56 protein-coding genes, 1 tRNA gene, 1 other RNA gene and 1 pseudogene (1 of these 59 cut by a window edge) are annotated in these 55,030 nt (G+C 60.6%); 26 read left to right on the forward strand and 33 right to left on the reverse strand.

The features are described 5' to 3' along the window. Positions 1-213: 213 nt before the first annotated feature. The 19 genes from CXK96_RS11255 to CXK96_RS11345 all read right to left on the reverse strand — a co-directional run bounded on the left by CXK96_RS11255 (position 214) and on the right by CXK96_RS11345 (position 18,639). Complete coding sequence (locus CXK96_RS11255) at positions 214-1,170, reverse strand: DMT family transporter (RefSeq protein WP_102836547.1); 957 nt, start codon at positions 1,168-1,170, stop codon at positions 214-216. Further along, the gene (locus tag CXK96_RS11260) at positions 1,167-1,898 is read right to left on the reverse strand and encodes a TetR/AcrR family transcriptional regulator (protein ID WP_256061604.1); all 732 of its coding nucleotides are present in this window, start codon (positions 1,896-1,898) and stop codon (positions 1,167-1,169) included. Before CXK96_RS11260 ends, CXK96_RS11255 begins: the two co-directional genes overlap by 4 nt. Before the next feature lie 128 nt (positions 1,899-2,026). Further along, entirely contained in the window at positions 2,027-2,362 is a 336-nt protein-coding gene (locus CXK96_RS11265) for a DUF3325 family protein (RefSeq protein WP_102836549.1), read from the reverse strand. After that, positions 2,355-3,932, reverse strand: a complete 1,578-nt coding sequence (locus CXK96_RS11270; protein WP_102836550.1) for a PepSY-associated TM helix domain-containing protein — start codon at positions 3,930-3,932, stop codon at positions 2,355-2,357. The genes CXK96_RS11265 and CXK96_RS11270 overlap by 8 nt, the downstream gene beginning before the upstream one ends. After that, complete coding sequence (locus tag CXK96_RS11275) at positions 3,933-4,274, reverse strand: hypothetical protein (protein ID WP_102836551.1); 342 nt, start codon at positions 4,272-4,274, stop codon at positions 3,933-3,935. It abuts the gene before it with no gap. Between the two features lie 4 nt (positions 4,275-4,278). Beyond that, positions 4,279-6,408, reverse strand: a complete 2,130-nt coding sequence (locus CXK96_RS11280) for a TonB-dependent receptor (RefSeq protein ID WP_102836552.1) — start codon at positions 6,406-6,408, stop codon at positions 4,279-4,281. 1,550 nt (positions 6,409-7,958) lie between these two features. Further along, positions 7,959-8,294: a hypothetical protein gene (locus CXK96_RS11285; RefSeq protein ID WP_102836553.1), complete on the reverse strand. Its 336-nt coding sequence runs from the start codon at positions 8,292-8,294 to the stop codon at positions 7,959-7,961. Continuing rightward, positions 8,294-9,814 carry a DUF3631 domain-containing protein gene (locus CXK96_RS11290; RefSeq protein WP_102836554.1) on the reverse strand — a complete coding sequence of 507 codons (1,521 nt, stop codon included), beginning with the start codon at positions 9,812-9,814 and terminating at the stop codon, positions 8,294-8,296. The genes CXK96_RS11285 and CXK96_RS11290 overlap by 1 nt, the downstream gene beginning before the upstream one ends. Beyond that, positions 9,811-10,731 (reverse strand): toprim domain-containing protein, encoded by a 921-nt coding sequence (locus tag CXK96_RS11295; protein WP_102836555.1) that lies wholly within the window; start codon positions 10,729-10,731, stop codon positions 9,811-9,813. Before CXK96_RS11295 ends, CXK96_RS11290 begins: the two co-directional genes overlap by 4 nt. Positions 10,732-10,734: 3 nt before the next feature. Then, a complete protein-coding gene (locus CXK96_RS11300; RefSeq protein WP_102836556.1) occupies positions 10,735-11,067 on the reverse strand; it encodes a hypothetical protein in 333 nt (110 codons plus the stop codon). Next, complete coding sequence (locus CXK96_RS11305; RefSeq protein ID WP_102836557.1) at positions 11,064-11,363, reverse strand: helix-turn-helix domain-containing protein; 300 nt, start codon at positions 11,361-11,363, stop codon at positions 11,064-11,066. Before CXK96_RS11305 ends, CXK96_RS11300 begins: the two co-directional genes overlap by 4 nt. Continuing rightward, entirely contained in the window at positions 11,364-11,585 is a 222-nt protein-coding gene (locus CXK96_RS11310) for a helix-turn-helix transcriptional regulator (RefSeq protein WP_102836558.1), read from the reverse strand. Positions 11,586-11,698: 113 nt separating this feature from the next. Next, positions 11,699-12,748, reverse strand: a complete 1,050-nt coding sequence (locus CXK96_RS11315; protein ID WP_102836559.1) for a hypothetical protein — start codon at positions 12,746-12,748, stop codon at positions 11,699-11,701. Positions 12,749-12,847: 99 nt separating this feature from the next. After that, positions 12,848-14,056: a tyrosine-type recombinase/integrase gene (locus tag CXK96_RS11320; RefSeq protein WP_102836560.1), complete on the reverse strand. Its 1,209-nt coding sequence runs from the start codon at positions 14,054-14,056 to the stop codon at positions 12,848-12,850. Positions 14,057-14,265: 209 nt separating this feature from the next. Continuing rightward, positions 14,266-14,341 (reverse strand) — tRNA-Phe (locus CXK96_RS11325). Between the two features lie 160 nt (positions 14,342-14,501). Next, entirely contained in the window at positions 14,502-14,774 is a 273-nt protein-coding gene (locus tag CXK96_RS11330) for an oxidative damage protection protein (protein ID WP_102836561.1), read from the reverse strand. Beyond that, positions 14,771-15,838, reverse strand: a complete 1,068-nt coding sequence (gene mutY, locus CXK96_RS11335; RefSeq protein WP_102836779.1) for an A/G-specific adenine glycosylase — start codon at positions 15,836-15,838, stop codon at positions 14,771-14,773. Before mutY ends, CXK96_RS11330 begins: the two co-directional genes overlap by 4 nt. 11 nt (positions 15,839-15,849) lie before the next feature. Continuing rightward, on the reverse strand, positions 15,850-18,075 hold the full coding sequence (locus tag CXK96_RS11340; protein ID WP_102836562.1) for an AsmA family protein: 2,226 nt from the start codon (positions 18,073-18,075) through the stop codon (positions 15,850-15,852). A 165-nt stretch (positions 18,076-18,240) separates the two neighbouring features. Next, a complete protein-coding gene (locus tag CXK96_RS11345) occupies positions 18,241-18,639 on the reverse strand; it encodes an acetyl-CoA sensor PanZ family protein (RefSeq protein ID WP_102836563.1) in 399 nt (132 codons plus the stop codon). 231 nt (positions 18,640-18,870) lie between these two features. On the opposite strand from CXK96_RS11345, the gene hisB reads away from it, so the two are divergent. From hisB to CXK96_RS11380, 7 genes and pseudogenes are all read left to right on the forward strand, one after another. Continuing rightward, positions 18,871-19,464: an imidazoleglycerol-phosphate dehydratase HisB gene (hisB, locus tag CXK96_RS11350; protein ID WP_102836564.1), complete on the forward strand. Its 594-nt coding sequence runs from the start codon at positions 18,871-18,873 to the stop codon at positions 19,462-19,464. Further along, complete coding sequence (gene hisH, locus CXK96_RS11355) at positions 19,464-20,102, forward strand: imidazole glycerol phosphate synthase subunit HisH (RefSeq protein WP_102836565.1); 639 nt, start codon at positions 19,464-19,466, stop codon at positions 20,100-20,102. Before hisB ends, hisH begins: the two co-directional genes overlap by 1 nt. Continuing rightward, positions 20,102-20,362 carry a DUF2164 domain-containing protein gene (locus CXK96_RS11360; RefSeq protein ID WP_102836566.1) on the forward strand — a complete coding sequence of 87 codons (261 nt, stop codon included), beginning with the start codon at positions 20,102-20,104 and terminating at the stop codon, positions 20,360-20,362. Before hisH ends, CXK96_RS11360 begins: the two co-directional genes overlap by 1 nt. Positions 20,363-20,463: 101 nt before the next feature. Further along, the gene (gene hisA / locus CXK96_RS11365) at positions 20,464-21,207 is read left to right on the forward strand and encodes a 1-(5-phosphoribosyl)-5-[(5-phosphoribosylamino)methylideneamino]imidazole-4-carboxamide isomerase (RefSeq protein WP_102836567.1); all 744 of its coding nucleotides are present in this window, start codon (positions 20,464-20,466) and stop codon (positions 21,205-21,207) included. Positions 21,208-21,302: 95 nt separating this feature from the next. After that, positions 21,303-22,073, forward strand: a complete 771-nt coding sequence (gene hisF, locus CXK96_RS11370) for an imidazole glycerol phosphate synthase subunit HisF (RefSeq protein ID WP_046161518.1) — start codon at positions 21,303-21,305, stop codon at positions 22,071-22,073. A gap of 91 nt (positions 22,074-22,164) precedes the next feature. Beyond that, the gene (locus tag CXK96_RS11375; RefSeq protein ID WP_102836568.1) at positions 22,165-22,911 is read left to right on the forward strand and encodes a substrate-binding periplasmic protein; all 747 of its coding nucleotides are present in this window, start codon (positions 22,165-22,167) and stop codon (positions 22,909-22,911) included. Positions 22,912-23,213: 302 nt separating this feature from the next. Continuing rightward, positions 23,214-23,959: pseudogene (locus CXK96_RS11380) on the forward strand (substrate-binding periplasmic protein). A gap of 7 nt (positions 23,960-23,966) precedes the next feature. On the opposite strand, the gene CXK96_RS11385 reads toward CXK96_RS11380, so the two are convergent. The 4 genes from CXK96_RS11385 to gpmI all read right to left on the reverse strand — a co-directional run bounded on the left by CXK96_RS11385 (position 23,967) and on the right by gpmI (position 29,123). Further along, positions 23,967-24,779 (reverse strand): divergent polysaccharide deacetylase family protein, encoded by an 813-nt coding sequence (locus CXK96_RS11385; RefSeq protein WP_180981517.1) that lies wholly within the window; start codon positions 24,777-24,779, stop codon positions 23,967-23,969. 3 nt (positions 24,780-24,782) lie between these two features. Continuing rightward, entirely contained in the window at positions 24,783-26,120 is a 1,338-nt protein-coding gene (locus tag CXK96_RS11390) for a S41 family peptidase (RefSeq protein WP_102836569.1), read from the reverse strand. A gap of 42 nt (positions 26,121-26,162) precedes the next feature. Continuing rightward, the gene (locus CXK96_RS11395; RefSeq protein WP_102836570.1) at positions 26,163-27,431 is read right to left on the reverse strand and encodes a murein hydrolase activator EnvC family protein; all 1,269 of its coding nucleotides are present in this window, start codon (positions 27,429-27,431) and stop codon (positions 26,163-26,165) included. A gap of 156 nt (positions 27,432-27,587) precedes the next feature. Beyond that, complete coding sequence (gene gpmI / locus CXK96_RS11400; protein WP_102836571.1) at positions 27,588-29,123, reverse strand: 2,3-bisphosphoglycerate-independent phosphoglycerate mutase; 1,536 nt, start codon at positions 29,121-29,123, stop codon at positions 27,588-27,590. A 140-nt stretch (positions 29,124-29,263) separates the two neighbouring features. On the opposite strand from gpmI, the gene CXK96_RS11405 reads away from it, so the two are divergent. From CXK96_RS11405 to secB, 3 genes are all read left to right on the forward strand, one after another. Further along, entirely contained in the window at positions 29,264-29,677 is a 414-nt protein-coding gene (locus CXK96_RS11405; RefSeq protein ID WP_102836572.1) for a rhodanese-like domain-containing protein, read from the forward strand. A 2-nt stretch (positions 29,678-29,679) separates the two neighbouring features. After that, entirely contained in the window at positions 29,680-29,934 is a 255-nt protein-coding gene (gene grxC / locus CXK96_RS11410) for a glutaredoxin 3 (RefSeq protein ID WP_045423478.1), read from the forward strand. Positions 29,935-30,023: 89 nt separating this feature from the next. After that, positions 30,024-30,518, forward strand: coding sequence for a protein-export chaperone SecB (gene secB / locus CXK96_RS11415; protein ID WP_102836573.1), 495 nt, complete (start codon positions 30,024-30,026; stop codon positions 30,516-30,518). 52 nt (positions 30,519-30,570) lie between these two features. Here the strand turns inward: secB and CXK96_RS11420 are convergent, their stop codons facing one another. After that, positions 30,571-31,548 carry an NADPH:quinone oxidoreductase family protein gene (locus CXK96_RS11420; RefSeq protein WP_045423482.1) on the reverse strand — a complete coding sequence of 326 codons (978 nt, stop codon included), beginning with the start codon at positions 31,546-31,548 and terminating at the stop codon, positions 30,571-30,573. Between the two features lie 186 nt (positions 31,549-31,734). Between CXK96_RS11420 and CXK96_RS11425 the strand changes: the two genes are divergently transcribed. Continuing rightward, a complete protein-coding gene (locus CXK96_RS11425) occupies positions 31,735-32,142 on the forward strand; it encodes a flagellar basal body-associated protein FliL (RefSeq protein ID WP_102836574.1) in 408 nt (135 codons plus the stop codon). Between the two features lie 27 nt (positions 32,143-32,169). Here the strand turns inward: CXK96_RS11425 and CXK96_RS11430 are convergent, their stop codons facing one another. After that, positions 32,170-32,619, reverse strand: a complete 450-nt coding sequence (locus CXK96_RS11430; protein WP_102836575.1) for an EVE domain-containing protein — start codon at positions 32,617-32,619, stop codon at positions 32,170-32,172. Positions 32,620-32,776: 157 nt separating this feature from the next. On the opposite strand from CXK96_RS11430, the gene CXK96_RS11435 reads away from it, so the two are divergent. Further along, complete coding sequence (locus tag CXK96_RS11435; RefSeq protein ID WP_045423487.1) at positions 32,777-32,962, forward strand: hypothetical protein; 186 nt, start codon at positions 32,777-32,779, stop codon at positions 32,960-32,962. A 50-nt stretch (positions 32,963-33,012) separates the two neighbouring features. Here the strand turns inward: CXK96_RS11435 and CXK96_RS11440 are convergent, their stop codons facing one another. The 4 genes from CXK96_RS11440 to CXK96_RS11455 form a co-directional block, all read right to left on the reverse strand. Then, entirely contained in the window at positions 33,013-33,615 is a 603-nt protein-coding gene (locus CXK96_RS11440) for a 5-formyltetrahydrofolate cyclo-ligase (RefSeq protein ID WP_102836576.1), read from the reverse strand. A 6-nt stretch (positions 33,616-33,621) separates the two neighbouring features. Continuing rightward, positions 33,622-33,800, reverse strand: a non-coding RNA gene (gene ssrS / locus CXK96_RS11445) — 6S RNA. A 33-nt stretch (positions 33,801-33,833) separates the two neighbouring features. Beyond that, positions 33,834-34,148: a cell division protein ZapA gene (locus tag CXK96_RS11450; RefSeq protein ID WP_046161525.1), complete on the reverse strand. Its 315-nt coding sequence runs from the start codon at positions 34,146-34,148 to the stop codon at positions 33,834-33,836. Further along, the gene (locus tag CXK96_RS11455) at positions 34,145-34,354 is read right to left on the reverse strand and encodes a TIGR02449 family protein (RefSeq protein WP_102836577.1); all 210 of its coding nucleotides are present in this window, start codon (positions 34,352-34,354) and stop codon (positions 34,145-34,147) included. The genes CXK96_RS11450 and CXK96_RS11455 overlap by 4 nt, the downstream gene beginning before the upstream one ends. A gap of 124 nt (positions 34,355-34,478) precedes the next feature. On the opposite strand from CXK96_RS11455, the gene CXK96_RS11460 reads away from it, so the two are divergent. From CXK96_RS11460 to gcvP, 9 genes are all read left to right on the forward strand, one after another. Continuing rightward, the gene (locus CXK96_RS11460) at positions 34,479-35,033 is read left to right on the forward strand and encodes a YecA family protein (protein ID WP_102836578.1); all 555 of its coding nucleotides are present in this window, start codon (positions 34,479-34,481) and stop codon (positions 35,031-35,033) included. A 13-nt stretch (positions 35,034-35,046) separates the two neighbouring features. Next, complete coding sequence (gene pepP / locus CXK96_RS11465) at positions 35,047-36,378, forward strand: Xaa-Pro aminopeptidase (RefSeq protein ID WP_102836579.1); 1,332 nt, start codon at positions 35,047-35,049, stop codon at positions 36,376-36,378. Continuing rightward, entirely contained in the window at positions 36,379-37,557 is a 1,179-nt protein-coding gene (ubiH, locus tag CXK96_RS11470; RefSeq protein ID WP_102836580.1) for a 2-octaprenyl-6-methoxyphenyl hydroxylase, read from the forward strand. 159 nt (positions 37,558-37,716) lie between these two features. After that, positions 37,717-38,937 carry a 2-octaprenyl-3-methyl-6-methoxy-1,4-benzoquinol hydroxylase gene (locus tag CXK96_RS11475; RefSeq protein WP_102836581.1) on the forward strand — a complete coding sequence of 407 codons (1,221 nt, stop codon included), beginning with the start codon at positions 37,717-37,719 and terminating at the stop codon, positions 38,935-38,937. Positions 38,938-39,044: 107 nt separating this feature from the next. Continuing rightward, positions 39,045-40,046 (forward strand): extracellular solute-binding protein, encoded by a 1,002-nt coding sequence (locus CXK96_RS11480; protein ID WP_102836582.1) that lies wholly within the window; start codon positions 39,045-39,047, stop codon positions 40,044-40,046. Positions 40,047-40,182: 136 nt separating this feature from the next. Beyond that, positions 40,183-41,799 carry an ABC transporter permease gene (locus CXK96_RS11485; RefSeq protein ID WP_102836583.1) on the forward strand — a complete coding sequence of 539 codons (1,617 nt, stop codon included), beginning with the start codon at positions 40,183-40,185 and terminating at the stop codon, positions 41,797-41,799. 137 nt (positions 41,800-41,936) lie between these two features. Beyond that, positions 41,937-43,019, forward strand: a complete 1,083-nt coding sequence (gene gcvT, locus CXK96_RS11490; RefSeq protein ID WP_102836584.1) for a glycine cleavage system aminomethyltransferase GcvT — start codon at positions 41,937-41,939, stop codon at positions 43,017-43,019. An 80-nt stretch (positions 43,020-43,099) separates the two neighbouring features. Beyond that, complete coding sequence (gcvH, locus tag CXK96_RS11495) at positions 43,100-43,489, forward strand: glycine cleavage system protein GcvH (protein ID WP_102836585.1); 390 nt, start codon at positions 43,100-43,102, stop codon at positions 43,487-43,489. Positions 43,490-43,596: 107 nt separating this feature from the next. Further along, on the forward strand, positions 43,597-46,473 hold the full coding sequence (gcvP, locus tag CXK96_RS11500; protein ID WP_102836586.1) for an aminomethyl-transferring glycine dehydrogenase: 2,877 nt from the start codon (positions 43,597-43,599) through the stop codon (positions 46,471-46,473). Positions 46,474-46,529: 56 nt separating this feature from the next. On the opposite strand, the gene yihA is transcribed toward gcvP, so the two are convergent. Next, positions 46,530-47,192, reverse strand: a complete 663-nt coding sequence (yihA, locus tag CXK96_RS11505; RefSeq protein ID WP_102836587.1) for a ribosome biogenesis GTP-binding protein YihA/YsxC — start codon at positions 47,190-47,192, stop codon at positions 46,530-46,532. A 280-nt stretch (positions 47,193-47,472) separates the two neighbouring features. Between yihA and CXK96_RS11510 the strand changes: the two genes are divergently transcribed. From CXK96_RS11510 to CXK96_RS11530, 5 genes are all read left to right on the forward strand, one after another. Further along, positions 47,473-48,105 carry a c-type cytochrome gene (locus CXK96_RS11510; RefSeq protein ID WP_102836588.1) on the forward strand — a complete coding sequence of 211 codons (633 nt, stop codon included), beginning with the start codon at positions 47,473-47,475 and terminating at the stop codon, positions 48,103-48,105. A gap of 183 nt (positions 48,106-48,288) precedes the next feature. Then, positions 48,289-48,918, forward strand: a complete 630-nt coding sequence (locus CXK96_RS11515) for a thiol:disulfide interchange protein DsbA/DsbL (protein ID WP_102836589.1) — start codon at positions 48,289-48,291, stop codon at positions 48,916-48,918. Between the two features lie 6 nt (positions 48,919-48,924). Then, complete coding sequence (locus CXK96_RS11520) at positions 48,925-49,794, forward strand: endonuclease/exonuclease/phosphatase family protein (protein WP_102836590.1); 870 nt, start codon at positions 48,925-48,927, stop codon at positions 49,792-49,794. Next, positions 49,794-51,656, forward strand: a complete 1,863-nt coding sequence (locus tag CXK96_RS11525; RefSeq protein ID WP_102836591.1) for a GGDEF domain-containing protein — start codon at positions 49,794-49,796, stop codon at positions 51,654-51,656. The genes CXK96_RS11520 and CXK96_RS11525 overlap by 1 nt, the downstream gene beginning before the upstream one ends. 131 nt (positions 51,657-51,787) lie before the next feature. Next, on the forward strand, positions 51,788-52,564 hold the full coding sequence (locus tag CXK96_RS11530; RefSeq protein ID WP_102836592.1) for an N-acetylmuramoyl-L-alanine amidase: 777 nt from the start codon (positions 51,788-51,790) through the stop codon (positions 52,562-52,564). A 9-nt stretch (positions 52,565-52,573) separates the two neighbouring features. On the opposite strand, the gene CXK96_RS11535 is transcribed toward CXK96_RS11530, so the two are convergent. The 3 genes in view from CXK96_RS11535 to algB are tightly spaced (at most 24 nt apart) and all read right to left on the reverse strand, a layout consistent with a single transcriptional unit that may run on beyond the window. Next, positions 52,574-52,981, reverse strand: coding sequence for a DUF1330 domain-containing protein (locus CXK96_RS11535; protein ID WP_102836593.1), 408 nt, complete (start codon positions 52,979-52,981; stop codon positions 52,574-52,576). 24 nt (positions 52,982-53,005) lie between these two features. Continuing rightward, on the reverse strand, positions 53,006-54,793 hold the full coding sequence (locus CXK96_RS11540) for a KinB sensor domain-containing domain (protein ID WP_102836594.1): 1,788 nt from the start codon (positions 54,791-54,793) through the stop codon (positions 53,006-53,008). Further along, a protein-coding gene (gene algB / locus CXK96_RS11545; protein WP_102836595.1) for a sigma-54-dependent response regulator transcription factor AlgB crosses the window boundary here: on the reverse strand, positions 54,790-55,030 show its 3' end. The gene runs 1,106 nt beyond the window's last position; the window shows 241 of its 1,347 coding nt (coding positions 1,107-1,347); its start codon lies beyond the right edge, outside the window; the stop codon is at positions 54,790-54,792. Before algB ends, CXK96_RS11540 begins: the two co-directional genes overlap by 4 nt.

Below are 55,030 nucleotides of genomic sequence, written 5' to 3' on the forward strand. Positions count from 1 at the left end.
CCAGGGAATACTCACCAGAAATTGTTGTTGCGGAGCGTTTAAGGCTCAAGGAAGTCGCCAGCCCTCTGCCGGATGGACGAGCTTTCCCGAGCCCAGGTAGAGCTTTCGCCGCTGCACTGTCGTGTTGCGGTGCGCCAGGCCTGCTGGCGGGCGCGCAGGAGAGCGTCCACAGATCTGGTTCGCCTCGTTGGCCTCCAGCTCCCCCCGGCTGTGCTAGACGGCCATGCTCTTGATGCGCGATTGCCTGCTATAAAACGCCTGAATAGCCCACACAACGCCTATGAACAGCATCCCCGTGCCAAGCGCTTCGGCAGTAGACGGCCAGCGTTGCGAAATGAGCAGACCCAGTGCCGTCGCGTAAAGGGTTTCACTGGCGATCAACTGACCGCTGAGCGCGAGGGGTAGCCTGCGAGTTGCAACTGACCATGCCCACGCCGCAGCCAGTGTGGCGCCGAGGCCTTGCACCATTCCACTGATTATCAGCGCCTGAGTTCCGGCCACTTCGCCTGGCTGTATAGCGAAGTTGGACAGCTCCAAGTAGAGCCCAACCGGGATAAAGACCAGCATTTCAACGGCGCAACTGATAATCAGCATGGCCGACCACAGCATCGGTGACATCTTTGGGCGTTTGGCCAAAGCGCTTTCATTGAACAGGCCGAACCCCGTCCAAAAGGCAATAGCGACCAGTGATGCAAGCAGCCCAAACAGTATTGAGCCTGTTGGGCGGTCCACCATCGCCCCGCTTGCGTTGAACACGCTGTAGTTGACCACCCCTATCCCAAGGGCTGCCATCACCAGCGGGCCGGCAATTGCGCGCCAGGGGATGCTGGAGCTTCGCAAGTTAGCAGTGATGGCGAGCACTATCGGGACGGAGCCCATCATGACCGGAGGAATCACCGGACCTGCAGCCAATACCGCCGTGGTGATCAGAAAGAAGAAGCCGATATAGCCCAGGAACCCCAGCAGCGCGGCCCATGCCCAGTCGTTCAGCCGCAACTGTCGAACTTCACGACGGTAGATGAACAGCACTATCGCGCTGCCCACGCCGGCAAAGGCGTAGCTCACCACGGCCAGATCGAAAACGCTGTAATCGCCAACCAGTTGCGGAAAGATAAAGAGCAGTGACCAGGAAAAGGTCGCAGCTATTGCTGCCAGCAGGCCGAGTGTCATGCGCTCTTCTCCCGTGATTCCTGTTGCTGGATCCAGCTCTGAGCCATCCTTCGAGCTGTATCGAATACCGGCGTGTCCTGGCTCATCGAACCGCTGACAAAACTGCCCTCCAGCAAGATAAACAGGCCTTCAGCCGCTATATCAGGGTCCCGTACACCGGCGCTCGCGGCCAACGCCGAGAGATTCTCGCGAATCCCCTGTTTATGCCGACTGACTGCCAGGCGCACAGGATGGTCCGGCTGCGGGAACTCAGCCGCACTGTTGACAAACAAGCACCCGCGCCCGCTGTCTCGCAGAAGAAAGCGCTCATAGAGGTCGAAAAAAGCAAGCATGCTGCTGACCGGATCGGGCTGCTTCGCCAAGGTGCGCGCTACCTCTTCACGCCAGCGCCGGTCGCGCTCATCAAGACAGGCCACTATCAAGGAATCTTTGGATGGGAAGTGGCTGTAGAGCGTCATCTTGGTAACGCCGGCCAAAGAGGCAATGGCCGTTACCCCAGTGATATGCACACCGTGCGATAGGAACAGTCTCAGCGCCGAATCAATCAAGCGCGTTCTGGTTTTGTCCATGGTGCAGGTCTCAGCGTGGTGACAGCTGAAACTATACTGACCGGTAAGGTTGAGGTTTGCCCAAATACGACCTGGGTTCTGGCTGTTACGACAAGGACAAGAAGCGGTGACCAGGCGGCAGTGGAGAGCCTCACCCATCTGGGTCTGGTCATTGGCCATGAGACGGCGAGCAATACCGTGCTGGGCCGCTCACGCGGCGCGAAAGTCAGCCTTCTCTGTTGAGCGCTGCTGCGCCTTGGTGCGTGGGGGTGAGCCGGCGGTCAGGGGCTCGGTCCGGTCGGAGCGGTTTAGGGGGTATTTCTGGCCAAGGAAAAGCCCCTTAGCAACAGGCGCAGCCAGTCGGGCTTCCAGCTCAACGTCAATGACAGCGTGAAGGCGGAGGCGCTGAGCAGCAGCGCCCAGAGCACCGCTCCGAAACCGCTGCCCTGTATCTTCAGCAGAATCACCAGCGCAGCGGTAAGGCACGTTACCGCAACGAACAATCGAGCAAACTGACCCGCAGGCGAGGCTGCATGGGCCAGCGGATCGACAGCCTTGCGATGCGGCGCCTGGGAGAGTGCCAACAGGGCGAAGGCGAAATAGCACAGCGCGAATGCCAACATCGAGGCGAGCAGTTCAGGCATGAGGCGGCTCGATCCGTGAAGGGCGCGAGGCGGGTGGTGCGCTGATCTGGGCCCTTCGAATTCGTCGCGACGCCAGCAGGCAGAGCCCAGCGAGTACCAGCAGCATCATGTCCATGCCTGCAACGGCGGCAGATCCGGAAAACAGGCTGAGCGGCAGTAGAAAAGCGGTGGTGAGTGCATTAAGCGCCACCGCTGTAACAGCCAGTACGGCAGCACATTGCAATTGCTGGCGCCACGCCTGCGCCGGGTAACACGCAGCGTGGGCCAGTGCCAGAAGCCAGCTCAAACAGAACGCCCAAATCTCCAGCTCTGCGCGACTTTGGCCAAACCATTCACTGCCAGCGGGCAGCAGCCGGTTTGTGACGAAGAAGGTCAGCGTTGCGATCATCAGTCCTGGGCCGGCCGTCACGCTGACAGCGTCGACCACCCGAGTGCCGATGCGTCCCTGACGTTCATGCCTGGCGCGCCGCGAGCCGGACCAGAACAGCAGGCCGGTGCCGATCAGCACACAGCCACTCATGCCACCGATGAAATAGAGCCAGCGCAGCGTCCAATGCTCGAACTGGATGAAATGCAGGCCGGTCAGAAAGCGCTGCACGCCAGCAACGGGGGCCGCCGAGTGCTGGTGCAGCAGCTCACCCGTGGTGCCGTCAAACGTCAGCCGATCGACATTCATCGTCACCTCGTTGGCATGGGAGCGGCGAAACTCGACATAGGCGTTACGGTCGCCTGGATGCCAGACCCGCACGAAGTAAGCTTGGCCAGGCGTGCCGCTCCTTTCCCAAACTTCTTTTGCGCTCGTCAGCATTCTGTCCAGCGACGCGATCTCTGCGGTCAGTCCGGATGCCGGGCGTGAGTAATTACCCAGTGCCTCCAGCTGGAGCTGCGCCCGGCCTTGTGGATAGAGGGTCTGGGTGATTCCGGGGAAATAGATCGAATAGAAAATGATCAGCCCCGACAGGCTGATGCCGAAGTGAAACGGCAAGACCAGCACACCGGTCAGGTTGTGCAGATCTAGCAGTTTGCGCTGCAGTCGCTTGTGCGGTCGAAACGTGAAGAATTCGGCGATCAGCTTCCGATGCGCGACGATGCCGGACGTCAGTAGCACCAGCATGCCCATTCCGGCCGCGCCAACCAGCCAGTAGCCGATGCTGCGCCAGCCCAAGTGCAGGCTGAAGTGGAAGGGAAACAGGAACCGGGTGCCGGCCCAGCTGCCCTGGTCGGCCAACAGTTCACCGGTACGCGGATCGATATGACGGCGCACGGCATCTTGTTGTGGGCGCCGGTAGTCAAGCTGAAGCGTCGGCACGCGCGGTGTCGGCAGGCTGATGCTCCAGACAGGAGCGTCCTGCGCCAGTTGGCGCGCATGAGGGACGACGAGCTGGTCAAGCGAGAACTCCACGGGAGGCGGCGGAAGGCGCGTGTCGGGTTGCATCCAGCGGTCGATTTCCCGATCGAAGACTGAAAGCGAGCCGGTCCAGAAGATTGCCAGAAGCAAGCCGCCAAATAGCACGCCCGCCCAGGTGTGGAGCCATGACATCGACTGCCGAAAGCCGCTACCAGGCGCCATTCAGTCTGTCCCCAGCAGGGGAGCTAGCCATTGGCTTAGTGCCCCTCCGATCAGGATGCCTGTCAGCAGCAGCGCCCAGACCCGCCAGAGTCTGGGCTCGCTGAAACTCCAGATGAGCAACACGAGATAGAGAATAAAGCCCAGCATTGCAGCCAGGATTACCGCTTCGCTGCGCGCGATGCTGCCAAACAGGACCAGCAGTTGCGCGCTTGCCGAGGCTAGCGCGACCGTGCAGGCATAGCCGCCACCGATGGCCGCGACAACGCGCAGCGCCAGGCTGGCGCGGCGTGACCATCGATGGCTTGGAACTTGCCTGTCAGGCTTTGTCGCGGCTGCGGCCATGGCCTCAGAAACTGACCTGATAACCGAGGGTGAACGTGCGTCCGCGGCCGTTGAACACTCGCCCGTTGCGGGTCAGGTCCGAGCCGGTATTGGCCGCCTGCGAGTAGTAGGTCAGGTAGTCCTCGTTGAACAGGTTCTCGATCCCCAGGCGGGCTTCGCCGACCGGCAGGCGATAACCCAGCGTGGCATCGACCAGGGTGTATCCATCGAAATCCAGCCCAGGCTGATCGAAGCTTCTGCTGGCGTAGTGGTTGGCCTGCAACAGGCTGTGCAGCTTGTCGTTCCAGTTGGCCTGCCAGCCGATGCCATAGCGATCCGGCGAGATGTTCGCACCATTGAGGTCGGTATCGACCTTGCCGTCATCGTCAGTATCGGACTGGCCGTTGACCTGTGCATACATCAGCTTCAGGCGGTGCGCCTCGGTGATCTGCCAGCCACCGGTGAACTCGATGCCATCGATTTCGGTGCGCTCGCGGCGAACCTGATAGACCCCGCCCACGCTGTCCAGCCGCGATCCGAGTTCGGCATCCGACTCGTAGTAACTGATCTCCGCATCGAACGGGCCGTGGTTCAGGCGAAAGCCGATTTCACGGTTTTCGGTAACGACCGGTTGCAAGTCTAGGAAGTTGTCCACACTGGTTCCCGGAGTGCCGATGCCCCGCAGCACGCGACCGACATCCGGCATGCCGAAGCCTTCCGAGTAGTTGGCGAACAGTTGCGCCCAGTCATTCATTTGCCAGACCACACCGGCGTTGTAGAGCGTTTCCTCGAAGGTCGGGTTGCCACCTTCCACATCAACATTGCCTACCGGTTTGGTCGAAGCGATGGTGCGGAAGCCGTCGACGTCGAGGTCGGCGAATTCATGACGCACCCCCGCGTGGAAGGTCAGCTGGTCGAGGGCGCGGATCTCAGCCTGAAGGAAAGGGGCATAGTTACGGAATACCGTCTCAGGAACCCACTCCCGATCAGTGAGGATCAGCTGCTGGCTGGTAGTGTCCTGCAGCACATCAAGACCGCCGGTGAGCATCAGGCGATTGTCGAGCATGCCGTCGCGGCTGACGGTCAGCTTGCCGCCGATCTTGTCAGACTCGTTCTGCGACTGGTCGAACAGCGTTCCCGCTGGCGCGATGCTGGGGTCCTGGAAAGTGGCGTTCGTGCCGCCACCAAAACGTGCACGAAATCGCTGGGTATAAAGCTGCAGGCCCAGTTCGTTGCCATAGAAATCGGCATGCTTGTAGGACAGGCTGGTGGCCAGCGTTTCGTTCTGAGGAGCCTTGCCCTGCGGGTCGCCTTTGCGCGAAGTGGCGGGAATCTCAGCGTTGGCGTTACCCGGTACGTTGACGTACTCGTGTTCGCCTTCGACTTCGTAACGATTGATCATCAAGCCGATGTTCTGATTGTCATCCAGCCAGTAGCCGAGCTTGAGCAGCAGATCGGTGCCGGTCGAATCCATCACGTCGCCCTGGGTGTCGTCGACGCCGATCAGATCCCCATTGGCGTCGTAGAACATGCCCTGAGTCTGCCAGCTGGCGGCGGCAAGGTAGTCGAGATCGCCCTGGGTGCCTTCAACACGGTAGTCAAGTTTGTAGCCCAGTCCTTCGGACTCGTAGTCTCCGGGTGCGGTAAAGCTGACGCCCGCGTGCTGGCGCAGCGCACCGCTGGCCGGGCGGCGGGTGACATAGTTGATGATACCGCCCGTGGCACCCAGACCGTGCTCGGCACTGGCTCCGTGGATGACTTCGATGCGTTCGACCATCGACAGGTCGATGACGTAACCGTCGCGCTGGCTGTCACGCAGCGGTGTGGACTGTGGTACGCCGTCGATGAGAATCAGCGCCGAGCGGCCGCGGAAAGTCTCGCCTGCGCTGCTCATCTTCTGCCTGCTTGGCGAATAGGACGGGATCAGGTTGCTTAGCACAGCGCCATGATCCGAGGTAATCGCCAGTTGTTGTTCGATCTGCTCGCGGCTGATCACCGTAATTTTCTGTGGCGTCTTGCCGGCCTCGCTGCGGGCGCGTGTCGCGCTGATGGTTACCGCCTCAAGTTCAGCGGCCTTTTCGGCGAAGGCCGGGACCGACAAGAAGGAAATCGACGCGAGCGAAATGGACAGACACAGACAGGATTTGCGGAACACGAGAAGCTCCCGATATTGGTGTTGTTGGGAAATCGGGGCGGGAATGTAAACTAAATGAAAATAATTGGCATTAGCTTTGTCGTCATGCTGACGCCACTGGCCACCTCGCGGGTGTTATCGCCGGGAGCAAAGTGCTCTGCCTCGGGCATTCGACGGGGGAAGTCATCATTTAAGAGGCGTTGATACAAAATGTAAGCCGCACTTGGGCCGGATGCCACGCAGGTCGTCTGGACCTGAGGCGCGCCGGTTTGCGGCGGACATAGATGCCGCGCAGGGCAGGGCGATTGGCTTGATGCGCTCGGTGTTGCGGAGAGAGGCTGCTGGGCCGCAGACGAAGAGTTCGTAGCAGAAAATAAGCGGCAGAAAGCAAAAAGGCCCACCGCATGGGTGAGCCTTTTTGTTCGGATTAGTGGTGCCAGGGACGGAACCGAACCATGCGATGAAAGTGGCGCGATATAAGGCTTTCTCTAGTGTGCGGTAAATAATCTACGCACAAATCTACCCGCTTTTTCTTTTGCTGCCCCCTGTTTTGGAGTTTCGGGTCGCTGTTGTGCCTTGGTGTTTTCTTAGCGTGCTCCGGCTCGCTATCAGCGTCGAAATCTAAACCCATCTACTTTGGAAACCGTGCCGGGGCGCTTGATATCCGTTGATTGTTTTTTCAGCCTTACCCCTTGGGGCAACCTTGGGGTTCCTCCCCGTAATCGCCCCGTCACCCTTGCGCTAATCGTCCGGCTACGCGATCGGCTTACCGTGACCTTACCGTTTCGTCTTGCGGTGATCTTGGGGCTACCTCGCCCTAATCTCGCCCTCGTCTTACCGTTCCGACTGGTCACCGGGGCTGGTAACCCTTGCCCTAACCTTGCCGTCCGCCTCACCCTGATATCACCCTCTTGGACTCGCGCGCGTGCGCGTACTGGTCACTAAACCGGCTTTCATGGGGTTGATTCCCCGAAACGGGGTGCCGCGTGGAAAGTGCGCGTGAAAAATGCGTGCTTTCCGTGCGTACCAGCTTGCGCACCAGGACTGCGAACCAATAGCGCGAACATTGCGAACCGCTGTCGTGATCGGCTTATCGGGTCATGCGGGGAATGCGGATTTTGGGGAAACAAGAATGTAGCTCCCCCTATCGTTCGGGAAAGCGAAGCGATGAACTTTCAACCCACCCCCTCCCCACAAAGGGTCCTCCCGGCAGGGCGGCACGGGTGCGGGTGGTTCGTGCCGTGACCATTCGCTATATACGGCGCTGTCAGGTGGGTTGGTTGTTGTTTCGTTGTCTCGCTCCAGGCTTCGCCGGTCGGGCGCTGGTGCTGGGCAATAGGCCAACTGGTGCCGGTCGTTTCCGCATGGCTGGTAATCGTTGCGGGCTTGCTGGCGGGGCTTCCAGCGGAAAGCGGAACCGGAAGCGGTGGAAGCCCCAAAAAATCCGTATGAAGCGAAAGGGCGGGGCACGAATCACCCCCATAGGCCCACCCCGTCAGGAGGACCCAAGGCCACCCCTTAGACCACGCGCAGCACGGGTGGCAGCTTGAGCGTTCGAGCTTCGCTAGCTTTCATAGACTCGGCTCCTCTGGTGCGTCGTCTAGTTTCGCATCAGGCCAGCGCCAGCGAACGGCGGCTAAGGCTGCGGAATAGGTCATTGGCTGTCCCACCATGTAACCAATCGGCTGGCCTGCTCGGGTAATCCTCCAGGCGGCGCGCTTCGGCTCGATGGTGGATGTGTGTGTTGAGTCGTTGGCCGCGCTCAGCTCTGCCAGCAGTTCGGTCAGGTGCTCCCGTATGAACTGGCGCATGGGGTCGGTGATGCGCTCGACCGGCGAGACGCGCAGTCGGTCGGCCACGCACTCGACAGTCAGACCGGCCCGGCGCAGGTGGCCCAGGGCGGCCATTATCCGAAGTACTCCGCGTTGTCTTCGGTCTGTACCCTGTTTTTATCCGTAACATCGTCACAAGCCGCGCCATTGCTGTCTTTCAGCCTGTTTTTATCCGTAACGATTGGCGCTTGCGTTACGCCTTTAAAACCGCTGTAAGCCGCGTGGTTGCTGGCTTGTGACGGTGTTACGGCTGTTGCGGGGGTGTCGGAGGACAGATACCGTTTGAACGCTTCGGTGAACTGCTCCCGCTTGTAACCCTTGGCGACCTTGTAGCCGATGCGATGGGTGCTCGGCTTGATACCGAACTCAGAGAGCCGCTTGGAAAGCTGGTGCGGTGTCATGGGTTTGCCTCGGTTCCACGCGGCCCACGGCGCTTCCTCATCTTCGGCCAGTGCCTCCAATAGATCGGCGGTCGCCAGACGCTCGGCGCGGCGGGTGTCGAAAGCGTCGCGGATCGAAGCCAGCAACTCCGCGCCGATGCTGGGGGTGTCTTCCTCCAGGCCGTGAAGTGTCGCGGCAGCATTACGGGCTATGCGCGGCCAGTTGCCCCCGGCCACTTCCGCGACGGCTAGCAGCGGTTCCCAACAGTCGTTGGCGCGGTCATTCAGGCCGTCCACTTCGGCGGGTCTGGCTGTGCGGATGGCCTCTCGGTTGTCGATAGCGAAGCGTGCCAGCTTGCTTACCAGCTCGGCGAAGGCGGCGGGGTCGGCGTGACGAATCTTTACCGTACGCTCCCCCGGTAGCTTGCGGCGCAGGCGTAGCGGAATGCTCCGGTCGGACAGGGTGTCGGCAATCTTCCCGATACCGCATAGCGCCTTCGCGCCCCATACATTGAACCGGGTGGGCATGTGGTCATCGCCAACGCAGCGAATCACGAAAGCGGAGTCACGCGTAAACCCGGCATTGAGTATGCCCCGCGCTTCCTCGTGTTCGGCCAAGAAGGCGTCCACCTCGTCAATCAACAGGGTTGGCGTCCACAGCTCCAAGGCGCGGAACAACGCAGCCGGAGCGATGTTGGAGACGGCCAGCGAGCGGCAGGCTAGACGTGCCAGCACGCCAAGCATTACCGTTTTCCCGCAACGCTTCTCCGGAGCGGTGATGTTTGCAATCGGCGCGACGTTCACCACGTCCACAAACCATGTAAAGGCGGTCCACAGCGCAGCGGCGTGAACAGTTGCCGGGTCGGCTATCACATGGCGGCGAATGATCGCGGCCAAGGCTTCCAGCAGCTCGGCACCGTCCACCAGATCAGGCCATAGCGTGACCTCGGGGAACAGCTCATCGGTGCCCCCAGCAGCTTCGTTGGCTGGGCTGGTCAGCTTGTCCAGGTCGACCATGCTTGCTGTCTTGGCTTCCTTCACCGCGTGACGAATGCGCGCCCAGCGAGCAGGGTCGGTTCCTCTAACCTGGCGCAGCAGGGCCAGCACTTCGGGTTCGAAGATCGCTCCGGGATCTTGCTTGCTCCTGGCGAGTGCGTCCGCGATCGGGTCGGGTGCCGGTACGGGTTCGGGGATCAGTTCGGCAAGGTTGCTCATTGATTCGCCTCCCGCCATTGGCGCAGGTCGTTGAAGTCGGAAAGGCTCGGCGGCTCGGCTCCGCTCCAGGGCGGCAAGACCAGCCCACATTCCAGCGCGGCGGCGGCTTGGGTGGCTGCGGTGCGTCCGGGGTTGCCCTCGGTCTGGCGGTCATCGTCACCCGCGATAATCAAAGTGCTGTCCGGGTAGTGCCGCTGTAGGTGGCGCCCGACTTCCAGCAGATTGCCCGCATTCATTGCGCAGGCGACGGCGGCTCCTTTGGCTTCGTGAATAGTGGCGCCAGTTGCCCAACCTTCGCAGACGTACAGCGGCTGGCCTGGCTCCAATGTGCCGATGGGCGAATAGCAACCCTTCACCCGGCCACCAGACAGAAACCGCTTGTCGCCGTCCGCTGCGATGCGTTGCAGGTTGACCAGCACGCGCCATAGGTAGAGCGGAACCAACAGAACTTCGCCACGCTGGCGCAGCCCATGAGACTTGCAGCCCTTAGCGATCAGGTATGGGTGTCGCGGGTCAGCCGGGGCGCTGGTGTTCCATAGCCGTTGCGCCTCGATGGCTGCGGCTTGCTGGCGCTGGTGCTGCTCCGCTTCGCGCTGGTGGCGTGCCTTCTCGATGCGCTGGCGGATCAATTCGGTTTCCATCGGGTCGGCTGGTTTGCGGCTGCTCCAGATGCTTGAGCCTCCCGCCTTCCAGCTGCCGAACGCACCCGACGCGATGCCGTCCAGGTGCAAGACATACCAGCCGTTGAGCGTGCCGGGTTTGTCGTCTGGCACGCGGAAACGGTGAATGGTGCCGTCTGCTACAGGCAGCCAATCCAACGGGCCGAATGTGGCTTGCAGGGCGTCGCGGAAAGCCAGTTCGGCTTTCTCCAGGCAAGCCGATCCCCTCGACGCATGGGCGCCGTTTTGAATGGTCATGGTTTAGCCCTCTGCGGTGGGGTGTGGCGCGGCGGCCTTGCGGCGCTCTAGCTCGTACTCGGCGCCGTTGGCCACGTCAGTGAGCCGGCCCGATAGGTAGCCAAGTGATTGAAGCAACCAGCCAATATCGCGGGCGGTATGGTTGGTAAGTTCACCAGCGTCGGCGGTGTTGGCCAGCAGCTCGCCAATGGCGGCGATGCCGTGCCCGACCGTCATAGCCTCGCACTCGGCGGTGCGCTCGATTGCGTCCAGATCGTCGGCGGACAGTGTGTTAAGGCGCGAAGGGTCCGGCAGTAGATGGCCCCAGCACACGGCGATGGAGTGCGGCGCGCTCATTCTGTTGCCTCCGCGCTGGTGCTGCTCAGGTAGTAAAGGGCGACGCCGTTATGGGTAATGCCGTCCTCATCGGTCAACGTGACCCGTTCGGTGCGGATGGTGTGGCCAGCGGTGCGCAGCTCCTTTATGCGCCCTCCAGGGTGCATGACATGCAGCTCGCGGCGGGCGGTAAAAGTGTCCAATGCGCCCATCCGTAAACGTGCCAGCAGACGGGCGCGCTGTGCTTCGACGCTGGTACTATGGCGCTGCGTTTTCTTGGGGCTGGCCTGTTGGTCGGCCTTTTTTGTGTCGGTCATTTATGCAGCCTCCCCGCGTTGGGCGGCGAGCGAATCGCACCACTGCAAAATTTCTAATTCGACCCAGGCAACGGACTTAGGCCCAAGGGTGACTTGAGCTGGGAAGGTTCCGGCAGCAATGCGCCGGTAGATTTCGGATGTGGAAAGGCTGGTGTAGTCCTTCACCTTGGCCAGCTTGATAAAGCGGCATGGAAGTTGGGCGGGGTTCGTATGTGCGGCCATATCGTGTGCCTCTTGGGCTTTGTTGAACACGATTGGCATTGAATACAGCGAAGCGGCAGAAGTAACCGCAACTGCGGAGCGAGAAACCGCAATTGCGGTGCGGCTGCGGTGACTTATTCCGCGTCAGCCTTGGCTTTATTAGCTGCGGCGAAGATGGTTTGAAGGTTGCGGTCAGACAGGCCGCGCCAAGGAAACCGCTCCAAAATCGCTGCCTTGATGGCTTCCTGATTCATACCCTGCGGTCTCGGGCGCTCAACGGGCGCTTTCAGAAGCTCTAGAAGTGCGGCAATGGCCAGAAAGTAAGAGGGCTTTGTCTCGGCTCCGGCCTGCTCCGCGGGCTTTTCTGGCTGAGCGTCGTCAGCCAGCAGCTTTTCCTCAAGCTCCCGAAGCGATGAAGTCCGCACAATCAAAACGCTGCCATCTGGAAGCCCTCCAGCTGGGTAATACCGACTCTCCCCCTCCAAGAATTCCTTTCTATCTTCGTCGTGCTTCTGAAGCAGCTCTTTAGCCTCATCACGCTGCTTTTCGTCACCATGAAACAGCTGTGTTAACCATTTGAAGCTAGCGCGCGTGCCGGCCAAATAGGGGTTGTCTTCATAGCTATCTTGAAGCTGGTAGATGTACGTTTCATCGCGCACAAAAGCGCCATCAATGCCCTGAAGGGTTACGGCTGGTCCCTTGGTTTTCTGCTGGTAAGCATGTTCAACGTCTAGTCGCTCATTACCGATTAAGGGCAAATCCCAAACGTCGCCCCTTATGTGGAAAATGTCTTCCTCAAGGTTTATGTACTGGTCGTGGCCTGCCGCCAGGCTGGTCATAAGCGGGGTCAGCCCTAGGTCTGCGCTTTTCGGGTTCTCTTGCCAAAGCTTTTGCAATTGCCGAGGCGCCGTTATAGCAGGTGCCTCGGGTTCACTCTCTAGAAAAACCACGCCCGGCGTGTTGAATAGCTGGGGAATCAACGTCCAGTTAGTGTCTTCGAACGGAACAATCTCACCGCGTCGCGCGACGGCATGATTAACGAAATATACAGATAGCTTTAAATGGCCATCGAGCGCAAAACGCAAAACGTCAGCCTCGGTTACTTTTTCTCCGGCACTGATAGAAAGGCGCTTGGCGGCATCTTTGATTGTCAGCCATTTCTTTAGCTTCAAAAGCTTGCTCATTGCCACGCCCTCCCAGGCGCTCCCATCCTGAATAAATCGGCTAGCCAGGCGGGTGGGAAATCCGCTTTTCGCTCCGTCGAGCTAGGCCAGCCAAAACCGTTAAGCCTTGCGCTTGATGCTCACCACGTTGGCGCCACCACACTGCGCGTCTATCGAATCGGCCCAGGCTTGCATCATCTCTCGGCGCTGCTCCAGATAGGTGGCGTGGTTGTAGGTGTCGCGGATTTCGTCGTTGTCTCCGTGGGCTAGCTGGCGTTCGATCCAGTCCCGGTTATAGCCGCGCCCGTTCAGTTCGGTGCTCAGCAGATGGCGGAAGCCGTGGCCAGTCTGGCGCCCTTCGTAGCCCATCAGGCGCAGCGCCTTGTTAATCGTGTTTTCAGACATTGGCCGGTCGGGGTTCTGCTGCCCTGCAAACACTAGCGGGTAATCGCCGGTGATTTCCTTGAGCTGGCGCAGGATGGCAACGGCTTGGCGGGGCAGGGGCACCACATGCGGGCGGCGGGCTTTCATGCGCGCTTTCGGAATGGTCCAGGTGGCGCCGTCTAGATCGAACTCCGACCAAGGCGCCTGTCTCAGCTCACCAGGGCGAACGGCTGTCAGCACCAGCAAACGGATGGCGCAGCGGGTCAGGGTGTTGAGCGTGGTCGATTCGATCTTGCCCAGCAGCTCGGGCAATTCGGCAAAAGCAACGTGCGGATGGTGCCGGGTGGCTTTTGGCGGTGCGGCTACCACGTCCAGATCGGTGGCGGGGTTGGCTTCGACTACGCCACTGGCCAGACCGAAGCGGAATATCTGATGTAGCCATTGGCGAATTTTGCCAGCGGCATTCAGCGTGCCCCGCGCTTCGACCTTGCGCACCAGCTCGACCAGATCGGGGCGGGTGATGGCTTTGACCGGGCGGGCACCGATGCCGGGTATAAGGTCGTTTTCCAAATACAGCTTGGCTTTGTAGGCCGTACTTTCTGCCCAGCGCGGCGCGTTGTAGGCATACCACTCCCGCGCCAGCGTCTCGAATGTCACCCCATCGGCCCGCTGCGCTTGTCTGGCGGCTTTTCTCTGCTCGCCGGGGTCGGTGCCCTCGGTTAGCAGCTGGCGGGCCTCGTCGCGCTTCTGGCGGGCTTTCTGGAGCGTGACGGCAGGATAGGTGCCAAGCGCCAGCATCTTTGCTTTGCCGTCGAAGCGGTAGCGATAGCGCCACAGCTTCGAGCCGGTCGGCGCCACTTCCAGGCATAACCCGTTGGCGTCCGTGAGCCGGTATAGCTTTTCCTTCGGCTTGGCGGTGCGGATGGTGGTATCGGATAAGGCCATTGCAATTCCCTCGCAAGCCGCGCCATTCGGGCGCCCCATTGTGTCGCTGTGAGTAGATTTTTAGACCGAACCGGCTCTACTCACGAATCTACGCACAATTGTTTGGGCTTACAAGGGAAGGGTAGGGAAGTGCAGACAACAAAAAACCCGCACTAGGCGGGCTTCTTGTGGGCTTTCGGGTGGTTTTGACACCACCTGAAAACGAAAGGTGGTGCCCAGGGACGGAATCGAACCGCCGACACGGGGATTTTCAATCCCCTGCTCTACCGACTGAGCTACCTGGGCAACGGGGCGCTATTAGACGGATTTGCCGTTTGCCTGTCAAGCGTGGCTTTGAAAATATTTAGTTAGAACGGGCATTTAGCGATATATGCAGGCGCTTTGGTCTCTAGGCGCGACAGCAAACCTTGGCGCTGGCTCTTGCTGCGCCAAGGTTGCGAATACCTTATTCGCTCGGCGGCACGTAGCCTTCGGCCTGGGCGTATTCTTCGCCGGAGAGATATTTGTCCATCTCGGTCTGCAGGAATTTGCGGTCCTCGGCGTTCATCATGTTCAGCCTGCGCTCATTGATCAGCATGGTCTGGTGTTTCTGCCAATCGTCCCAGGCCTTCTTCGAGACGTTTTTGTAGATGTCTTCGCCCTTGGCGCCAGGATAAGGCGGGCGCTCCAGGCCGGGCAGTTCTTCTTTGTACTTGCGGCAATTCACGGTGCGGGTCATGACATCTCTCCTGCGTTCAATTCGGCGGCGGCGCGCTTGAGCAGCGTCTTTACCGGGGCGGCAAGCCCCAGTCGCGGCGGGGTGGCGAGGTTATACCAGAGCCAGTCCGGCTCGGCCACGGCGCCGACTTCTGACGTGACTCTGATCAGCCAGGGCTCGATGGCCAACTGGAAATGACTGAAGGTATGGGTCAGGGTGGGGAGCTCGCGGCGCTGCTGCAATTGCAAGGCGTGACGTGCAGCGAGCGGGTCGAGCGCAGCTAGATCATCCAGCTCCGGCAGGCTCCAGAGTCCGCCCCACAGTCCCGTAGGTGGGCGGCGATAGAGCAGTATGGCGCCCTCATGGTTGGCCAGCAGCGGCATCAGGGTGCGCTTGCGCGGTAATGTCTTGCGCGGCTTGGGCGTCGGAAACTCGGTTTCGCGGCCCAGCAGGTGGGCGCGGCAGCCAGTCTTCAGTGGGCAGAGCAGGCAGCTGGGTTTGCTGCGCGTGCAGAGTGTCGCACCCAGGTCCATCATTGCCTGGGTGTAATGGTTGACTCGTGTTTGTGGGGTCAGCCGCTCGGCCACGTCCCACAGCTGCCGGGCTACCTTTGGCTCGCCTGGATAGCCCTCCAGTGCGGCAAAGCGGGCCAGCACGCGCTTGACGTTGCCGTCCAGAATTGGTGCCCGCAGGCCCATGCTCAGGCTGGCAATGGCGCCGGCAGTGGACCGTCCAATGCCGGGCAGCTCGGCCAGCTGTCCCACGTCCTGCGGAAATTCACCGCCATGCTCGGCAACAACCAGTTTGGCGGTCTTGTGCAGGTTTCGTGCACGGCTGTAGTAACCCAGCCCGGTCCATAGATGCAGAACTTCGTCCTCTGGCGCGCTGGCCAGGGCTTCGACGGTGGGTAGCGCTGCCATGAAGCGGTCGAAGTAGCCGAGCACGGTGCTGACCTGCGTCTGCTGCAGCATGATCTCCGATACCCACACACGGTAGGGCGTGATGCCTTGCTGCCAGGGCAGATCCTTGCGCCCGTGGCGGTCGTACCAGTCGAGAACGGCGACGCTGAACTGCGCGTCGCTCAACGCTTGCTGGGTCATCGATTGAACAGGCCTTTCAGTGCGTCTTTCAATTCGGGACTGACCTTGTCGCCCAGCTTCTCTTCGATGGTCTCGTTGAGCTTGTCTCCGGCGAGCCGGGCGGCGATTTTGCCGAGGCGGTCGTTGTCGAAGCGACAGGCCTTGGCACCCAGTTCGAGCGGACCGCGGCAGCGCAACGGCCATTCGATACCGACATACCGTTCATTGACTGCACAGGCCGGGTCGGGCATGTCGCCCTTGTCACCCTCGATCACGAGGCCGATGCGGTAGTCCATGCCGAGCACGCGCAGGTCAACATCACCCTCGCCGTTCACCGTGAGGCCGGGAATGCTGACCTTCAGGTCGGGGTTGCTGGCGACGCCATTGCGCAGGGTGAGGCTGCCTTTCAGTTCGCGGAATGGCGTGTCCTTGCCGCGCGGCTCGCTGCTCAATGGCTTGCGGTTGAGGGTGGCAATGGCGCGACAAAGCTGCTGCTCGAGGTTGGCGTCGACAAGGATGCCGTTGTCGATGATGAAGCCGATCTTGCCGTTGAGGTTGTCGATCCAGGCTTGCTGGCTGTTGCCCTGGGTGCGGATGTCGCTGTCCAGGTTGAGCAGGCCTTTGATCACCACCTCTTCGCCCTGGCTTTGCAGCAGGCCTTCGATGGGGACGCGGGCCAGGCGGGTCTGGGCGGTAATCAGGGGCACCTGCGGTCGGACATCGAGACTGGCGGAAGCTTCAACTCGACCGTTGTAGAGGCCGCCACGCAACTGCTCCAGCGTCAGCAGTCCGCCCGCAGTGCGCGCTTTAACGGCAAAGTTGTCTACTGGCAGCTTCATTGCAGTGAGGTTGTCGATGCTCAGATTGATGCGCGTGTCCAGATTGCGCAGGGCGCTGACCGGCAGAGCAGTGGTGCTGCTCCATGCCTGCTGGGTTGGTTTGTCTGGCAGCGGCGTGGTGCCACTGCCGATAACTGCCGCTTGGGTAACTTTGACCTCGCTTTGACGCGCAGCACCGGCAGAGTCTTCCTTTGCTGGCGGCGGCAAATAGCGGTCGAGATTCAGCTGGTCCCCGCTCAGGTCGACTCGCAATGCTTGCTTGGCAAAATCACTGAGCGCGATTTGGCCGGTAAAGGTGCTGCCGTCCAGCTTCAGATTGATCTCTTCGAAGGTCAGGCTGGTCGGGGTGCCGGCAAGGCGGGTGACCAGCTCGGCCTTGCCCAGCGCGGTGTTGTCGGCCATGGCCGGGAGCTGTTGGCCGATGCTCTCGAGGAATTCACGCAGGTTGAATTCAGCGATCGACAATGCGCCGGTGATTTTTGGCTGGTCCTGCAGATCACGGGCCTTGAGTTCGCCAAGACCACGCAATTGATTGGCTGTGAACTTGAGGCTGGTCCACTCGGCGATATCGGCAGCCAGGTCGGCCAAAAGCTGGCCCTGGGCGCTGAACGACAGCGTCTTGCCATGCAAGGGTTCGCCAGAGGCCTCGCCGCTCAAGCGCAGATCCTCGAGCTGATAGCGCTGCAGCTTGGTATCGAAGCGCAACGCCCCCTGCAATTCGGTACGCGCGCGCATGACCGGCTTGTTGCTGCCGAAGAAGGCGTTGAGCTTGATTGGAATAGAAGTGGCTTCGCGAATGGCGCCCGTGGTCAGTTCGATGCCTTCAGCGCTGAACTGCTGTCCGGTCTGTGCATCATGGTAGGTCACTCGTGCGTCGCTGATGGTCAGGCTGTCGATGTCCAGTTGCAACGGGCGCTTGGCGTTATCGGCCGTCTGCTCGTCATCCCCAGGCTCGGCCGCTTTTGCGGGTGGCGTTGCGTCTGGCGGTGTTTCGCTAGTGGCCGGGCGGCCCACGCCTTCCCAGTTACCACGTCCCTGCTCGTCGCGGTTAAGTGTCAGGTTCAGCCCATTAAGGGTGATGTCGCTCATCTCCACTTCGCGACTTAGCAACGGCAGTACCCGGACCGACAGCCCCAGCATGCGCAGGTCGGCGAAGGGCTGTTCGGGTGTCTGTACGCTGGCCAGAGTGGTGTCGTGCAGTTCCAGGCCGAGCCAGGGAAACAGGCTCCAGCCGATGTCGCCGGCGATGTTCAGTTCGAGTCCGGCCTTGTCGCGAGCGAGTGTGCGGATCTCGTCTTTGTAGTCGTTAGGGTCGAACAGGTGGGTCAGGGCGAAGCCCAATGCGACGATGAGGAGCAGCAACCCGAGGATTACCAGGCCCAGGATCTTGCCGAGCGCTTTCATGGACAGGTCCTTTGTGTTTGGCATTTCAAAAGCAGCGAGTATAGCGTTACGAACCACGGCTTTTGCCGTGGCTGGCGTTGGAGTGGTTACCTGCGCCTGGGTTCCTGTGTGCGATGGCGGTGCTGCCAGACGCTATGACAGTCGGGGGAGAAACGTTGGCAGGGCTTATATCGCGTCCAGCGGGAGATGTGCCCGTGCGGCCAATGCTTGAGCCTCCAGCTGGTCTGCCGGTGCCGCCAGGTGCAGATCCTGCCCGGCTTCACTGGCCAGACGCCGACTTTCTTCGAGGATGCGTGCACCTACGCCCCGACGGCGAGTGAGCTTACGTACGCACAAGTGCGACAGACGCCAGTTGGGCGAGCCTCGTTGCAACAGGGCGGCACCGAGCAGCCGGTCATTGAAACGACCCGCGATCAGGCTGTGGTCGGCCAGCCCGGCCTCGATCAGGGCTGTGGCATCTGTGTATGGCGTCAGGAGCCAGGCTGGGGCGTCGGCGAAGATTTTCGCCAGATCGATACGGTCCTGCTGGCTGGGCTCGGTTACGACTTCAACGAAAACGGGCATGTTGACCTGGCTGTTGTGGTGAGTGACGGAAAGGATAACCGTGCCGGCTCTGCGACGCACGACAGCGCAGCCGATAGGCCGGCCGGTGAGTCGTTGAGCGGTCAGCCTCTGTGCTGCTTGATCAGCCAGCCGGCAGTTTGCAGCAGCCGAGCCGCTGGGCGCGTATCGACGAGGGTAGGTTTGGGCCTATAATGCGGCTCATTTTTCGCCCCACGATCAGCGGAGCTGTTGATGTCCGAACGTACGGCTTGCGTAGAGCGCAACACCCTGGAAACCCAGGTCAAGGCCACCATCAACCTGGACGGCACCGGCAAGAGCCGCTTTGCCATCGGCGTGCCGTTTCTCGAGCATATGCTCGACCAGATCGCCCGCCACGGTTTGATCGATCTGGACATCGAATGCCAGGGCGATTTGCACATTGATGACCACCACACCGTCGAAGACGTTGGCATCACCCTCGGCCAGGCATTCGCCAAAGCTGTTGGCGACAAGAAAGGCATGACCCGTTACGGGCATTCCTACGTGCCATTGGATGAAGCGCTGTCGCGCGTGGTGATCGACTTTTCCGGGCGTCCGGGTCTGCAGATGCATGTCCCCTACACCCGCGCCAGCGTGGGCGGCTTCGATGTCGATCTGTTTCAGGAATTCTTCCAGGGCTTCGTTAACCACGCCTTGGTGACCCTGCACATCGACAACCTGCGTGGGCACAACACCCACCACCAGATCGAGACCGTGTTCAAGGCGTTCGGCCGCGCGCTGCGCATGGCGGTGACGCTGGATGAGCGCATGGCCGGGCAGATGCCGTCGACCAAAGGTTGCCTGTAATGCAGACCGTCGCAGTCATCGATTACGGCATGGGCAACCTGCATTCGGTCGCCAAGGCGCTCGAGCATGTGGGTGCCGGCCGGGTGCTTATTACCAGCGATGCCCAGGTCATTCGCGAAGCCGATCGCGTGGTGTTTCCCGGCGTCGGCGCGATTCGCGATTGCATGGCTGAAATCCGCCGGCTGGGCTTTGACGAGCTGGTACGTGAAGTCAGCGTCGATCGGCCGTTCCTCGGCATCTGCGTGGGTATGCAGGCACTGATGGAGCGCAGCGAAGAGAACGGCGGCGTCGATTGCATTGGCCTGTTTCCCGGTCAGGTGCGTTTCTTCGGCAAGGATCTGGAAGAAGACGGCGAGCGCCTCAAGGTGCCGCACATGGGCTGGAACCAGGTCGAGCAGGCTGTCAGCCATCCGCTCTGGCACAACATACCCGCCGATGGCCGCTTCTATTTCGTGCACAGCTACTACATTGAGGCCGGTAATCCGCGCCAGGTGGTTGGCCGTGGCCATTACGGCCAAGATTTCGCCGCCGCGCTGGCCGACGGTTCGCGCTTTGCCGTGCAGTTTCATCCCGAGAAGAGCCATACCCACGGCTTGCAGCTGCTGCAGAACTTCGCTGCCTGGGATGGCCGCTGGTAATGAGCCGGGCGAAGCTCAAGGCGCCGGTCTTGGCACTGGATTCAGCTCAGGAACAGGCCGCACAGCAGATCATCAAGCGCTTTCTGGAAGACCGCTTCGAGTTGGAACTGGGTTCATTCGAGGCGCAGGAAGTGCTCGATCTGTTCGCTCGCGAGATCGCTCCGCTGTATTACAACAAGGCGATCTTCGACGTGCAGACGCACCTGAAAGAGCGCTTCGAAAGCATCGAAAGCGACCTGTGGGCGCTCGAGAAAAACTAGCGGCAGCGGCAGGCTTCTGCTGACGTTGCCAGAAATAGATACGCAGGCATGCTCGCCGCTATCGGCTTGCAGCTTGCCGCTCGTTTGACGAAGGAAAAAGCATGCTGATCATTCCCGCCATCGATCTCAAGGACGGCGCCTGTGTGCGTCTGCGTCAGGGCCTGATGGACGACGCCACGGTGTTCTCCGACGACCCGGTGGCCATGGCCGCCAAATGGGTCGAGGCCGGCTGCCGTCGCCTGCATCTGGTCGATCTCAACGGCGCCTTCGAAGGCCAGCCGGTCAATGGTGAAGTGGTCACCGCAATCGCCAAGCGCTATCCCGACCTGCCGATCCAGATCGGTGGCGGCATCCGCTCGCTGGAAACCATCGAGCACTACGTTCGCGCTGGCGTCAGCTACGTGATCATCGGCACCAAGGCGGTCAAGCAGCCGGAATTCGTCGGCGAAGCCTGCCGCGCCTTCCCGGGCAAGGTGATCGTCGGCCTGGATGCAAAAGACGGCTTTGTCGCCACCGACGGCTGGGCTGAGGTCAGCAGTGTTCAGGCTGTCGACCTGGCGCGACGCTTCGAGGCTGATGGCGTCTCGGCAATCGTCTACACGGACATCGCCAAGGACGGCATGATGCAGGGCTGCAACGTCGAAGCCACTGTGGCGCTGGCCAATGCCAGTCGCATCCCGGTGATCGCCTCTGGCGGCATTCACAACATCGGTGACATCCAGAAGCTGCTCGACACCAACACGCGCGGGATTGTCGGCGCAATTACCGGTCGTGCGATCTATGAGGGCACGCTCGATGTTGCCGAGGCGCAGGCGCTCTGCGATCTGAAGTACAAGGACGAATAAGCCGTAGGGCGGACAAAGCTTCGCTTGTCCGCCGTGCATCCGGTGACCCGGTGGACAACGCTGCGCGGTTGTCCACCCTACGAGAGAGATCGACCATGGCCTTGGCCAAACGCATCATTCCCTGCCTCGACGTGGACAACGGCCGCGTGGTCAAGGGCGTCCAGTTTGAAAACATCCGCGATGCCGGTGATCCGGTGGAGATCGCCCGTCGCTACGACGAACAGGGCGCTGACGAGATCACCTTCCTCGATATCACTGCCAGCGTCGACAACCGCGACACCACGCTGCATACGGTCGAGCGCATGGCTAGCCAGGTGTTCATTCCGCTGACCGTCGGCGGCGGTGTGCGCTCGGTGCAGGATATTCGCAACCTGCTCAACGCCGGCGCCGACAAGGTCTCGATCAACACCGCCGCGGTGTTCACGCCGGAGTTCGTCGGTGAAGCGGCCGATCGGTTCGGCTCGCAGTGCATTGTCGTTGCCATCGATGCCAAGCGGGTTTCCAAGCCGGGCGAAACCCCGCGTTGGGAGATCTTTACTCACGGTGGGCGCAAGCCGACCGGGCTCGACGCCGTGCTGTGGGCGCAGAAGATGGAAGCGCTGGGCGCTGGCGAAATCCTCCTGACCAGCATGGACCAGGACGGCGTCAAGAGTGGCTACGACCTGGGTGTGACTCGGGCGATCAGCGAAGCGGTGCATATTCCGGTGATCGCCTCTGGTGGCGTCGGCAATCTGCAGCATCTGGCCGATGGCGTTCTGCAAGGCAAGGCCGATGCGGTGCTGGCCGCAAGCATCTTCCATTTCGGCGAGTACACCGTGCCGGAAGCCAAGGCCTATATGGCCAGCTGCGGCATCGTGATGCGCTGATCGGCGCGTACCGGACTGCTCGAAGCTGCACTTACAACATACAAGGACACAGCCGCGACATACCGCGGCTGCCGCATCAGGGAACCCCGCCATGTTCAAAAACACATTGTTGTCGCTGGCCGCCAGCCTGTCGCTGATCACTTCTGCTGCGCACTCCGCGCCGGAACCAATCAATCTGCTCACCGAAAATTTCCCGCCCTACAACATGGCAGTCGACGGCAAGAATTTTGCGCGCGACGAAAACATTACGGGTATCGCCGCCGACATCGTCCGCGAAATGTTCAAGCGTGCCGGTGTGGAGTACACGCTGACGCTGCGTTTCCCCTGGGAGCGGATTTACAAGATGGCTCTGGAGATGCCAGGGTACGGCGTATTCGTCACTGCTCGGTTGCCGGAGCGGGAAGAGCTCTTCAAGTGGGTGGGGCCGATCGGTCCGGACGACTGGGTGCTGTTGGCGAGGGGCGACAGCACGATCGAAGTCAGCAGTCTCGAGCAGGCCAGCCAGTACCGCATTGGCGCCTACAAGGGTGATGCGATTGCCGAACACCTCGCGGCACAGGGGTTGGAGCCGTCGCTGGTCCTGCGCGACCAAACCAACGTGGACAAGCTCCAGGGCGGCACGATCGACCTCTGGGCCACCGGTGATCCGGCTGGGCGCTACCTGGCCAAGCAGCAAGGCGTAAACGGCCTAAAGCGGGTGCTCAAGTTCGACAGTGCGGAGCTCTACCTGGCGCTCAACAAAGGTGTCCCTGATGAGACCGTAGCCAGGCTGCAGGCCACGCTGGAGCAGATGCGCGCTGACGGCACGCTAGACAGTATCCAAGGTCGCTATCTGTAAGCGGTCTGTTCCGATTCGTAGCGTAGTTGTACCACAGCGCCCCGTTTCGGAACGCTATGCTGAGTCTCCTCAGCGAGCACGGGGGAGTCTCCTTCCGTTTCGCCCGTCGCGCAGCTGTAAGGGCCTGGGGTGATGGCAATATGATGCTCAAGTTTGTGCGGTTCGTCCCATTTCGGCCGTAGCCACGCTACGCCTGGATCGCAAGTTGCTAAACATTAGAGGTGCGAAACACGCAAGGGCTCTGCTAGTCAGTTGTCAGCGTTGTGTCGCCTGTGGATGTTTTGCATACGGGGGAGGGTGCGATGAGACGAATTCTAGCGGCCGGGCTATTGCTGGTAATGGCAGTCTCGGCCAGGGCAGCACTGCCTGAAGACTACAAGGTGGTGCTACTGACCGAGAATTTCCCGCCGTTCAATATGGCAGCGGACGGCAAGAACTATGCAGCAGACCACAACATCAGCGGGATCAATGCCGAGATCGTGCGCGAGATGTTCAAGCGTGCCGAGATTGATTACAGCCTGACGCTGCGTTTCCCCTGGGAGCGCATCTACAACCAGGTCCTGGAGCATCCCGATCAGGGACTGTTTCTACCACCTATACACCTGAGCGTGAGCCGCTGTTCAAATGGGTCGGCCCGCTGGCCAGTACCGGATGGGTGCTGCTGGCCCCGGCAGGCAGCCCGATGCGGCTGAGCTCGCTTGAGCAGGCCAAGCAGTACCAGGTCGGCGCCTACAAGAACGACGCGGTTAGCCAGCACTTGGAAAGCAAGGGTTTCGAGCCGATCAACTCACTGCGCGACCAGGAAAACATCGGCAAGCTGCCCAAGGGGCAGATAGATCTCTGGGCGACAACCGACCCGGTCGGGCCCTACCTGGCGAAGCAGGAGGGGGTGAGCGGTCTGACCACGGTGTTGCGTTTCAACGACGCGCAGTTGTTTCTTGCGCTGAACAAAGAGACGCCGGATGAAGTCGTCTCAAGATTGCAGAAAGCGCTGAATGAGATGAAGAGTGATGGCGCCATCGACGCCATCATGCGTCGCTATCTCTGACCTGTCCTCATCGATACAGGCCGTTTGCGCCATGGGCGGTCATGGCGCGATTGCCTCGAGTGGCGATCATCTGGCCGAGGTCCACCCAGTCGATACCCTGAGCAGCCAGCTTCGGCAGCTCCCGCTCCAACAGGGCGAGCGTTGCCGGGTGTGGGTGACCGATCACCACCACTGAACCCTGCCTGCGAGCGAGCTGTACGGCGGCGCGAAACTGCGCAGCCACGGCTTCGGGGCTGGGGTCGTCATCGAGAAAAATGTCACGAGAAAGACTCGCCAGGCCGATGCGTTGCGCAGTCGCAGCTGCAACGGTAGCGGCATTGGTACGGCTGTCGAGAAAGAACAGGTGGCGTTGTTGCAGCTCGCGCATGAGCGAGGCCATGGGCTCTTGGCGGTCGGTCATCTGGCTGCCCATGTGATTGTTAACACCGCTGGCATGCGGCACCTTTGCGAGGGCATCGTTCAGCCGCCGGTCGAGCTCCGCTGCAGGCAGCTGCGGTTGCCAAGCGTATGGCCCATCAGCAGGGGCCATGGGCAGGTGCAACATGACGGTCTTGCCTGCCGCGTTAGCTCGCTCCGCCAGCTCTGTGGCATGCCGAGTGTCAGGCAGAATCGCCAAGCCCACAGGGCCAGGCAAGGCCAGAACGCGTGCATCGCGCGCCGCGTTCTGGCCTAGGTCATCCATGACCAATGCCAGTTTGGGCATTCGCGAAACGGATGCCAGATCGACGGCATCGCCGTTGTCATGGGGCGCGATATCCGTTGCGCCAACAGCCGCAAGCGGAACCAATACTCCCAACAGCAAAACTAAAACCCTGGGCATCAACTACTGGCCGCGGGTGAGGTTCAACCCCTTGAGCAGATTCAGCGCCTGACCGAGTTGGTAGTCCTCATCCTGAGGGCGTGGAGATTCACTGACGATCGGCGCCGTTGTGGGCCGGTCCTCGCCCCCGTTGCCATTGCCAAGGTGCCCGGCCAGATCGGCCTCGCGAATGCCTTCCGCAGATTGTTCACGCGTCAGTTTGGCGCGGGTGACCCGAATATCCGGCTCGATTCCCTGGGCCTGGATGGAGCGACCATTAGGCGTGTAATAAAGCGCAGTGGTGAGCTTCAGAGCTCGGTCGTTATTCAGCGGAAGTACCGTCTGCACCGAGCCTTTACCAAAGCTGTCGGTCCCCATGACCACGCCACGTTTCTGATCCTGCAAGGCGCCGGCCACGATTTCCGACGCCGAGGCGCTGCCTCCATTGATCAGCACGACCAGCGAAACGCCTTCGCTGGCGTCGGCCGCGTCTGCGTTGAAGCGCAATTCGGAGTTGGCGATACGGCCCTTGGTATAGACGATCAGTCCGTCAGTCAGGAAATGGTCGGATACCTCCACTGCCGCTTGGAGCACCCCTCCGGGATTGTTGCGCAGATCGAGCACCAGTCCGTTGAGCTTCTTGCCATTTTCCTTGCGCAATCGTGCCAGGGCCTTACCCACTTCCTCGCCAGTATTGATCTGGAATTGCGTGACGCGCAGGTAGCCATAGCCCGACTCAAGCAGCTGACTCTTGACGCTGTTTACCTTGATCACGGCGCGGGTGAGCTTGACCGTAAAAGGCTTGCCGCCCTCGCGCACCAGCGAAAGCGATATGTCGCTGCCGGGTTTGCCGCGCATCATGCCCACCGCATCCATCATCGACATCCCCTTGGTCGGCTTGCCGTCGATCTTGATGATCAGATCGCCCGCTTCGATGCCGGCCTTGGACGCCGGGGTATCGTCGATCGGCGATACCACCTTGATGAAGCCGTCTTCGATCCCGACTTCGACGCCCAGGCCGCCGAACTCCCCGCTGGTGCTCTCCTGAAGTTCGGCGAATGCATCGGGTTCAAGGTAGGCGGAATGGGGGTCGAGGTTGCTGAGCATGCCCTTGATGGCATTCTCCAACAGTGTTTTGTCGTCGACCGGCTCCACGTATGCGGCCTTGATCCGGTCCAGTACTTCGGCAAAAGTCCGCAGTTCTTCCAGTGGCAGAGGCGCTTTTTGCGTCGCGGTGTTCAACTGGAGCGGTTCTGGGGCGATCTCCGGGGGCGATTGCTGCGCCAAGGCGCTACCGTGCATCCCTAGCATGATGGTCAGGGCCAGGGTGGTGGGTTGGGCAAAACGGCACAGGTGCAGCATGTCTGACTCCAGTTGTGAGGGGCGCGCTAAGGCCTGATTGGCCTATCCCTGAGCGCGACACCATTGTGCCGGATCGCTCGGGCGACCCTGTTGGCGAATGGCGAAATACAGTGCGGCAGCCTCTTGCCCGCCACTGGTTCCTACGGTGGCAATTGGGTCGCCTGCCTTGACGATGTCTCCTGCATCACGCAGCAGACTCTGATTGTGTCCATAAAGGCTGAGATAACCGTTGCCGTGATCGAGGATCACCAGCAGGCCGGCACCACGCAACCAATCGGCGAAGACCACGCGGCCTCCATGCACAGCTCGGACTTGAGTGCCAACGTCAGCGCCAATCAGCACGCCGTCCCACTTGGTTCGAGCATCGCCGCCGCGCGGAGTGCCGTAGCGTGCCACCAATCTTCCGTCTACCGGCCAGGGCAGCTTGCCCTTGGCCTTGGCGAAAGGACCGCCAAAATTTCCGCCCGCACTTGAGACGAGCGGGCCGGACGGTGCTGGGCTAGGGCGGCCGGCCTGCTGTTGACGCGCCTGCTCTTGTTCGCGCTCGCGGGCCATGGCCAGTTCACGTTGGCGCGCTTGTTCGGCTTCCCGCGCCTGGCGCGCAAGGGTTTCTTCAATGGTCTTGAGTACGCGCTCCAGCTGCGCCTGCTCCTGCTTGCGTGCTTTGAGCTTCTGGTCGCGGCTGGACAGGTCCTTATCGAGTTTGGCCAGCGCCAATTGGCGCTCCTCACGGACCTCGGCCAGTTGCGCTCGCCGTTGTTTGAGGCCGTCCTGCTGCTCGGCCAGCGTGGCCTGCTGCTTCTCAATACCGGCTTCGACGCCGGCCAGCTGACGCAGCGTTTCATTGAAGCTTTCGAGCTGCTCGAAGCGGGCTTTGCTGAGGTAGTCGTAGTAGGTCAGGGTGCGGCTGAATTTTTCCGGATTCTGCTGGTTGAGTAGCAGCTTCAGGTATTCCTCACGACCGCTCTGATAAGCCGCGCGTGCCTGTATGCCGATCAGACGCTGTTGTTCGATACGGGCGCCTTCAAGCGTGGCTTTCTCGTCATTGAGGCGTTCCAACTCGGCCTCGCTGCGATCGATTTCCTGTTGCAAGGAGTCGACCTGTTTCTCCAGCTGGCCCATTTCGCTTTCGGTCGTCTGCAGTTGCTTCTGGACCGCGGATTTCTCCTGTTCGATCTGTTTGAGTAGCTTCTGCAATTCCGCGACGTCCTGGCGTGCCGCTTCGATCTGCTTGCGCGCATCCGCGCGCTCGTCCGCAATGGCTGAGCCAAGCAGGCAGAACAGTGCGAACACGAGAAATATACGGGACATGAGAGGGCGTAACCGAGAGTTCAACGACCGTCGTAGTATGCCTAAAAAAGCACGGGCAGGCTGCACGCCATCTGCTACAGATGACGTGGGCGATAACCGGTACGCCTTTGCCGGCGTATCGGTGCTTGTCTCGTGGCGTTTAGTAGCTAGAGCGATTCAGCTCAGCTCGACAATTGAGCGTCCGGTCATCTCTGGGGGTACCGACATGCCCAGCAGCGTCAGCATGGTCGGTGCCACATCGGCGAGCACGCCGCCTTCGCGGATGGTCAGGTTGCGCTTGCCCACATAGATGAAGGGTACCGGCTCGCACGTATGAGCTGTGTGTGCCTGTCCGGTCATCACGTCTTCCATCTGCTCGACGTTGCCGTGATCGGCGGTGATCAGCGCTTCGCCGCCGACCTTGTCCAGCGCTTCGACGATCCGTCCAACACACTTGTCCAGGCATTCCACGGCCTTGACCGCGGCCTCGAAAACACCGGTATGGCCAACCATGTCACCGTTGGCGTAGTTGACGATGATCACATCAAATCGCTGGTTCTCGATGGCATCGACGATGCGATCGGTCACCTCTGGCGCGCTCATTTCCGGCTGCATGTCGTAGGTGGCGACCTGCGGAGAGGGAATCAAGATGCGCTCTTCGCCGGCAAAGGGTTCCTCGCGGCCGCCCGAGAAGAAGAAGGTGACGTGAGCGTACTTCTCTGTCTCGGCGATACGTAGCTGGGTCTTGCCATTGTTCGCCAGGTATTCACCGAGCACGTTCGTCAGGCCTTCCGGAGCAAAGGCGCTTGGCGCCGGGATGCTCGCGGCATATTGGGTCAGCATGACGAAGCCAGCCAGCGCCGGCACACGGGCGCGCTGGAATTCGTTGAAGCCAGGCTCGACAAAGCAGCGGGTCAATTCACGTGCGCGATCGGCTCGGAAGTTCATGAACACCACGGCATCACCGTCCTCCACGCGGACTGGCTCGCCAATGGTGGTGGCCTTGACGAACTCATCGCTCTCGCCGCGCTCGTAGGCGGCAATCAAACCGTCAACTGCATAGTCGGCGCGGTGTTCGGCCTTGCCGTCGACGATCAGGCTGTACGCCTGTTCGACCCGGTCCCAGCGGTTGTCGCGATCCATGGCGAAGTAGCGGCCGATCAGGCTTGCGACGCGACCCTTACCCAGTCGGGTAAAGGTTGCCTGCATCAGTTCGATTGAGTGCTGTGCGCTTTTCGGTGGCGTGTCGCGGCCGTCGAGGAATGCATGCAGGTAGATTTTCTCGGCGCCGCGCTTGGCGGCCAGTTCCGCCATCGCGACCAAGTGGTCCTGGTGACTGTGGACGCCACCGTCGGAAAGCAAGCCGAGGATATGTACCGCTTTGCCTGCACCCACGGCTTTGTCCACTGCGGTGCAAATGGTCGGGTTTTCGAAAAACTCGCCGTCGCGGATGGATTTAGTGACCCGCGTGAAGTCTTGGTACACAACTCGGCCTGCACCCAGATTCATGTGGCCGACTTCGGAGTTGCCCATCTGGCCGTCCGGCAAACCGACATCCATGCCGCTGCCTGAAATCAAGCCGTGCGGTTGGCTGGCCAGCAGGCGGTCATAGACTGGCTTGTTGGCGGCGTGGATGGCATTGAATTCGGGACTGTCACTGTGTCCGAAGCCGTCGAGGATCATCAATACCAAGGGTTTGGGCGCGGCGGGCATGTGTCGGGCTCCTTGCACAGGTCGCGAAAAAAGGCGGCCAGTCTAATAGTTGGCCGGTTAGGCGTCACGATCCGCAGGGTTCAGCACGGTGGGGGGGCTGTGTATACTGGCCCGCATTTTATCCCCCGGGTACCCTTTAGATGGTCGCTAACCTGATTGAATTTGTCTCTAATCACTATGTTCTGGTCAGCATCTTTCTGGTGTTGCTGATTCTTCTTGCCATCACCGAGGCACGCAAGGGTGGCAAGAGCCTGAGCAACCGCGAACTGACCGGCCTGGTCAACCGCGATGAAGGCGTGGTGTTGGACGTGCGCGCGAAGAAGGAGTTCGACGCCGGCCATATCGTCGATTCATTGAACATTCCCCACGAGAAGCTGGTCAGCCGACTGGGCGAGCTGGAAAAGCACAAGGGCAAGACGATTATCGTCGTCGATGCCATGGGCCAGCACGCCGGAACGGCTTGCCGTGAGCTGCAGAAGGCGGGCTTAACTGCCGCGAAACTGTCCGGAGGAATTTCCAGCTGGCGCGGCGAAAATCTGCCAGTGGTTAAATAACTATGTCGAAAGTCGTCATGTACACCACCGCCTGGTGCCCGTTCTGTATCAGGGCCAAGAGCCTGCTTGATCGCAAAGGCGTCAGCTACGAAGAAATTCCTGTCGACGGTAAGCCTGCGTTGCGCTCGGAAATGGCGGCGAAGGCTGGAAGAACTTCTGTCCCGCAGATATGGATTGGTGACGAGCACGTCGGTGGCTGCGACGAGCTGCACGCGTTGGAGCGGGCAGGCCGCCTGGATGCGATGCTCCAGGCGTGAATCGATAAAAACGGCCTGTCGGTAACGGATGAGAATTCCGCTACGGGCGGCGCGACTCAAATACGACATGCACAGCGAGAAGGCTTCACATGACTGAACAAGCAAACAACGGTGCCGCCGCAGGTCAGGAAGAGCAGGGCGCGCAGTTTTCCCTGCAGCGGATCTACGTCCGTGACCTCTCTTTCGAAGCCCCAAAGAGTCCGGAAATCTTCCGCCAGGAATGGAATCCGAGCGTTGCGCTGGATCTGAACACCAAGCAGAAATCGCTGGAAGGTGATTTCCATGAGGTCGTCCTGACGCTTTCCGTAACGGTCAAAACCGGAGAGGAAGTGGCCTTCATTGCTGAAGTGCAGCAGGCGGGTATCTTCTTGATCAAGGGTCTCGAAGCGCAGGCCATGAGCCACACGCTTGGCGCGTTTTGCCCGAATATCCTGTTCCCCTATGCGCGGGAAACACTCGACAGCCTGGTCACGCGCGGCTCATTCCCTGCGCTGATGTTGGCGCCAGTGAACTTCGATGCGCTCTACGCCCAGGAAATGGCCCGCATGCAGCAGGGCGGCGAGACTCCAGCTACCGCGCATTGATTCGGCGGCTGCCGCTCGTTGCACACGGCTGTGGGCAACGAGCGAATCCTCTTTAGCGGACCTTCACGACCAGCTTACCCACTGCCTTGCGCTGCCCCAGCGTATTGATTGCATCGGCTGCCTGCTCCAGAGCAAATGTCTGTGACACCAGTGGCTTCAGCTTGCCCTCGGCGTGCCATGCGAACAGCTGCTTGAAGTTCGCCGCATTGTCGTGTGGCTGCCGTTGGGCAAAAGAACCCCAGAACACACCCACAAGCGAGGCGCCTTTCAGAAGTGGCAGGTTAGCAGGAAGCGAGGGGATATCTCCTGCTGCGAAACCGACCACCAGCATTCGACCATTCCAGGCGATGCTACGAAACGCTTCCTCGAACAGTGCGCCGCCAACCGGGTCGTAGATGACGTCGACGCCCTGGCCAGCAGTAAGCTCTTTCAGCTTTTCCTTGAGACTGGTTTCGCTGTAGTTGATGAGTTCGTCGGCTCCTGCTTTTTTTGCTACTTCCAGCTTCTCGGCAGTCGAGGCGGCGGCAATGACCTTTGCCCCCATTGCCTTGCCGATCTCTACGGCAGCCAGGCCGACCCCGCCGGACGCGCCGAGGACCAGCAAGGTTTCGCCCGGCTGCAGATTGGCGCGCTGCTTCAGTGCATGCATCGAGGTGCCGTAGGTCATGCTGAAAGCCGCGGCGGTCTCGAAATCCATCTCCTGAGGAATCGGCAATACGTTGTGCCCAGGTACCGCGACCTGTTCGGCGAAACTGCCCCAGCCGGTCAGGCCCATGACGCGGTCACCAACCTTCAGGTGCGTAATCTTTTCGCCGACGGCCGCGACCACCCCGGCCGCCTCGCCGCCGGGTGAAAACGGAAATGGTGGCTTGAACTGATACTTGCCCTCGATGATCAGTGTGTCTGGGAAGTTGACGCCCGCTGCGTGCACATCGAGCAGCACGTCGCCCTTCTTGATCTGAGGGCTGTCGCACTCTTCTACGACGAGATTTTCGGCCGGGCCGAATGCTTTGCACAGGACAGCTTTCATCGAGTTTCCTTTTATTGTCGTATCTGGACTGATGGCACTCATGGCCTGGGTTGTGTCCGGTCAGTCTAGAAGGCTGCTCGGTCGACGCAACGAGCATGTTCGGCTCTGATGGCAATTCATAAGGCTGGGCTTGGGTCCGTGCGTATCACTGGGTATGCTGGCGCCAATAGCCCTAGGAGCAGTCCTGTGAAACGCATCATTCTTCTCTGTCTGGCCCTGGGCCTCGCGCTGCCCGTATTCGCCAACTCCCCCGAGCCCGAAGAGGGTGCAGCTTCAAAGACCATTTACTACGGGCTGGTACCCGCGTTGGTCGGCAACTATGGTTCCGACGGTAAGCTCAAGTACTACAAGGCAGATATCGCGCTGCGAGTGACCGGTAGCGAAGCCGAAGCCAAGGTCAAGCACCATGAGCCGCTCATTCGGAATCAGCTGGTCATACTGTTTTCCCAGCAAACGGACGCCAGCCTTGGCTCGGTCGAAGCCAAGGAAGCGTTACGTCAGGAAGCGCTAAAACAGGTGCAGGCGGTGTTGACGCAAGAAGAAGGCAAGCCCTTGGTCGACGACCTGCTGTTCAACAATCTGATCATTCAGTAGTCGTGGTTCTAGGGGCGGCTTGTTGACTCAACGGAGTGAAAGCACGGCCTGCCATTCCGTCTCGGTAACAGGCATGACCGAGAGCCGACTACCTTTCTTGACGAGCGGCATCTGCGAAAGCGCCGGCTGCGCCTTCAGTTGAGGCAGCGTCAACGTCACCGGAAAACGCTCGACGAAGCCTACGTCCACAGCATCCCAGGGGTTTTTGGACGTAGTTGCCTTTGCATCGTAATACGCGCTATCGGTATCCAGTGCAGTTGGGTCCTGATAAGCGCTGCGGGTGATTTTTCCGATGCCGGCGATACCCGGTACTGCGCAGCTGGAGTGATAGAAGAAGAACAGGTCCCCTTCGATCATGTTTCGTAGGAAGTTGCGCGCTTGATAATTGCGCACGCCGTCCCAACGACCGGTTCCGAGTTGCTGTAGGTTTGCGATTGAAAACTCATCGGGTTCGGACTTCATGAGCCAGTACGGCATGGTCTTTGCTCGCTGCTATCTGCATCTTGGGTTCTCAAGCGAAACTCCCCGACAACCGGTCGCAACGCCTGTTTGCGCAGCATCGGTGCATAGCGGAGAATGCCGCGCTTGAGGTTGGCATTGTCGAGTCTGAAAAACTAAAACGATACTGACTCGAATGAAACTATTCGCCTGGCAGGGGGAGGCGAAAACTATGAAACGCAAGCCAGATATTCTTTGGATATTGGTGCTGATCTTTGGCCTCGGTGTCGTCACTACCGGCTATACACAGGGTCTTTGGGAGCAATCAGGAGATTCGTCTTCGATGGTTCCGATCAGTCACTCTCAGCAGCTTCAACGCTGATCGAGTCCGCCGCATGGATGCGGCTAGCGATACCCTCCGCGTCACCCGCCTCATCCCCCGTACCAGCTCTGGTCCGTCACGGTAGCCTGCAAGCTCACATCCCAGGGTTCTAGCGGTAGTCGGTCCACCTTCTGACACTCATGTGCGAGCCCAAGAAGTGTCGGTTTGTGACCATTTTTGCGCCTGCCGCGGTAGGCCAGGCTTCGGTCATAAAAGCCGCCGCCCATGCCCAGGCGTCCGCCGTGCTCGTCGAACCCGACCAAAGGCATCAATATCAGATCGAGTGTCCAGATACGCCGTTGCCGGTTTGGGCGAAACGCGGGTTCTGCGATGCCAAAGCGATTCGGCCTCAGACGCTCGTTCGGCATGATCCGTTGAAACACCATGCGCGTCCGCGGCCAAGCGTTGAGCACTGGCAGATAGGTCGCCTTGCCGCGACGCTGTGCTTCAAGCATTAACGGGCGGGGGTCGATCTCGCCGTCGTTGGGCAGATAAAAGGCGATATGGCGAGCGCGACGAAACGCCGGGTGCTGGGCAAGTTGACGGTAGAGTTCTCGTGCTGCCAGCCGTTGCTGGGTCGGAGACAGTTGGCGGCGCGCCTGGCGCAGTTGACGTCGCAGCGCCGGGCGAGAAAGGTCTTTGGCTACGATCATGAGATGAGGCTCCCCAGCATGCCGCTGCCCGCGTAGGCCCTTGAACCCGAGAGTTCAAGGTGGCGACTACAGAGTACCTTAAGGCTTTCCGTCAGGCGGACATGCACACCGGCACTACGTGTAGCCTCCATGGTGTTGCTTATCGGGAGAGGGTCATCGCAGACTGGCGAACATGCCAGGGAGTGGGCGGGATTATAACGCAATCTGGCTTCCGTTCATCAGTTGCCGGTAGGGTTTGGATCGGCGGCTAAAGCGCTGTCGACTCTTTCCAGCAAAGAGCGAACATGCTCGCGGGCACTGTTGGCTTCGGCGTCCAGGCGGTCATGCTTGTGCAGCAGCTCATGTGTGATGTTCAGCGCTGCCATGACCGCAACGCGGTCGGCGCCAATGACTTTGCCGCTGCTGCGAATCTCGCGCATCTTGCGGTCCAGATAATGGGCGGCGCCTTCGAGATTGCTACGCTCTTCGGGCGGGCAAGAAATGCAATATTCCTTGTCCATGATGTGCACGGTAACGGTGTTCGGCTGGGTCATGAGTCCTGCTCCAGAGCTTTCAGGCGCGAAATCATTGATTCGACCTTCACGCGGGCCATTTCGTTCTTTTCAATCAGATGAGCGCGCTCCTCGCGCCACCCCTGCTCACTCTGGCGCAGGAGACGATTCTGCGCCTTGAGTTGCTCGGTGCGCTGAATCAGCTGCTCCAGCTTGGCGGTCAGCAATTGCAGGTCGGCGTCTTCCATGGGATTCCCGGGTCAATGGCGCGAGCGCTGGGTGGGCCGGCTTCGATGGTCTTGGCTCGTGTGCCGATGCTAGGATACAAGGCCTTCATTCTAGACATTAGCGCCTCTGCGCGCCTAGCTGCCAATGCCCATTCAGAACTCGCCTTACGCTGCTTTCGCTACATTGTTGGCCAGCAGTGCCCAACCCGTCACACCCGCCGAGCTGCACGGTCTGTTGCTCGGGCGCAGCTGCGCCGGCGCTGGCTTCGACGCCGAATCCTGGCTGATCGATGCTGTCGAGCTGCTGGGTGCCGAACCCGACGAGCCGGTGCGCCAAGCACTCATCGGACTGCAGGAGATGGTCAAAGGCGAACTCGCCGGCGATGACATTGCCATTGTCCTGCTGCTGCCCTCCGATGATGCACCGCTTGCCGAGCGCGCGCTCGCACTGGGGCAGTGGTGCCAGAGCTTTCTGGCCGGCTTCGGGCTGGTTGCCGGTGACCGTGCGCTGAGTGGCGAGGCCGTCGAAGTTTTACAGGACTTGGCGGCCATCGCCCAGATTCAGGATTCGCTGGACGAGTCCGAGGACGGCGAAAGCGACTACATGGAAGTCATGGAATACCTGCGCGTTGCGCCCTTGCTGTTATTCACCGAGTGCGCAAAACCCGTACCGCCGACACCCAAGCCCTCCCTGCATTGAGGACCGCCTGTCCATGACCCGCATTCCGAGAACCGAATACGTTCGCCGGCGCAAGGCGCTGATGGCGGAGATGGAGCCCAACAGCATTGCCATCCTGCCGGCAGCGCCGATGTATATACGCAACCGTGACGTCGAGCATATCTACCGTCAGGACAGTGATTTTCAGTATCTCTCCGGGTTCCCCGAGCCTGAGGCTGTGATTGCGCTGATCCCAGGCCGGGAGCACGGTGAGTATGTGTTGTTCTGTCGCGAGCGCGATCCGGCTCGCGAGTTGTGGGATGGCCTGCGCGCGGGGCAGGACGGCGCGATCACGGAGTATGGCGCGGATGACGCGTTTCCTATCGGGGATATCGACGACATTCTTCCCGGTCTGATCGAGGGCCGCTCTCGCGTCTACTACGCCATCGGCAGCAATCAGGAGTTCGACCACCGGTTGATGGAGTGGATCAACACCATCCGCTCCAAGGCTCGACAGGGTGCGCAGCCGCCGAACGAGTTTGTTGCGCTCGATCACCTGCTGCACGACTTGCGGCTGTACAAGTCGGCGAACGAGATGAAGGTGATGATGCAGGCGGCAGAGATTTCTGCGCGTGCCCATATTCGAGCCATGCAGGCCAGCCGTGCGGGACTCTATGAATACCACCTTGAAGCTGAGCTCGATTATGAGTTTCGCAAGGGCGGGGCGAAGATGCCCGCTTATGGGTCAATAGTCGCGGCTGGAAAGAATGCCTGCATCCTGCACTACCGCGAGAACGATGCGCTGCTGAAGGACGGCGATCTGGTGTTGATCGACGCCGGTTGTGAAATTGACTGCTACGCCAGTGACATCACCCGAACGTTTCCGGTCAACGGCCGTTTCTCGCCCGAGCAAAAAGCCATTTACGAACTGGTGCTGGCTGCCAACGAAGAGGCGTTCAAGCACATTGCGCCTGGTAAGCACTGGAACGAGGCACACGAGGCGACCGTGCGAGTCATCACCGCCGGGCTAGTGGAACTGGGACTGCTCAATGGCGATGTCGGCGAGTTGATTGCCGATGAAGCCTACAAACCTTTTTACATGCATCGCGCCGGCCACTGGCTGGGTATGGATGTGCATGATGTTGGGGATTACAAAGTCGGCGGCGAATGGCGTGTGCTTGAGCCGGGCATGGCGATGACCGTCGAGCCGGGGATTTATGTCGCCGTGGATAACATGGACGTGGCGAAGAAGTGGCGCGGCATCGGCGTACGCATCGAAGATGATGTGGTGGTGACTCGCCATGGTTGTGAGATTCTCACGAACGGCGTGCCTAAGACGGTTGCCGAGATCGAGGCACTGATGGCGGTTTCCGCCGAGGTTGCGTAGATGGCTGCGCTGGCGATCGTTGGGGGTGGGCTGGTTGGCGCCAGTTTGGCGTTGGCACTGCAGTGTGGCGCTAAAGAACGCGGCTGGACAATCGAGCTGATTGAGCCATTCGAGCCGGGCCACGACTATCAGCCGAGCTACGACGCACGTTCTACGGCGTTGTCCTACGGCACACGGCTTATCTACCAGCGTTTAGGCGTGTGGGATCAAATCGCCGAGCGCGCAGAGCCAATTACCGATATTCATGTCTCCGACCGCGGGCGGGCAGGCGTCACTCGGCTCGATGCCGCCAGCCAGCAAGTGCCAGCGCTGGGTTACGTCGTGGAGAATGCTTGGATCGGTCACTGCCTCTGGCAAGCTCTTGATGACGATGTGGTGACCCGCCGCTGCCCTGCCGAAGTCGAACACATGCGAGTGGTGCCGGGCGGCTATCGGCTGACGTTGACTGACAGTCAAACGCTCGACTGCGATCTCGCAGTGCTGGCCGACGGTGGCCGCTCGGGGTTGCGAGAGCACCTCGGTATCGAGGTCAAACAGTCTCCTTATGGGCAGACGGCGCTGATCGCCAATGTAACGCCCGGCACCCCCCACGGCGGCCGCGCGTTCGAGCGTTTCACAGATGAAGGACCGATGGCGCTGCTGCCGCTGCCTGATAACCGTTGCGCTCTCGTCTGGACTCGCCCGGAGCGGGATGCCGCGCGTCTTGCCGCAGCCCCTGAAGCCGAGTTTCTAGAGGAGCTGCAGCAGGCGTTCGGCTATCGGCTTGGGGGGTTCCAACAGGTTGGCGCGCGGCACCTTTATCCGCTTGTGCTGATAGAGGCGCAAGAACAGGTGCGCTCCGGTCTGGTCGTGTTGGGCAATGCTGCACACAGCTTGCACCCGATTGCCGGGCAGGGTTACAACCTATCCCTGCGGGACACCGAGGCGCTAGCGGTCGCGCTGTTGCGCAGTTCGGCGCCGCTGGGCGACCTGAGCGTACTGCAGGGCTACCATCAGCAGCAGCGTTCGGATCAGCGACTCACGGTAGGTTTTTCCGATCAACTGACCCAGCTGTTCGGTGAGTCGGGGCGCCTATCGGTCGCCGGGCGAAATCTCGGATTGCTAGGGTTGGATTTGCTGCCACCCGCCAAAGCCTGGTTTGCACGACAGGCTATGGGGATGGGCGTGCGCGAGCGTTAGGACTGAGTCGAGTATGCTGCGTTAGCAAGTACCGACACGTCGGACCAGCAGTATTTCGATCAGCCGCTGCGGCTGAACCCAGAGGTAGGATGCTCGAGGACGCGTTGGCGCGCGAGCGGACCGACTGTATGCAGGCTAGACGGGCAGGAGAGAGCAGTAATGCAAGCGGACCTCATCATCGTTGGCGCCGGAATGGTTGGCAGCACCCTGGCTTTGGCTCTGCAGGACTCTGGCCTTTCCATCATGCTGGTCGACGGCGGACCGCTGGACGTGCATCCGTTCAAAGCGTCGGACCCCTTTGAGCCTCGCGTCAGTGCCCTGTCGGCTGCCAGTCAGCGGATTCTCCAGCGCGTGGGTGCCTGGGAGGGGATTGTCAGTCGACGCGCCAGTCCTTATCTGGACATGCATGTGTGGGATGGCTCTGGCACCGGTCAGATTGATTTCTCCGCCGCCGCGGTACACGCCGATGTGCTTGGCCATATCGTCGAGAATCGGGTCGTGCAGGATGCTTTGCTGGACGCGCTGAAGAGCCGCGGCTCAGTAGTACTCAAGGGTAATGCACGACTTGAGCAGCTGCAGCAGAACGAGGACGGGTGGACTCTCACACTGGCTGACGGACAGCAGCTGAGCGCCAACCTTGTAGTTGCGGCCGACGGCGCCAATTCTACGGTCCGCCAGCTGGCCGGTTTTGAAACTCGCGAGTGGGATTATCTTCATCACGCCATAGTCACCAGCGTGCGCTGTGCCCAACCGAACGAGCAGGCCGCGTGGCAGCGGTTCACTGACGAAGGGCCGTTGGCGTTTCTGCCATTGCAGCGGGAGGGCGACGCACACTGGTGCTCCATCGTCTGGTCTGTCACGGAGGCTGAGGCGCAGCGGCTGATGGCGCTGGACGATGATGCGTTCTGTCAGGCGCTTGGGCGTGCCTTCGAATATCGCTTGGGTGAGATAGTCGAGGCCGATCCGCGCTTATGCATCCCGCTGCGTCAACGCCATGCCAAGCGTTACGTGCAACCTGGTTTGGCATTGATTGGCGATGCGGCACATACCATTCATCCGTTGGCTGGCCAGGGCGTTAACCTTGGGTTGCTCGACGCAGCCGTGCTTGCAGAGGTGCTGCAGGCCGCCGTCGCGCGAGGCGCGCAGCTGGGAGATCCGCGGGTATTGGGGCGTTTCGAGCGGCGCCGAATGCCACATAATCTGACCATGATGGCGGCGATGGAGGGGTTCGAGCGTTTGTTCCAGGCTGATCCGCTGCCGCTGCGCTGGTTGCGTAATGCGGGCCTGAAAGGTGTTCAGGCTCTACCGGCAGCCAAAGCGCTGTTTGTTCGTCAGGCGCTGGGCTTGAGCGGTGACATGCCGGACCTGGCTCGGATCTGATCAGTTGTGAACTTCTCCGCCGTCGGGGCGCGCGAATTGTCGCGTTGAGAAAGTAAATGACATTCAATACTATTCAGTCTCTTGAGCAATTTATAAGAGGCTGATCCATGCAGGCAAGCAAAGGTTTACTCGCCGTTCTCGCGCTCACCGCGCTGTCGAGTGCTGTACAGGCTGCCGACGAAGTAGTGGTTTACTCTTCGCGGATCGATGAGCTGATCAAGCCGGTTTTCGATGCCTACACCGCCAAGACGGGTGTCAATGTCAAGTTCATCACGGACAAGGAAGCGCCGCTGATGGCCCGCATCAAGGCTGAAGGCGAAAATACGCCGGCGGATCTGCTCCTGACGGTAGACGGCGGCAACCTCTGGCAGGCCGAGCAGATGGGTATTCTTCAGCCGATGAACTCGGCGGTTGTGAACGAAAACATCCCATCGCAGTACCGCTCTTCTACTGATGGCTGGACAGGTTTGTCGCTGCGAGCGCGGACCATCGTCTATTCGCCTGAGCGTGTCGAAGAAGGCGAGCTGACTACCTACGAAGCGCTGGCCGACAAGAACTGGGATGGCCGTCTGTGCCTGCGGACCAGCAAGAAGGTCTATAACCAATCGCTGACCGCCACGCTGATCGAAACTCATGGCGCCGAGAAGACCGAAGAAATCGTCAAGGGCTGGGTGGACAACCTGGCCACAGACGTATTCGCCGACGACACCGCGTTGATTCAGGCGATCGACGCCGGTCAGTGTGATGTAGGTATCGTCAACACCTACTACTACGGTCGCCTGCATGCACAAAACCCGGATCTGAAAGCCAAGCTTTTCTGGCCGAACCAGGACGGTCGCGGTGTGCATGTCAATCTGTCGGGTATCGGCTTGACCAAGCACGCGCCGCATCCGGAGGCTGCGCGCAAGCTGGTCGAGTGGATGACTACCGCCGAAGCGCAAAACATCTTCGCCGATATCAACATGGAATTTCCGGCAAACCCTGAGGTGAAATCCTCGGCTGAGGTTTCTGCCTGGGGCGATTTCAAGGCGGACACCATCCCGGTCGAAGTGGCCGGTAAGCGTCAGGCCGAAGCGATCATGCTGATGGACCGTGCGGGTTGGCGATAAGCCGCTCTCGGCTGGCCGCCTAGGCAGCCAGCCAGGCTCTGCGCACATCTGAGTGCTGGGTTGCAGTTTGCAGCTACGGCTATAATCGACGCCCCCGCACGCCGGGGGCGTAGTCTTTTTTGCTGTTGAGGCTTGCGTGTCCCACCCCGTCGAGCGCCGCTGGTATCCCATCACTTTCGCAATTGCCGCGTTGGTATTGCTGCCGCTGAGCGTCCTGCTGTTCAGTTGGAGCGATATCGATACGGACATCTGGTCGCATCTCTGGCAGACCCAGATGCCGCGCCTGATGGCCAATACGCTGACGCTGGTTCTGGGCGTTTCGGTGGGTGTAACCGTGCTCGGCGTGAGCCTGGCGTGGTTGACTTCGTTATGCGAGTTTCCGGGGCGGCGCTGGCTGGATTGGGCGCTGATGCTGCCTTTTGCGATTCCCGCCTATGTGCTGGCGTTCGTCTTCATTGGCCTGCTCGATTTCGCTGGGCCGGTGCAGACGCTGGCTCGGGAATGGTTTGGCAGTGGCGTGCGCTTTCCGCGGGTCCGTTCCACCGGCGGTGTCATCACCGTGCTGGTGCTGGTCTTCTACCCGTATGTCTATCTGCTTGCCCGCTCAGCCTTCATTGCTCAGGGTAAGGGGCTGATGGAAGCGGCGCGAGTCCTCGGCAAGTCCCCCTGGAAGGCTTTCTGGAGCGTCGCGCTGCCGATGGCGCGCCCGGCTATCGGTGCCGGCTTGGCGCTGGCCTTGATGGAAACATTGGCCGATTTCGGTGCCGTTGCGGTGTTCAATTTCGACACCTTCACCACGGCGATCTACAAAACCTGGTACGGGTTTTTCAGCCTCACCAGCGCGACCCAATTGGCCAGTTTGTTGTTGTTGGCGGTAATGCTGGTGCTCTACGGTGAGCGGCGCGCGCGGGGAGCGGCCAGGCCGGCGAATGATCGGGCGCGCTCGGCGGTGCTCTATCGCCTTCGCGGTTTCAAGGCTCTGGCCGCCAGCAGCTGGTGTGGCCTGGTGTTTCTTTGCGCCTTCGTCATACCCGTGCTGCAGTTGCTGGTCTGGCTCTGGCAGCGCGGACGCTTCGATCTCGATGAGCGCTATACCGGCTTGATCCTGCATACCCTCTATCTGGGCGGTCTGGCGGCGTTGATCACGGTGACCGTGGCGCTGTTGCTGGCCTTTGCTCGACGCCAGGCACCGCTGCGTCCGATAAAAATGGCAGTAGGGTTGGCGAATCTGGGTTACGCGTTGCCGGGGTCGGTGCTGGCCGTGTCGATCATGCTCGCGTTCAGCTACCTGGACCGCGAACTGGTGGTGCCGTTGTCCGGCTGGCTCGGTGGTGCGGAAAAGCCGATCTTGCTCGGCAGTCTCGGGGCTTTGCTGTTGGCCTACCTGATTCGTTTCATGGCGGTAGCCTTCGGTCCGCTGGAAAGCGCGCTGGCACGCATCCGGCCCTCCTTGCCGCAGGCGTCACGCAGCCTTGGCGTCGGCGGCCCGGCGCTGTTCTTTCGGGTCTACCTGCCGTTGTTGTTGCCCGGAACGCTAAGTGCCGCATTGCTGGTATTCGTCGATGTGCTGAAGGAAATGCCCGCCACGCTGCTGATGAGGCCATTCGGTTGGGACACGCTGTCGGTAAGGATCTTCGAGATGACCAGTGAAGGCGAGTGGGCGCGTGCTGCCCTGCCTGCGCTGACGCTGGTGCTGGTGGGGCTGTTGCCGGTCATCCTGTTGATTCGGCGCTCTGCCCGGCGAGTCGGTTGAGCGCTCCATCACCTCACCGTGACCTGTCACGGCCTTGGGGCTACAATGCGCGCCATTCAAAATACGTCGGGCCGGCTGCTCGGCTCTAATAAGCTCTACCCACGCCGCTTTGGCGACCTGCCCGGAAGGAGAAACCCATGGGTCAGCGTACTCCCCTCTACGATCAGCATCTTGCACTTGGCGCCAAAATGGTCGACTTCGGCGGCTGGGACATGCCGCTGCATTACGGCTCCCAGGTTGAAGAACATCATCAGGTGCGACGTGATTGTGGGGTCTTCGACGTCTCTCACATGACGATCGTCGATGTCGCGGGGGCGGATGCTAAGGCCTACCTTCAGCGTCTGCTGGCCAACGATGTGAGCCGGCTTGGACAGGTAGGCAAGGCGCTCTATACGGCGATGCTCAACGAGCGCGGCGGTGTGATCGACGACCTGATCGTCTATCTCACCGATTGGGGATATCGCCTGGTCGTCAACGCCAGCACCCGCGACAAGGACCTGGCCTGGATGCACGCGCAGGCCGAGGGCTTTGCCGTGGAGGTGACCGAGCGTCCAGAGCTGGCGATGCTAGCTATCCAGGGTCCCCACGCACGGGCACGGACCTCCGAGCTGGTCAACCAGGCCCGCGCTGCATTGATTCACGAGCTCAAGCCATTTCATGGTCGCGCCGTCGGCGATTGGTTCATCGGTCGCACGGGCTACACCGGCGAGGACGGCCTGGAGATCATCCTGCCGGCCGACCAGGCGCCGGACTTTCTAAGCGAGTTGGTCGGGGCCGGTATTTCACCGATCGGCCTGGGCGCGCGTGACACGCTGCGACTGGAGGCTGGGCTGAATCTATACGGCCAGGATATGACCGAAGACGTCTCGCCGCTGCAGGCCAACATGGCCTGGACGGTAGCCTGGAAGCCGATGGAGCGTGACTTTATAGGGCGCTCCGCGCTGGAGACTCAGAAGGCGCAAAGCGATCTGCCGAAACTGGTAGGGCTGGTGCTCGAAGAGCGCGGCGTTCTGCGTGCCCATCAGATCGTTCGGATCAATGGTATTGGTGAGGGCGAGATTACCAGCGGCAGTTTTTCGCCTACGCTTGGCAAGGCCATCGCGCTAGCGCGTGTTCCTGCCGGTTCAGGCGATCGTGCCGAAGTGGAAATTCGTGGTAAGTGGTATCCCGTGCGCGTGGTGCAGCCGACTTTCGTGCGTCACGGCAAAGTACTGGTGTAAATTCGGCCGACTGCAATTTTGCAACGGGCCGCAAAGCCTGCTTCGTGCCCGCAACCGACAGTTTTATTGAGGACCTACGAATGAGCGATATCCCCAGCGATCTGCGTTACGCCGCCAGCCACGAGTGGGCCCGTCTCGAAGCCGACGGTAGTGTGAGCGTCGGTATCTCCGACCATGCCCAGGAAGCGTTGGGCGACGTGGTGTATGTGGAACTGCCAGAAATCGGCCAGCAACTGACTGCAGGGCAGCAGGCCGGTGTGGTGGAGTCGGTGAAGGCTGCGTCGGACATCTATGCACCCCTCTCCGGAGAGGTGGTCGCGATCAACGAGCAACTCACCGACTCGCCGGAAGCTGTCAACGGCGAGCCCTATGGCAGCTGGTTCTTCCGGCTTCAGCCGAGCGATGCTTCGCAACTGGAGAAGCTGCTCGATGCAGAGGGCTACAAGGCCTCCTGCGACGCCGAAGCCTAAGCCGTCCAAACTCAAAGCCCCGCAGTGCAGGCGCGTGAAAACCGAGCGTAGTCGCTTTTCACAGCAGTCCGGCATATCGGGGCTTTCCTTTTTCGAGAGAAGCAGTGATGTCTCAAGTGCCGCGCCTTTCCCAGCTCCAGCAATCTGACGCCTTTCTGCGTCGTCATCTCGGCCCTGATGCCGCTGAACAGCAGGCCATGCTTGAAGCGCTCGGCTTGTCCAGCCGCGAAGAGCTGATCAAGCAGACCGTGCCGCCGGCGATTCGTCTGCAAGGCGACCTGGCACTGCCGGCTGCGCTGGACGAGCAGGAAGCACTGGCGCGGCTGCGGGGTTATGCGGAACAGAATCAGCTCTGGACCAGCCTGATCGGCATGGGTTATCACGGCACCGTCACGCCACCCGTCATCCTGCGCAACGTGCTGGAGAATCCGGGCTGGTATACCGCTTACACGCCTTATCAGCCGGAGATCGCGCAGGGTCGCCTTGAAGCGCTGCTGAATTTCCAGCAGCTGACCATCGATCTCACCGGGCTCGACCTCGCCAACGCCTCGCTGCTCGATGAAGCAACCGCTGCAGCTGAGGCCATGACCCTGGCGCGGCGCATGGCCAAGAGCAAAAGCAACTGCTTCTTCGTCGATGAGAATTGTCATCCGCAGACGCTTTCAGTGGTGCAGACGCGTGCCGAGGCCTTTGGTTTTGAACTGGTGGTCGGTGCGCTTGAGGATATCGAGGCGCAGGACGTCTTCGGCGCACTGCTGCAGTACCCCGATACTCACGGCGAAATTCGCGATCTGCGTCCGGCGATCGAAGCGCTGCATGCCAAGCAAGCGCTGGCCTGCGTCGCAGCGGACCTGCTCAGCCTGCTGCTGCTGACACCGCCTGGCGAGCTCGGCGCAGACGTGGTGCTCGGTTCGACCCAGCGCTTCGGCGTCCCGATGGGCTACGGCGGTCCGCACGCCGCCTATTTCGCCACCCGCGACGCCTTCAAGCGCGCCATGCCTGGCCGCATCATCGGCGTGTCCAAGGACGCCCGCGGCAACACGGCGCTGCGCATGGCACTGCAAACCCGCGAACAACATATCCGTCGCGAAAAGGCTAACTCGAACATCTGTACCGCCCAGGTGCTATTGGCCAACATTGCCAGTTGCTTCGCGGTCTACCATGGCCCTGAAGGGCTCAAGCGTATCGCTCAGCGCACCCATCGGCTGACGTCGATTCTGGCCGGTGCGTTGGAGCAACGCGGCATCAAGCGTATCAATCAGCACTTCTTCGACACGCTGACTCTGGAAGTCGGTGGCGCACAGACCGCGATACTCGAAAGCGCACGTGCCGCTCGGATCAACCTGCGCATCCTTGGGCGCGGCAAGCTGGGCGTCAGCCTGGACGAGACCTGCAACGAGCAGACCGTCGAGAAGCTACTAACGGTCTTCCTGGGTGCAGATCATGGGCTGAGCGTCGTAGAGTTGGATGGCGGCGAAATCGTCAGCGGTATTCCGACCGAGCTGCAACGCAGCAGCGGCTACCTGGCGCATCCGGTGTTCAATACCCACCACAGCGAAACCGAGATGCTGCGCTACCTCAAGCAGCTGGAAAACAAGGATCTGGCGTTGAACCAGGCGATGATCCCGCTCGGTTCCTGCACCATGAAGCTGAACGCCACCAGCGAGATGATTCCGATCACCTGGCCAGAGTTTGCCAACCTGCATCCGTTCGCTCCGCAGGAGCAAGCTCAGGGTTACAAGCTGATGATCGATGAGCTGGAAGCCTGGCTTTGCACCATCACCGGCTTCGACGCGATCTCTATGCAGCCCAACTCCGGCGCTCAGGGCGAGTACGCGGGGCTGGTGGCCATTCGTAAGTATCACGAGAGCCGCGGCGAAGGGCAGCGTGATATCTGCCTGATTCCGTCCTCGGCGCACGGCACCAATCCGGCGTCGGCACAGATGGTCAGCATGCGCGTGGTAATCGTCGAATGCGACAAGGCCGGCAACGTGGACCTGGAAGACCTCAAGCGCAAGGCCGCCGAGGCGGGTGACAAGCTGTCGTGCCTGATGATCACCTACCCATCGACCCACGGCGTCTATGAAGAAGGCGTCCGCGAGATCTGCGAAACCATCCACGCCCATGGCGGCCAGGTCTACATGGATGGCGCCAATCTCAACGCCCAGGTCGGCTTGGCGCGGCCGGCTGACATCGGTGCCGATGTCTCGCACATGAACCTGCACAAGACTTTCTGCATTCCGCATGGCGGTGGTGGGCCGGGCATGGGCCCGATCGGGATCAAAGCGCATCTGCAGCCATTCGTTGCCAACCATCCGGTTATCGAGCTGCAAGGTCCCAACCCCGAGAATGGCGCGGTCAGCGCAGCGCCCTGGGGGAGCGCCAGCATCCTGCCGATCAGCTGGATGTACATCGCCATGATGGGCCCGCAACTCCGGGATGCCACTGAGGTTGCAATCCTCAGCGCCAACTACCTCGCGATGCGTCTCGGTGAAGCCTTCCCAGTCCTGTATAGCGGCCGCAACGGCCGTGTAGCCCATGAATGCATCATCGATTTACGCCCCTTGAAGGCGCAGACCGGCATTACGGAGGAGGACGTCGCCAAGCGACTGATCGATTACGGTTTCCATGCGCCAACCATGTCCTTCCCGGTACCTGGCACCCTGATGATCGAGCCGACCGAGAGTGAGTCGAAAGTCGAGCTGGATCGTTTCGCCGAGGCGATGCTGAGCATTCGTGCGGAGATAGCCAAGGTGCAGGACGGCGGTTGGCCTGCAGAGGACAATCCGCTGGTACGCGCTCCCCATACATTGGCCGATGTGACCAATCTTTGGGATCGCCCTTACAGTATCGCCGAAGGCGTTACGCCCAGCTCACATACTCGGGCGCATAAGTACTGGCCAGCGGTGAATCGGGTCGACAACGTATTTGGTGACCGCAACCTGTTCTGCGCCTGCGTACCGGTTGACGATTATCGCGAGTAGTGCCGCTCCGCCCGGTTTGATTTTTGAATCAGACCGGGCGGCATCTCCCGAAAGGGTCAGCCTTCTTGAGAAGGCTCGTCGGGCGCATCATTGTCCTCTTCGCCGATCATTCCCAGTAGCTGCGCCAGCACCAGCTGTGCTTCTTCCACGCCCTGGCGTTTCGGTGCCGAGAATAGCTGGACGCTCACACCGTCTCCCCAACCTTTACGGATGTCGCGCTGGATGGCCAGCATCGCGTTCTTTGCTGCGCCAAAGGCAAGCTTGTCCGACTTGGTCAGCAGGATATGCAGCGGCATCTCGCTGGCGTTGGACCAGTCGAGCATCATGCGATCGAACTCGGTCAGCGGATGGCGGATGTCCATCATCAAGAACACTCCCGCAAGACTCTCGCGACTGCTCAGGTAGGCCTCCAAGTGACGTTGCCAATGTTGCTTCAGAGGGATCGGCACTTTTGCATAGCCGTAGCCGGGGAGATCGACCAACCGGTGGTGCTCGTCGAGGCTGAAAAAGTTAAGCAGCTGGGTGCGTCCTGGCGTCTTGGACGTGCGGGCCAGGCTGGCGTGGGTGAGCGTGTTCAGCGCACTGGACTTGCCTGCATTCGAGCGACCGGCGAAAGCGACTTCCAGGCCTTCGTCAGCTGGGCATTGATCGACCTTGGCGGCACTGGTCATAAACGTGGCTTGCTGGCAGAGGCCTAGAATCGGGTTTTTTGGGAGCATGGGCTTTCCGGTGAGCGCGCGCGGGGGGTGCGGCAATGGTTCATTTCCGTTTCAGGAACGCCAGTATATAATGCCGCAGATTTTGTGTGCGCTTTGGTCTAAAAACGAGCCGGCTAGCCGCTCTGTCGGTCGCTTATGGCGATTGATCGGAAGCGAGTGAAGCGTTGCTCTAGCGCCAGGTCAGACGTCACCCTGTTTATAACGAGCGTCGCCATGGCCCTAAGCGGTCGGACTGCCGAATAAGATTTCTTTAAACCCTTAGCCGTAGTTGGATGAGCTGATGAACAAAGTACTCGTGAGTCTGCTGTTGACCCTTGGCATCACCGGTATCGCCCACGCGGCTGGAAATGCAGAAGCAGGAAAAGAAAAGGTCGCCGTCTGTGGTGCTTGCCACGGTGCAGACGGAAACAGTGCCGCACCGAACTTCCCGAAACTCGCAGGCCAGGGCTCGAACTATCTGTTCAAGCAGCTGCAAGATATCAAGGCGGGCAGCAGCCCCACAGCCGAGCCGGGCGTTGGCCGGAAGGTGCTGGAAATGACCGGTATTCTTGACCCGTACAGCGAACAGGATCTTCAGGACATGGCTGCCTATTTCGCCAGCCAGAAGATGACCATCGGTACTGCCGACCCGGCTCTGGTCGCCCAGGGTGAGCAGCTTTTCCGCGGTGGTAAGCTGGAACAGGGCATGCCAGCATGCTCCGGTTGCCATGCGCCTGACGGTGTCGGCAATAATCTTGCGCGTTTCCCGCGCTTAGGCGGTCAGCACGCGGCCTATACCGCCAAGCAGCTCACTGACTTCCGTGAGGGAGATCGGACAAACGATGGCGATGCGGCCATCATGCGCACCATCGCGTCGAAGTTGAGCAACAAGGAAATCCAGGCCCTGTCGAGCTACATTCAGGGTCTGCACTGATCGTTAAACCGATCAGCCTGCAAAAGGCGTTCAGGGCTTGAGCCTGGACGCCTTTTTTTGTTTTTGCCCTCGCTATAATGATTGTCAAGATACTGAAAAGCGTCGGAAAGCGCTGGCGAGCACGCATGAATTGCTGCAGCCTGTGGCGCTATCGGTCAGCCGTTCATTACCAAGGGAGTCACCATGCGTAAACTCGTTCTCAGTGCCCTTCTCGTTACCGCCAGCCTATTTGGCTTTTCAGCCAGTGCGGCAGAGTTTCAGGCTGGAAAGGAATATGTTGAGCTGAAGAATCCGGTACCGGTTGCCGAGCCGGACAAGATCGAGGTTGTCGAGCTGTTCTGGTATGGCTGCCCGCACTGCTACCAGTTCGAGCCGGTGATCAATCCATGGATCAAGCAACTGCCGGACGATGTCGATTTCAAGCGTATTCCGGCGATGTTCGGTGGCGTCTGGAACACCCATGGCCAGATGTTCCTCGCGCTGGAGTCTATGGGCGTCGAGCAGAAGGTTCATGATGCCGTGTTCAACGCCTATCATCGCGACGGTAACAAGCTCGACACTCCGGAGAAAATGGCTGAGCTCCTCGAGGAGCAGGGTGTCGACAAGCAAGTTTTCCTCAAGGCTTATAACTCTTTTGGCGTGAAGAGCCGTGCCGAGCAGGCGAAGAAGCTGGCGATGGCTTATCAGATCACTGGCGTTCCGGTAATGATTGTCAACGGCAAGTACCGCTTCGATATCGGTTCCGCTGGCGGCCCGGAGCGGGCGTTGGATGTTGCTGACTTCCTGATCGAAAAAGAACGCGCGGCCCGGTAAGCACAGATGCTTCGTCGCTGGAGTTCACCGCGCTTGGCCGGCCCGGGCCAGGCGCGAGTCAATCCGCTTTGTCTGGATTCCAGCGGCCTGCCCTGCGACGGCCGATTGCGTCTGCTGAGTTTCAACATTCAGGTCGGCATCAGCACCGAGCGCTATCATCATTACCTCACCCGCAGCTGGCAGCATCTGTTGCCGCACACTGGACGCGCGCGGAACCTGCAGCGCATCGGCGATTTGCTGGGCAACTACGACCTTGTGGCATTGCAGGAAGCGGACGGAGGCAGCCTGCGATCAGGCTATGTCAACCAAGTCGAACATCTTGCGCAACTCGGCGCCTTTCCCTATTGGTACCAGCAGCTCAACCGTAACTTGGGACGCTTCGCTCAGCACAGTAATGGCGTATTGAGTCGACTGGAGCCGCAGGGACTGGAAGACCATCCATTGCCGGGCCCGTCCGGGCGCGGTGCGATCCTGCTTCGGTTTGGTCGGGGTGAGGACGCCCTGGTTGTCGTGGTGATGCACTTGGCCCTGGGCGGCGGCGCGCGCACTCGCCAGCTGGCTTACATCCGCGACTTGATCGGCGGCTACCGCCATCAGATTCTGATGGGTGACATGAACACCCACGCCAGTGATCTGCTGGAGCACTCACCGCTACGTGATCTTGGCCTGCAAGCGCCGCAAATCGAAGCGACGTTTCCCAGCTGGCGTCCGCAACGCTGCCTGGATCACATCCTGCTAAGCCCCAGTCTGACCCTTGAACGTGTCGATGTGCTGGCTCAAGCGACTTCTGACCACTTGCCGGTAGCGGTGGAAATCCGCTTGCCAGACGCACTGCATGGTGCTGACGCATTGCCTGTACCTATGGATAGGACCTGATGAGCGACGACGCGCAACGCTGGAAAGACAAATATCTGCAGCAGTTGGAACAACAGGAGCAACTTGAAGGGCGCTGGAATACGCGACTGGATCTGCTGCGTCGTAGCCTGGTTCGCAGCAGTTTTGCCGTAGACGGCGCAGATCCTGCCGTCGAACGTTGCATGCGCGAGCTGCGTGACGTGCTACGTGACGACGTCCAGGATGATCGTCTGGGTGCCCTTGTCCCGCAACTCGAGCGCGCCGTACTCGACACCGAGCGCAGTAAACAGGAGCGCCTCAAGCGGTTGACCGAGGCGCTTGATCGACTGGCTTCGCAACTGCTTGAGCTGCCGCTGCCCAGTGAAATCCGCAAGCCACTGAAGCAGTTCTCACGACAGCTTGGTGCGCGAGCCGCTCAATCGCGCGAGCTGCCCACGTTATTGAGTGAGCTGGGTGAGTTGCAGAACCAGGCGTTGACTGCACAGCGGCCTTTAGGCGGCTCCACTTCGGTGGGCTTGCTCGGTCGGCTGTTCGGACAGCGCGAGCGCGCCAATGAGATCACAGCGAAACCCAGCGATGATTCGTCGGCGTTTCCCGCTGAGCCTGCAGAGTCTCTTCAAGGACTGCCGCCCGTTGGGTCGCCGGAAACGCCCGAGCCTCAGCCTCAGCCTCAGCCAGACGGCCCGGATTCCAGTGCGCAGGCGGCGCAAGCGCTGCAAGCTGCCATCGATATCGCGGAACCGCACAGCGATGTGCTAGCCGGTGTGACATTGCGGGAGCCGACGCCGGAGACTCAGCCCGCCGACCCGTATCGGTTGCCGCCTTCGCCGGAGCAGGCCTATAGCGCTATCGCCGAGCGTGTCGAGTCGACGCTGCTCGGACTGCTCGAGAATTTGCGGCTTCCCGAACACCAGCAGGCGCAGGCGCAGGCCATGCGTGAGCGAATTCAGCAGGGCCTCAACTGGTATGAGCTGGTGCCAGTGCTCGATGATTTGGCTCAGTTGATGTTGGCGGTGGCGGATCAGGGGCAGCGTGAATTCGAAAACTATCTTGGTTTGCTCAACGAGCGGCTGGCCACCATGCAGGACAGCCTCGGCGCGGCCCGTGAAGGGCACGTGCAGAGCAAAGAAACGGCCCAGGCGCTTGACGAAGAGCTGCGCCAGCAAGTCGGTGGCCTGCAAGACAGTATGCTCGGCGCCAAGGACCTTCCGAGCCTGAAGCAGACTGTTCAATTGAGGCTTGATGGTTTGCTGGAAACCGTCGATGCGTATCAGCGTCAGCGAAGTGAACATGAACAGACCTTGAGTGACCGCCTTGGCACCCTGGTTGAGCGCGTGGCAAGCCTCGAAAAGGCAGCTACGGGAATGCGCGAGCACCTCGAAGAGCAGCGCCAGAAGGCCCTGCGGGACCCGCTCACCACGTTGCCCAATCGAGCCGCCTGGGATGAGCGCCTAGAGCTTGAGGTCGCGCGACACCAACGTTACGGCGGTGAGCTGCTGCTCGCGGTCCTGGACGTGGACCATTTCAAGCGTATCAACGACAGTTTCGGCCATCTGGCTGGCGATCGGGTGTTGAAGATCATTGCCAATGAGCTGCGCAAGCGGTTGCGCAAGACTGACTTCATCGCCCGCTTCGGCGGCGAAGAGTTCGCGCTGTTACTGCCCGAGACGCCTCCCGCGGCGGGGCTCAAGTTGCTGGACAATCTGCGCACCGGCATCGAGAACTGTCCTTTCCACTTCAAGGGAGCTCGCATCCAGGTAACGCTGTCGGGAGGGCTCGCAAGCTTCGCTGCAGCCGATCGAGCCGAGCTGGTGTTCGAGCGCGCCGACCAAGCTCTTTACCGGGCCAAGGATTCCGGTCGCAACCGTATCGAAGCGGGCTGACGGGACGCGCTGGGAGCCCAAGGGCTGCCCCGGTATAATCTCGCCCTCTGTTCCGGCGCCGATCTCTCGGCGCTCCCTGCCTGATCAAATGTTTCAGTCTGCGTCCTGTCGCTGTCGACCAGAGGTCTCCTATGAAAACCTTAATCCTCGCCCTGTTTGGCCTGTTGCTTGCCGGCTGCGCCAGCGGTCCGCGTATCGATACCCGCCATACTTCGCTGGGACACGACAGCCGCGCGCAGTTCATCGTGCTGCATTACACCTCAAGTGACCTGCAGCGGTCGCTGGAAATTCTCAAGGGCGACGGTGTCAGCAGTCACTATCTGATCGGCGAGGCGCCCGCGACCATCTACCGTCTGGTTGATGAGGATCGTCGTGCCTGGCACGCCGGGGATAGCCAATGGAACGGGCGCACCTGGCTTAATTCCAGCTCCATCGGTATCGAGCTGGTCAATCGAGGTTATATCGAAAGCGGCAACGGACGCCTTTGGTATCCCTACTCCGATGAGCAGATAGACGCTTTGATCGTGCTGCTCAAGGACATCATGCAGCGTCACGGTCTGCAGCCTGGCGCTATCATCGGGCACAGCGACATTGCCCCGCAGCGCAAGGTCGATCCCGGTCCGCTGTTTCCATGGAAACGGCTGGCGGACGCCGGCCTGGTGCCCTGGCCGGACGCCCAGGCCGTAGCCCGTCAGCGCAACCTGTTCGCGACGGCTTTGCCAGACGTGGCCTGGTTCCAATCGCAGTTGGCGGAGCAAGGCTACAAGGTGCCGGAGCACGGCTATCTGGATCTGGAAACCCGCAACGTCATTGCGGCGTTCCAGATGAAATACCGCCCGGCACGCTTCGATGGTGAGCCGGATGCAGAAACCGCAGCGCTGCTCGCGGTACTGAATGCAGCACGCTGAGGCATCAGCTCAACTGCGCGGGTTACAGCCGATCAGTCGTGAGTCGGCAAGTGCTGCGGTGCGGTGGATCGTGGCGGCGCGGTATTCCGGGTCCGCCAGCATGGCGAGGAATGCATCAGGCGAGGGATAGCGCACCAGCAGCACTTCGTCCCAATGTTCGTGCTCTGGTGCAATCAGCGCGACGCGGGCGTTGGCCATGAGCTCCACGTCGCCGCCGGCTGCACGCACCTTCTTGATGGCCGTGCGGCTGTAGACTGCATAGGCTTCTCTGCCGGAGCATGGCTGCTGGTCACTCTCGGCAGGGTAGGCGGCTTGGTCGTTGAAACGCAGCAGGTTGAGCATGAGGATTGGCTCGCCGGCGGGCATCTGCTCGGCGAAGCGTTTCAGCTGATCCTGGCTCGGATTGAGGCTGGGCATGGTGGCTCCTTTTTATTGCCAGGCTCAGATGGGCAGGGCGATGTAGAAGATGGTGCCGTGGCCGATCCGTGAATGCACGCCGATACGACCACCATGCAGCTGAGCGATTTCCTTGCATAAGGCAAGCCCCAGTCCGGCGCCGCCACGGCGTCGGCCGATCTGCACGAACGGCTCGAATATGCGCGCCTGCTGACTGTAGGGAATGCCTTCGCCGTTATCTTCGACACTGAGGATGACCCGTTCGCCGTGATGCCGCGCCAACAGGCGGATCTCGCCGCCGTCCGGCGTATGCCGCAGGGCATTGCTGAGCAGGTTGTCCAGGGTCCGGTCCATCTGCTGTTGATCCAGCAGCAGGCTTGGCAGTGGCGTCTGCAGTTCCAGCTTGATTTCAATGCCGTTCTGCGCGGCGCTTGGCTGGAAGCGCTGCCGTGCTTGCTCAAGAAGCGCCGCCGGGTCGCACGGCACGCGCTCAAGCTTTTGCTGACCGCTCTGGTAGCGGGAGAAGTTCAGCAGATCGTTGATCAATGTGACCAGGCGCTGCATCTCCTCATGCACAGTGGTGAACAGGTCGGCTTCGCGGCTGTTGTCCGGGTAATGCGTTCGTTCGCGCAGCAAACTGAAGGCCATCTGCATGCCTGTTACAGGGGTGCGCAGTTCATGCGAGGCACGCAGGACAAACTCGTTGCGTACCCGCTCGAACGTGCGCTGATCAGTCACATCGTGCAGCACCATAACCGCACCGCTGATGCGGCCGTCGTGATGGTTCACGGGGCTCATCCGCCATGACAACAGGCGGCGCTCGCCGTCGGCCTCTATCACCAAGTCTTCCGGCGGGGCGGATAACGGCGTGTCGGCCAATACTTGCTGAGCGGCCTCATCCAGCTCCGGATAGCCGAGGGCTTGGCCAAGCGTCGAGCCGAGGTGTTCTGTCTCCCAAGCCAGTTGGCGTTGCGCGACCGGGTTGGCATGTTCCAGGCGGCCTTGACGGTCGATGATCAGCAAGCCGTCATCGATGCTGTCGAGCAGCGCTTGCAGCCGTTGCTGGCCATCGACCAGTGCTTCGACATTGGTTTGCTTGAACTGGTGCAGGGCCTGTGCCATCAGACCGAAGCGACGAATCAGCGATGACAGCTCAGCGATAGGCGAGGTGGGCAGGCTGATATTGAAGTCGCCGCGGCCGATCTGGTCGGCCACGCTGGACAGTTGCTCGATCGGGTCACCGAAACGCCGGGCAAAGCTGTGTGCGGTCACAAACCCGATCAGCAGCACCGCAATACCGGTCAACCCCAGCAGCCCGGCGAGCAGCTGCGCTCGATCGCGACTGCGTATCTCGGTGTCGCGAATCTGGTTGTAGGCGGCCTGTTGCATATCGACCATCAACTCGCGGACGCGGTTGAAGGACTGGCTGAGAGGATTGTCCTCAAGAAGCGTCGCGTTCAGATTGGACGGTGTTTCCAGCTGCGCGGCAAAGCGGGTGTAAGCGTCGCCGATGGCCTCATAAGCTTTGCGGTCCTGCTCGTCGGGGGCTTCGGCCATGCCTCGCGCCAGCGAGTCTAGAAACACCTGGCGCGAAGCGTTCAGAGCTTCGATGTCACGCTCTTCGCGGACCAGCAGCAGTAGCTGGTTTCCCAGCGCCTGGCGCAGCTGCTGATTGACCTCGATAACACCGAAGTTATCGCGAATGAGGTGCTCCTGACTCTTGGCCATTTGCACGACGCTGACCAGGGCCAGCAGCAGCCCAAGCAAGGCCACGGTCATCAATGCGGAGAACCCCAGGAACAATCGGGTCCTCAGCTTCATCTGGATTTTCATAGGCCGTATTGCTTGCGTTTTCGATAGAGCGTCGAGGCGTCGATGCCAAGGATTCGGGCGGCTTGATCGAGGGTGTCGCTGGTGCTCAAAACGCCTGAAATGTGCGCTTTTTCGAGCGCTTCCAGGCTGAGCGGCTCACCGATGCGCGGAGCATTGCTGACCGCCTGATCGGCCAGACCGAGATGGCTGACTTCGATCATGTCCTGCGGGCAAATGATGCTGGCGCGCTCAACCACG

Origin of the sequence: Stutzerimonas stutzeri, assembly GCF_002890895.1 — a bacterium.
Lineage (GTDB): Bacteria > Pseudomonadota > Gammaproteobacteria > Pseudomonadales > Pseudomonadaceae > Stutzerimonas > Stutzerimonas stutzeri_AB.

What these genes read in the sequence shown, in the direction of transcription:
- CXK96_RS11255 (WP_102836547.1), bottom strand. Translation starts at nt 1,170, where the DNA reads ATGACACTCGGCCTGCTGGCAGCAATAGCTGCGACCTTTTCCTGGTCA.
- CXK96_RS11260 (WP_256061604.1), bottom strand. Translation starts at nt 1,898, where the DNA reads ATGGCCAATGACCAGACCCAGATGGGTGAGGCTCTCCACTGCCGCCTG.
- CXK96_RS11265 (WP_102836549.1), bottom strand. Translation starts at nt 2,362, where the DNA reads ATGCCTGAACTGCTCGCCTCGATGTTGGCATTCGCGCTGTGCTATTTC.
- CXK96_RS11270 (WP_102836550.1), bottom strand. Translation starts at nt 3,932, where the DNA reads ATGGCGCCTGGTAGCGGCTTTCGGCAGTCGATGTCATGGCTCCACACC.
- CXK96_RS11275 (WP_102836551.1), bottom strand. Translation starts at nt 4,274, where the DNA reads ATGGCCGCAGCCGCGACAAAGCCTGACAGGCAAGTTCCAAGCCATCGA.
- CXK96_RS11285 (WP_102836553.1), bottom strand. Translation starts at nt 8,294, where the DNA reads ATGGCCGCCCTGGGCCACCTGCGCCGGGCCGGTCTGACTGTCGAGTGC.
- CXK96_RS11290 (WP_102836554.1), bottom strand. Translation starts at nt 9,814, where the DNA reads ATGAGCAACCTTGCCGAACTGATCCCCGAACCCGTACCGGCACCCGAC.
- CXK96_RS11295 (WP_102836555.1), bottom strand. Translation starts at nt 10,731, where the DNA reads ATGACCATTCAAAACGGCGCCCATGCGTCGAGGGGATCGGCTTGCCTG.
- CXK96_RS11300 (WP_102836556.1), bottom strand. Translation starts at nt 11,067, where the DNA reads ATGAGCGCGCCGCACTCCATCGCCGTGTGCTGGGGCCATCTACTGCCG.
- CXK96_RS11305 (WP_102836557.1), bottom strand. Translation starts at nt 11,363, where the DNA reads ATGACCGACACAAAAAAGGCCGACCAACAGGCCAGCCCCAAGAAAACG.
- CXK96_RS11310 (WP_102836558.1), bottom strand. Translation starts at nt 11,585, where the DNA reads ATGGCCGCACATACGAACCCCGCCCAACTTCCATGCCGCTTTATCAAG.
- CXK96_RS11315 (WP_102836559.1), bottom strand. Translation starts at nt 12,748, where the DNA reads ATGAGCAAGCTTTTGAAGCTAAAGAAATGGCTGACAATCAAAGATGCC.
- CXK96_RS11320 (WP_102836560.1), bottom strand. Translation starts at nt 14,056, where the DNA reads ATGGCCTTATCCGATACCACCATCCGCACCGCCAAGCCGAAGGAAAAG.
- CXK96_RS11330 (WP_102836561.1), bottom strand. Translation starts at nt 14,774, where the DNA reads ATGACCCGCACCGTGAATTGCCGCAAGTACAAAGAAGAACTGCCCGGC.
- CXK96_RS11340 (WP_102836562.1), bottom strand. Translation starts at nt 18,075, where the DNA reads ATGAAAGCGCTCGGCAAGATCCTGGGCCTGGTAATCCTCGGGTTGCTG.
- CXK96_RS11345 (WP_102836563.1), bottom strand. Translation starts at nt 18,639, where the DNA reads ATGCCCGTTTTCGTTGAAGTCGTAACCGAGCCCAGCCAGCAGGACCGT.
- hisB (WP_102836564.1), top strand. Translation starts at nt 18,871, where the DNA reads ATGTCCGAACGTACGGCTTGCGTAGAGCGCAACACCCTGGAAACCCAG.
- hisH (WP_102836565.1), top strand. Translation starts at nt 19,464, where the DNA reads ATGCAGACCGTCGCAGTCATCGATTACGGCATGGGCAACCTGCATTCG.
- CXK96_RS11360 (WP_102836566.1), top strand. Translation starts at nt 20,102, where the DNA reads ATGAGCCGGGCGAAGCTCAAGGCGCCGGTCTTGGCACTGGATTCAGCT.
- hisA (WP_102836567.1), top strand. Translation starts at nt 20,464, where the DNA reads ATGCTGATCATTCCCGCCATCGATCTCAAGGACGGCGCCTGTGTGCGT.
- hisF (WP_046161518.1), top strand. Translation starts at nt 21,303, where the DNA reads ATGGCCTTGGCCAAACGCATCATTCCCTGCCTCGACGTGGACAACGGC.
- CXK96_RS11375 (WP_102836568.1), top strand. Translation starts at nt 22,165, where the DNA reads ATGTTCAAAAACACATTGTTGTCGCTGGCCGCCAGCCTGTCGCTGATC.
- CXK96_RS11385 (WP_180981517.1), bottom strand. Translation starts at nt 24,779, where the DNA reads ATGCCCAGGGTTTTAGTTTTGCTGTTGGGAGTATTGGTTCCGCTTGCG.
- CXK96_RS11390 (WP_102836569.1), bottom strand. Translation starts at nt 26,120, where the DNA reads ATGCTGCACCTGTGCCGTTTTGCCCAACCCACCACCCTGGCCCTGACC.
- CXK96_RS11395 (WP_102836570.1), bottom strand. Translation starts at nt 27,431, where the DNA reads ATGTCCCGTATATTTCTCGTGTTCGCACTGTTCTGCCTGCTTGGCTCA.
- gpmI (WP_102836571.1), bottom strand. Translation starts at nt 29,123, where the DNA reads ATGCCCGCCGCGCCCAAACCCTTGGTATTGATGATCCTCGACGGCTTC.
- CXK96_RS11405 (WP_102836572.1), top strand. Translation starts at nt 29,264, where the DNA reads ATGGTCGCTAACCTGATTGAATTTGTCTCTAATCACTATGTTCTGGTC.
- grxC (WP_045423478.1), top strand. Translation starts at nt 29,680, where the DNA reads ATGTCGAAAGTCGTCATGTACACCACCGCCTGGTGCCCGTTCTGTATC.
- secB (WP_102836573.1), top strand. Translation starts at nt 30,024, where the DNA reads ATGACTGAACAAGCAAACAACGGTGCCGCCGCAGGTCAGGAAGAGCAG.
- CXK96_RS11420 (WP_045423482.1), bottom strand. Translation starts at nt 31,548, where the DNA reads ATGAAAGCTGTCCTGTGCAAAGCATTCGGCCCGGCCGAAAATCTCGTC.
- CXK96_RS11430 (WP_102836575.1), bottom strand. Translation starts at nt 32,619, where the DNA reads ATGCCGTACTGGCTCATGAAGTCCGAACCCGATGAGTTTTCAATCGCA.
- CXK96_RS11435 (WP_045423487.1), top strand. Translation starts at nt 32,777, where the DNA reads ATGAAACTATTCGCCTGGCAGGGGGAGGCGAAAACTATGAAACGCAAG.
- CXK96_RS11440 (WP_102836576.1), bottom strand. Translation starts at nt 33,615, where the DNA reads ATGATCGTAGCCAAAGACCTTTCTCGCCCGGCGCTGCGACGTCAACTG.
- CXK96_RS11450 (WP_046161525.1), bottom strand. Translation starts at nt 34,148, where the DNA reads ATGACCCAGCCGAACACCGTTACCGTGCACATCATGGACAAGGAATAT.
- CXK96_RS11455 (WP_102836577.1), bottom strand. Translation starts at nt 34,354, where the DNA reads ATGGAAGACGCCGACCTGCAATTGCTGACCGCCAAGCTGGAGCAGCTG.
- CXK96_RS11460 (WP_102836578.1), top strand. Translation starts at nt 34,479, where the DNA reads ATGCCCATTCAGAACTCGCCTTACGCTGCTTTCGCTACATTGTTGGCC.
- pepP (WP_102836579.1), top strand. Translation starts at nt 35,047, where the DNA reads ATGACCCGCATTCCGAGAACCGAATACGTTCGCCGGCGCAAGGCGCTG.
- ubiH (WP_102836580.1), top strand. Translation starts at nt 36,379, where the DNA reads ATGGCTGCGCTGGCGATCGTTGGGGGTGGGCTGGTTGGCGCCAGTTTG.
- CXK96_RS11475 (WP_102836581.1), top strand. Translation starts at nt 37,717, where the DNA reads ATGCAAGCGGACCTCATCATCGTTGGCGCCGGAATGGTTGGCAGCACC.
- CXK96_RS11480 (WP_102836582.1), top strand. Translation starts at nt 39,045, where the DNA reads ATGCAGGCAAGCAAAGGTTTACTCGCCGTTCTCGCGCTCACCGCGCTG.
- gcvT (WP_102836584.1), top strand. Translation starts at nt 41,937, where the DNA reads ATGGGTCAGCGTACTCCCCTCTACGATCAGCATCTTGCACTTGGCGCC.
- gcvH (WP_102836585.1), top strand. Translation starts at nt 43,100, where the DNA reads ATGAGCGATATCCCCAGCGATCTGCGTTACGCCGCCAGCCACGAGTGG.
- gcvP (WP_102836586.1), top strand. Translation starts at nt 43,597, where the DNA reads ATGTCTCAAGTGCCGCGCCTTTCCCAGCTCCAGCAATCTGACGCCTTT.
- yihA (WP_102836587.1), bottom strand. Translation starts at nt 47,192, where the DNA reads ATGCTCCCAAAAAACCCGATTCTAGGCCTCTGCCAGCAAGCCACGTTT.
- CXK96_RS11510 (WP_102836588.1), top strand. Translation starts at nt 47,473, where the DNA reads ATGAACAAAGTACTCGTGAGTCTGCTGTTGACCCTTGGCATCACCGGT.
- CXK96_RS11515 (WP_102836589.1), top strand. Translation starts at nt 48,289, where the DNA reads ATGCGTAAACTCGTTCTCAGTGCCCTTCTCGTTACCGCCAGCCTATTT.
- CXK96_RS11520 (WP_102836590.1), top strand. Translation starts at nt 48,925, where the DNA reads ATGCTTCGTCGCTGGAGTTCACCGCGCTTGGCCGGCCCGGGCCAGGCG.
- CXK96_RS11525 (WP_102836591.1), top strand. Translation starts at nt 49,794, where the DNA reads ATGAGCGACGACGCGCAACGCTGGAAAGACAAATATCTGCAGCAGTTG.
- CXK96_RS11530 (WP_102836592.1), top strand. Translation starts at nt 51,788, where the DNA reads ATGAAAACCTTAATCCTCGCCCTGTTTGGCCTGTTGCTTGCCGGCTGC.
- CXK96_RS11535 (WP_102836593.1), bottom strand. Translation starts at nt 52,981, where the DNA reads ATGCCCAGCCTCAATCCGAGCCAGGATCAGCTGAAACGCTTCGCCGAG.
- CXK96_RS11540 (WP_102836594.1), bottom strand. Translation starts at nt 54,793, where the DNA reads ATGAAAATCCAGATGAAGCTGAGGACCCGATTGTTCCTGGGGTTCTCC.